The following is a 57157-nucleotide window of genomic DNA, read 5'->3' on the forward strand; positions in this document are numbered from 1 at the left end:
CAACGGCAAAGTCGAACGCTTCAACCGCACCCTCGCCGACGAATGGGCCTACCAGCGGCCCTACACCTCCAACACCGAGCGCACGGCAGCCCTGGCAGACTTCCTCCACACCTACAACCACCACCGCTGCCACACCGCACTCGGAGGCCAGCCCCCGATCAGCCGAGTCAACAACCCTGCGGGTCAATACAGCTAGGGCATGTCCGGCGGATCTTGACCGGGTCCGCGACGCCTGGCACGGCCCCAGCCGTCAGGTCGTGACCTCAGCGGTGCGCCGTCACGGCGGCGGCCGAGTATGTGGTGACCTCCGTTGTACGTCGTCACGGCGGCGGCCGGTGGGCCGCATCCCTTCCCGGGGTGCGGCCCACCGGCTTTTCCGCGCCCGGCCCTCCCGCGCCGTGGCTCCGACCGCCTCCCGGCCCTCCGAGCGGGACCCGCGCGGAGTAGCGTCGAGGACGGCAGCCGCACCGGGCGCCACCGGCCGGGGACTCCCACGGCCGGACGGTAGAAGACAATGGGGCCATGGGACGCGGCACACTCCGGATCTACCTGGGCGCGGCGCCGGGCGTCGGCAAGACGTACGCGATGCTCTCCGAGGCCCACCGCAGGGTCGAGCGCGGCACCGACTGCGTGGTGGCCTTCGTGGAGCACCACGACCGGCCGCGCACCGAGGCGCTGCTCCACGGCCTGGAGCAGGTCCGGCGCGGCGAGATCACCTACCGCTCGGCCGTCCGCACCGAGATGGACGTGGAAGCCGTCCTGGAGCGCGCCCCCGCCGTCGCCCTGGTGGACGAGCTGGCCCACACCAACGTGCCGGGCTCCCGCAACGCCAAGCGCTGGCAGGACGTCGAAGAGCTGCTGCGGGCCGGCATCGACGTCATATCGACGGTGAACATCCAGCACCTGGAGTCGCTGGGCGACGTCGTCGAGTCGATCACCGGCGTCCCGCAGCACGAGACCGTGCCCGACGAGGTGGTGCGGCGGGCCGACCAGATCGAGCTGGTCGACATGTCGCCCCAGGCGCTGCGCCGCCGGATGGCGCACGGCAACATCTACCAGCCCGACGAGCTCGACGCCGCCCTGTCCAACTACTTCCGCCCCGGCAACCTCACCGCCCTGCGCGAGCTGGCCCTCCTCTGGGTCGCCGACCGGGTCGACGAGTACCTCCAGCAGTACCGGGGCGAGCACGACATCCGCACCACCTGGCAGGCCCGCGAACGCATCGTCATCGGCCTGACCGGCGGGCCCGAGGGCCGCACCCTCATCCGCCGCGCCTCCCGCATGGCGGCCAAGGGCTCCGGCAGCGAGATCCTCGCCGTCTACATCGCGCGCAGCGACGGGCTGACCTCCGCGTCGCCCAAGGAGCTCGCCGTCCAGCGCACCCTGGTCGAGGACGTCGGCGGCACGTTCCACCACGTCATCGGGGACGACATCCCCGCGGCCCTCCTGGAGTTCGCCCGCGGCGTCAACGCCACCCAGATCGTGCTGGGCTCCAGCCGCCGCAAGAGCTGGCAGTACATCTACGGCCCCGGGGTCGGCGCCACCGTCGCCCGGGAGTCGGGGCCCGACCTGGACGTCCACATCGTCACGCACGGAGAGGTGGCCAAGGGCCGCGGACTGCCCATCGCGCGCGGAGCCCGGCTCGGGCGGGCCCGGATCATCTGGGGCTGGCTCGTCGGCGTCGCCGGCTCGGTCCTGCTCTCCCTGCTGCTGCGGAGCCTGGAGAACGGGCCCGGCCTCGCCAACGACGTCCTGCTCTTCCTGTTCCTGACGGTCGCCGCCGCCCTGCTCGGCGGACTGCGGCCCGCCCTCGCCTCGGCCGCGGTCGGCGTCATGCTCCTGAACTACTGGTTCACCCCGCCGACCCACACCCTGACCGTGCAGGACCCCGAGAACTTCGTCGCCATCGTGATCTTCTTCGCGGTCGCGGTGGCGGTCTCCTCGGTGGTGGACCTGGCGGCCCGGCGCACCCACCAGGCCGCCCGGCTGCGGGCCGAGTCGGAGATCCTCTCCTTCCTGGCGGGCAGCGTGCTGCGCGGCGAGACCGCGCTCGACGCCCTGCTGGAGCGGGTCCGCGAGACCTTCGCCATGGAGTCCGTCGCCCTTCTCGAACGCGCCAGCGACGTCGAGCCGTGGACCTGCGCCGGGTCTGTCGGGCCCGCCCCGGTCGCCCGCCCCGATGACGCGGACGTGGACATGCCGGTCGGCGACAACATGGCGCTCGCGCTGTCGGGCCGGGTGCTGCCCGCCGAGGACCGCCGGGTGCTCGGCGCGTTCGCCGCCCAGGCTGCCGTCGTCCTGGACCGCCAGCGCCTGGTCGGGGAGGCCGAGCAGGCCCGCAGGCTCGCCGAGGGCAACCGGATCAGGACCGCGCTGCTCGCCGCCGTCAGCCACGACCTGCGCACCCCGCTCGCCGCGATCAAGGCCGCCGTCAGCTCGCTGCGCTCCGACGACGTCGCCTGGTCCGAGGAGGACGAGGCCGAGCTCCTGGAGAACATCGAGGACGGCGCCGACCGGCTCGACAACCTGGTGGGCAACCTGCTGGACATGTCCCGCCTCCAGACCGGCACCGTGACCCCGCTGATCCGCGAGATCGACCTCGACGAGGTCGTGCCGATGGCGCTCGGCGGCGTCCCCGAGGGCAGCGTCGAGCTGGACATCCCCGAGACGCTGCCCATGGTCGCCGTCGATCCTGGGCTGCTGGAGCGGGTCGTCGCCAACATCGTGGAGAACGCCGTCAAGTACGGGCCCGGCGGGGAGCGCATCGCGGTGGCCGCCAGCGCGCTCGGCGAACGCGTCGAGCTCCGGGTCGTCGACCGGGGGCGCGGCGTCCCCGACGAGGCCAAGGAGCGGATCTTCGAACCGTTCCAGCGGTACGGAGACGCCCCGCGCGGCGCGGGGGTGGGCCTCGGCCTCGCCGTCTCCCGGGGCTTCGCCGAGGCCATGGGCGGCACGCTGGACGCCGAGGACACTCCCGGCGGCGGACTGACCATGGTCCTCACGCTCACCGCCGCACCGGGACGGGCCCCGACCCAGGCCGCCCGGACCCGGCCCGACCAGGCTCAGGCGGCGCGCCCCGCGGAGGCCGCCCCATGACGGGCCGGCCCCGCGTGGGGCCCGCCCCCGCCCCGTACAGCCATCACAGCCATCACGGCCTCCCCGGCCTCCCCAGCAGAAAGGCAGGTCCCCGATGACTCGGGTGCTTGTGGTCGACGACGAGCCGCAGATCGTACGCGCCCTCGTGATCAACCTGAAGGCGCGCGGTTACGAGGTCGACGCGGCGGCCGATGGAGCGACCGCCCTCCAGCTCGCCGCCGCCCTCCACCCGGACGTCGTCCTCCTCGACCTCGGGCTGCCCGACATGGACGGGGTCGAGGTGATCAAGGGCCTGCGCGGCTGGACCCGGGTCCCGATCCTCGTCCTCTCCGCGCGCCACACCTCCGACGAGAAGGTGGAGGCTCTGGACGCGGGGGCCGACGACTACGTCACCAAGCCGTTCGGGATGGACGAGCTGCTGGCCCGGCTGCGCGCCTCCGTACGCCGGTCGGAACCGGTCGGGCAGGACGTCCCCGGGGACGTGGCGGTCGTGGAGACGGCCGGCTTCACCGTCGACCTCGCGGCTAAGAAGGTGCACCGCGCGGGCCGCGACGTACGGCTCACCCCCACCGAGTGGCACCTCCTGGAGGTCCTCGTCCGCAACGGCGGCCGCCTGGTCAGCCAGAAACAGCTCCTCCAGGAGGTCTGGGGCCCCTCCTACGGCACCGAGACCAACTACCTGCGGGTCTACATGGCCCAACTGCGCCGCAAGCTGGAGACGGACCCCTCCCACCCCCGGCACTTCGTCACCGAGCCCGGCATGGGATACCGCTTCGAGCGCGGCTGAGGCGCACCGGTTCACCCTTTCGAGTGGTCCACCCGGGCCTCCGTACACGGCGCGCGGGACCGGTACCCTTCGGGTATGAGTGCTGTTCCCCGACACGAGAAGGCCGGCAGGGCGGAGAGGCCGTCCGGGCGCTTCCGCCGCATGCTCGACCGGCTCTCCAGCTCCCAGGAGGACCTGGAGTCCCAGGAGCTGCGGGAGGACGCCCAGGCCACCGGATGCACCCGGATCTCCGAGTGCTCGGACCGGCAGATCGTGAAAGTGGCTGGTACGTTGCGGACCGTCACCCTCCGTCCCCGGGCCGGAGTGCCCGCCCTGGAGGCGGAGCTCTTCGACGGCACCGAGCCGCTGGACGTGGTCTGGCTGGGCCGGCGCTCCATCGTCGGCATAGAGCCCGGCCGCCGGATCATCGCCTCGGGCCGGGTCGCCATGAGCCACGGGCGCCGGGTGCTGTTCAACCCCACATACGAACTCCGACCGCTCGGCAAGGAGTAGCCGGTGACGTCTCTCGACAAGCCGACGTCCGACACGGACCAGCCCCACCGCACCGAACAGCGTGACGCCGGCGGGAGGCACGCCGCTCAGCAGGACGCCGAGTCGAAGGCGGTCACCGAAGCCGCCCTCTTCGAAGCCTTCGGCGGCGTGCGCGGCATGGTGGAGACAGTCCTGCCCGGACTGCTCTTCGTCACGATCTTCACCATCAACAAGAACCTGCACGTCTCGGCCATCGCCGCCCTGGCCGTGTCCCTGGCCCTGGTGGCCGTCCGGCTGATCCGCCGGGACACCGTGAAGCACGCCTTCAGCGGCGTCTTCGGGGTGGCCTTCGGTGTCGTCTTCGCGATGATGACGGGCAACGCCAAGGACTTCTACCTGCCCGGCATGCTCTACACGCTGGGGCTGGCCGTCGCCTACCTCGTCACCGCCGCCGCCGGGGTGCCGCTGATCGGGCTGGTCCTGGGCCCGGTCTTCAAGGAGAACCTCTCCTGGCGGACGCGTAACCCGGGCCGTAAGAAGGCGTACACGAAGGCCAGTTACGCCTGGGGCCTCATCCTGCTCGCCAAGTGCGCGATCCTCTTCCCGCTCTACTGGTGGGGCGACACCACTCAGTTCGGCTGGGTGCTGGTCGCGCTGAAGATCCCGCCGTTCCTGCTCGCGGTGTACCTGACCTGGGTCTTCCTCGCCAAGGCGCCGCCGCCCATCGACGTCTTCGCCGAGATGGAGGCCGAGGAGCAGGCCGAGAAGGACCGCAAGGCGGCGCAGGCCGCGGCCGGGCTCCGCAACCCGGAGGCGTAGAACGCACGTACAGGAGGGGCCCGTGACCGTACGACGGTCACGGGCCCCTCCTGTGTCCTCGCGTCAGCTCTCGGACAACGGTCCCCGCGTCAGCTCTCGGACGACGGGTCGCGGCGGACCGACAACAGGTCCTCCAGCTGCTCCTCGCGCGCCTGGGCGGCCACGAACAGCAGCTCGTCACCGGCCTCCAGGGACTCCTCCGGGCTCGGCGTCAGCACCCGCGTACCGCGGATGATGGTCACCAGCGAGGTGTCCTCGGGCCACGCCACCTGGCCGACCCGGGTGCCGGCCAGGGCCGACTCCGGCGGCAGCGTCAGCTCCACCAGGTTGGCGTCGCCGTGGCTGAAGCGCAGCAGCCGGACCAGATCGCCGACGCTCACCGCTTCCTCCACCAGGGCCGACATCAGGCGCGGCGTCGAGACCGCGACGTCGACGCCCCAGGACTCGTTGAACAGCCACTCGTTCTTCGGGTGGTTGACCCGCGCCACCACCCGCGGCACGCCGTACTCGGTCTTCGCGAGCAGCGAGACGACCAGGTTCACCTTGTCGTCGCCCGTCGCCGCGATCACCACGTTGCAGCGCTGCAACGCCGCCTCGTCCAGCGACGTGATCTCGCAGGCGTCCGCGAGCAGCCACTCGGCCGAGGGGACCCGCTCCACCGAGATGGCGCTCGGCGCCTTGTCGATGAGCAGCACCTCGTGCCCGTTCTCCAGGAGCTCGGCGGCGATGGAACGGCCCACCGCGCCCGCCCCGGCAATCGACACACGCATCAGTGACCGCCCTCCTCGGGACCCTCGGCGAAGGACTCTTCGACCTTGGCGATCTCGTCCGTACGCATCATCACGTGGACCAGGTCGCCCTCCTGCAGGACGGTCTGCGACGTCGGCAGAATGGCCTCCCCCAACCGGGTGAGGAAGGCGACGCGCACGCCCGTCTCCTCCTGGAGCGTGCTGATCCGGTGGCCGATCCAGGACGGCGTCGTGTGCACCTCGGCGAGCTGCACACCCCCGCTCGGATCGCGCCACAGCGGCTCCGCGCCGGACGGCAGCAGCCGCCGCAGCATCTGGTCCGCCGTCCAGCGCACCGTCGCCACGGTGGGGATGCCCAGACGCTGGTAGACCTCGGCCCGCTTCGGGTCGTAGATGCGGGCCGCGACGTTCTCGATGGAGAACATCTCGCGGGCCACCCGGGCCGCGATGATGTTGGAGTTGTCGCCGCTGCTGACCGCGGCGAACGCCCCGGCCTCCTCGATCCCCGCCTCGCGGAGGGTGTCCTGATCGAACCCGACCCCGGTGACCCGGCGGCCGCCGAACCCGGACCCGAGGCGGCGGAACGCCGTGGGGTCCTGGTCGATCACCGCGACCGTGTGCCCCTGCTGCTCCAGGGTCTGCGCGAGAGCTGCTCCGACACGCCCGCAGCCCATGATGACGATGTGCACCGTGCGTCTACCTCGCCGTCCTGGTCATCCGGCTGACCTGCGAAAACACCCTGCTCACACTTCTCTCTCAGCTTGCCGGGCAAACAACGGGGCAACCACCACCGCGTTGCCCACGCCTGAGCTTATGCCGCCTCGCACCCCCTGCCTCATCCGCGTGCGCGTTCCACCGGGCCACGGGGCGAAGCCGGCCCGGCACCGCGGCAAAGAGGGGGTAGAGGGCGCGGTGCCGGTCGCAAGGATTCCGTTAAGGATTGTGGCCCGATTCCGCTCCTGTCGCAGGAGACAAGGGGGCCACGGCGAACAGGCGTCCTCCACCGCCACAGGCTCCGCTTACGATCCTCAGCGTGTCCAAACTGACCGACGTGCCCAAACGGATCCTGATCGGCCGGGCGCTGCGCAGCGACAAGCTGGCGGAGACCCTCCTCCCCAAACGCGTCGCGCTCCCCGTCTTCGCGTCCGACCCGCTGTCCTCGGTGGCGTACGCCCCGGGAGAAGTCCTCCTGGTCCTGTCCATCGCGGGCGTGTCGGCCTACCACTTCAGCCCGTGGATCGCGCTGGCCGTCGTGGTCCTCATGTTCACGGTCGTCGCCTCCTACCGGCAGAACGTTCGCGCGTACCCGAGCGGCGGCGGCGACTACGAGGTCGCCACCACCAATCTGGGACCCCGGGCCGGACTGACCGTCGCCAGCGCCCTGCTGGTCGACTACGTCCTCACCGTCGCGGTGTCGGTCTCCGCCGGCGTGGAGAACCTGGGCTCGGCGATCCCCTTCGTCATCGAGCACAAGGCTCTCTGCGCCACCGGCGCGATCGTCCTGCTCGCCCTGATGAACCTGCGCGGGGTCAGCGAGTCCGGGAAGCTGTTCGCCGTCCCCACCTACCTCTTCGTGGCGGGCGTGTTCCTGATGCTCCTGTGGGGCGCGTTCCGGGGGCTGGTCCTCGGCGACGCCATGCACGCCCCGACCGCCGACCTGGAGATCAGGGCCGAGCACCAGGGGCTCGCCGGCTTCGCGCTCGTCTTCCTGCTCCTGCGCGCCTTCTCCTCCGGCTGCGCCGCCCTCACCGGCGTGGAGGCGATCAGCAACGGGGTGCCCGCCTTCCGCAAGCCGAAGAGCAGGAACGCCGCGACGACGCTCGCCATGATGGGCCTGCTCGCCGTCACCATGTTCTGCGGGATCATCGCCCTGGCCATGGCCACCGACGTCAAGATGGCCGAGAACCCGGCGAAGGACCTGATCCGCGACGGCGTCCCGGTCGGCGGGGGATACACCCAGGACCCGGTGATCGCCCAGGTCGCGGAGGCGGTCTTCGGCCATGGATCGTTCCTCTTCATGGGCCTCGCCGCGGCCACCGCGCTGGTCCTCTTCCTGGCCGCGAACACCGCGTACAACGGTTTCCCGCTGCTCGGCTCGATCCTCGCCCAGGACCGCTATCTGCCGCGCCAGCTCCACACCCGGGGCGACCGGCTCGCCTTCTCCAACGGCATCGTGCTGCTGGCCGGCGCCGCCGTGCTGCTGGTCTGGATCTACGGGGCCGACACCACGCGCCTGATCCAGCTCTACATCGTCGGCGTCTTCGTCTCCTTCACCCTCAGCCAGACCGGCATGGTGCGGCACTGGAACCGCCACCTGGCCGCCGAGCGGGACCCCGCCCGCCGCCGGCACATGGTCCGGTCCCGCGCGATCAACGCCTTCGGGGCCTTCTTCACCGGCCTGGTGCTCGTGGTCGTCCTGGCCACCAAGTTCAGCCACGGGGCCTGGGTCGCGCTGCTCGGCATGGTGATCTTCTACGGCACGATGACCGCGATCCGGAAGCACTACGACCGGGTCGCCGCCGAGATCGCCGCGGACGACGCGTCCCCCGACGAGAGCGTCCGCCCCTCCCGCGTCCACGCGATCGTCCTGGTCTCCAAGCTCCACCGCCCCACGCTGCGCGCCCTCGCCTACGCCAAGCTGATCCGCGCGGACCACCTGGAGGCGCTCTCCATCAGCGTCGACCCGGCCGAGACGAAGGCGCTGCGCGAGGACTGGGAGCGGCGCGGCGTCGACGTACCGCTCAAGATCCTCGACTCGCCCTATCGCGAGGTGACCCGCCCGGTCATCGAGTACGTCAAGGGCCTGCGCCGCCAGAGCCCGCGCGACGTGATCAGCGTGTACATCCCGGAGTACGTGGTCGGCCACTGGTACGAGCATCTGCTCCACAACCAGAGCGCCCTGCGCCTCAAGGGCCGCCTGCTGTTCACGCCGGGCGTCATGGTCACCTCCGTGCCCTACCAGCTCCAGTCCTCCGAGGCGGCTAGGAAGCGGGCGCGCAGGCGAGCGAACTGGAGCGCTCCGGGTTCGGTACGGCGCGGCCCGGTGGAACGCAGGCACAAAGACCTGAACCGCAGGGGGTGACGGGGCGGCCCCCGCCTGTGGTGAGCACTCCGGCCACCGCCACGTAGACTGGTGGGCTGTCGTCCGGCGCTGTCGTCCGGGCGCGCACGCTCGCCCGCTCGCCCTCTCCCACCCTCCCCCTGGAGCCTCCCCTCATGCAGAACGCACCCACGTCGTCGCTGGTCGGGGAGGAGTACGAGGTCGAGGTCGGTCCTGTCGCACACGGCGGCCACTGCATCGCCCGTACGGCCGAGAACCAGGTCCTCTTCGTACGCCACACGCTCCCCGGCGAGAAGATCATCGCGAAGGTGACCGAGGGCGAGACGGACTCCCGCTTCCTGCGGGCCGACGCGGTACGGATCATCGAGCCGTCCAAGGACCGCGTCGAGGCCCCGTGTCCCTACGCCGGCCCCGGCAAGTGCGGCGGCTGCGACTGGCAGCACGCCAAGCCGGGCGCGCAGCGCCGCCTCAAGGGCGAGGTGATCGCCGAGCAGCTCCAGCGCCTGGCGGGCCTGAGCCCCGAGGAAGCCGGCTGGGACGGCACGGTCATGCCCGCCGAGGGCGACAAGCTCCCGCCGGGCGAGGTCCCGGCCTGGCGCACGCGCGTCCAGTACGCGATCGACGCGGACGGCCGGGCGGGCCTGCGCAAGCACCGCTCGCACGACGTGCAGCCGATCGACCACTGCCTGATCGCCGCCCCCGGGGTCTCCGAACTCGGCGTCGAGAAGCGGGAGTGGCCGCAGCTGGCCGCCGTGGAGGCGATCACGGCCACCGGCTCGAACGACCGCCAGGTCATCCTCACCCCGAAGCCCGGCGGCCGGCTCCCCCTGGTCGAGCTGGACAAGCCGGTCTCCGTACTCCGCGTCGAGGAGCACGACGGCGGCGTCCACCGCGTCCACGGCCGCGCCTTCGTCCGGGAACGCGCCGACGACCGCACGTACCGCGTCGGCTCCGGCGGCTTCTGGCAGGTCCACCCGCAGGCGGCCAACACCCTGGTCCGCGCGGTCATGCAGGGCCTGCTGCCCCGCAAGAACGACACGGCCCTGGACCTCTACTGCGGCGTCGGCCTGTTCGCCGGAGCCATCGGCCAGCGCATCGGCGAGAAGGGCGCGGTGCTCGGCATCGAGTCCGGCAAGCGCGCGGTCGAGGACGCCCGCCACAACCTCAAGGACCTGGACCGGGTCCGCATCGAACACGGCAAGGTCGACCAGGTCCTGCCCCGCACGGGCATCACCGAATGCGACCTGATCGTCCTGGACCCGCCCCGCGCGGGCGCGGGCAAGCAGGTGGTCAAGCACCTGTCGGGGCTGGGCGCCCGCAAGATCGCGTACGTGGCCTGCGACCCGGCGGCGCTGGCGCGGGACCTGGCGTACTTCGCGGAGAGCGGCTACAGGGTGCGGACGCTGCGGGCGTTCGACCTGTTTCCTATGACGCACCATGTGGAGTGCGTGGCGATTCTGGAGCCGGTCGCGAAGGGCTCCTGACCCGCTGTTTTGCGCGTGCGCGTTAACGGAATCCATACCCGGTGGACGCCGCGTCCGCTCAGGGCTTTCTGGCGACTGCCCCGTACATGGCGATGTCGCGGCCGTCGATGCCGTTCTGTTCCGGTCCGGGCCGCCAGGAGTGGACCTGGGTGACGCCCGGGTCCTGCAGCTCCAGCCCGTCGAAGTGCGAGGTGGCTGTGGCGAGTTCGCGCAGGACGAAGGGCATGCCTTGCTGGCGGTACTCCTGGGCGACCCGGTTGACCTCCTCTGGCGCGAAGTCTGCGGTGCCGATGGTCATCGCCAGGTAGCTGCCGGACGGCAGCGGGTCCAGCAGGCGTTGGACCAGGCGCCGGTCGTCCGGGGGCAGGATGAAGTGCATGATGCCGATCACCATGAGGCCGACGGGCTGGCTCGGGTCGATCAGCTCCCGGAACTCCTGGCTGCCGAGGATGGCGTCGGGGTCGTGCATGTTCGCGTCCACGTAGGCGGTTGCGCCCTCGGGTGAACTCTGCAGGAGGGCGCGGGCGTGAGCGAGGACGATGGGGTCGTTGTCGACGTAGATCACGTGCGATTCCGGGGCCACTTCCTGCACGATCTCGTGCAGGTTTGGGGACGTCGGAAGACCGGTTCCGATGTCGAGGAACTGGCGGATGCCCCGTTCCTCTGCCAGGAAGCGGGCGGCGCGGTGCATGAACCGGCGGTTCTCCAGCATGTGTACGGGCAGGGCGGGCCAGTGCCGGGCCATGGCGTCGCCTGCTTCCACATCCACCGGGTAATGGTCCTTGCCACCCAGGATGTAGTCGTACACCCGGGCGGAGTGGGCCCGTGTGGTTGCCAGCCCGCTGTGACGGTCGTTCGGCGTGTTCATGCAGAGCCTCTTTCGTCCGGGGACGGGCCTTCTCGACGGTATAGAGGCACTGTTACGGGCGCAAACGATGAGGTGGTCGATGCGGGAAGGGTCATGAGTCCGCCGACCGGGCTTGCAGGGCGATGATGGCGATGTCGTCCCGGCGGTGGTGAAGAGGCGGGAGAAGGCCGCGGACCAGGGAGCGCAGCGGGGAGCTCCGGCGGGCCAGCGTATTGGAGCGTTCACGCAGCCGCCGGAGGTTGTCACCGATGTCCGTGTCCGGCGTCTCCACCAGCCCGTCGGTGTAGAACACCAGGGTGTCCCCCTCACGCAGGTCTGCGTGGAGGGTGGTGCGGACGAGATCGTCGGTGACGCACAGGGGCGGGTCCGGGGGCGTGAGGCGGTGCAGGAACCGCGACGGCCCGGCCGCCGGGATCAGGAGGGGCGGCGGGTGCCCGGCGTTGGACAGGGCGATGTGCCAGCCGCCGGGTGTCTGGCGGCGCAGGACCGCGTGAACCGCCGTGACCATCGATGGACTGTCGAGGGCCTGCACGATGCGGTCGAGGCGGCTCAGGGTGACCGCCGGACTGGCGTCCGGGCCGCTGTCGTACACGAGCCCTCTCAGCATGCTGTTGACCCGTGCCATCGCCATGGCCGCGTCGAGGTCGTGCCCCGCGATATCGCCGATCGACAGGGCGAGGGCGTCGTCGGAGAGCCGGACGGCGTCGTACCAGTCCCCGCCAACCTCCGCCGCCGAGTCCGCCGGATGGTAGAGCGCGGTGATCGTGAGACCGTCGATAGACGGCGGGGCCGCCAGGAACGACTGCTGCAGCGCAAGCGCCTTGTCACGGATGCTCTGCAACTCCATCGTCCGGCGCAGCGGCCCACTCATCTGCTGGAAGACGTCCCGTAGCAGCGAGAGGTCTGCCTCGTCCGGGGGCGGGTTGCCCCGGCAGGTCGCGATCGCTGCCAGCGCGACGGTCCGGCCGTCCACCACCACGGGCACCAACGCCACTCCAGTCGCCCCGGCCTCCCGCAGCCACCGAACGGAAACGTCCGAGAGCCCGTCCCCGACAGGCCCGTCAGAGGGGAAGACCAGCAGCCGGGCCTTCTGGCTCTCGATGGCACGTTGGGCGACCGGACCCAGCGCGAAATCGGCGTCCAGCGGGGGCAGGGGAGGCAGCCCGGGGGCAAGCCCCACACGCTCCTTCGACGACGCGGCCGGTAGGTCGGAAGGGCGCGCACCGGCCTCGACGCCGTCCACCACGCGAAAGATGGCCACTGCATCAGCGAGCTCGGGCACGACGGCCGCCGCCGTCGTCAGAAAAGCCTCCGAAAGATCGCGGGCCGCGGGCACCGCCGCCATACGCGCCAGCAACTTCTCCCGCATACGGGCACGCCAATGCTCCTCCGCGTCGGTAGCCGTCCCGACGAACTCGACTTCACCGTCCTCGTCGACAACGGGCGCAGCGATGATCTTGACGTGGCGAAAGCGGTCGACGACACCGTCGACCCGCACCCTGACGATCGTGTCGAGAGGGGACCGCTGCTGCGTGGCCCTGCGCCACGCCCGCTGGAACCAGTCCCGGTCCTTGGGATGCACGGCATCCATCCACGAGGTATCAGTGCCGGGAGTCCACAGCTTCTCGGCGATCCCGCCTCCGGACAACACGGTGACGACACCGCCGGGCGACATCACCCATACCGACTGCGGCACGGCCCCCATGAGCGCCTCGTACCGCCTGAGGAGTCGGTCTTTGCTCACGGTCGTCCCATCCGACGCCGGGCCGGCGAGGCCGGGGAGGACCAGGCCGACGGCTTGGCACCGCCTACGGCCGTCTCCGATCGCCTCCGCCCGCCCCACTCTCCAGACGGCGCCAGTGGATCATCACCACTCATGCTCCGATAATCCCTCGCAACCCGCACATCAGCACACCCAGGCGCTCCGCGCGACCACCGAGCCCCCAGCGGCCGGCGGCGCCGCGGCACCTACCGTCGGCCGCGGAGTGCGGCTCGCGGGGGCAGTCCCAGGCAGCCGGAAGCGAGGACACGACCCTGATTGCGACCGGGACTCCCTCAGAACGGCACTGCGTGCGGGCTCTGGGGACACAGCCTGACTACGGGAGGCCCCTTTGGCCGCGCCAGACCTACTGCCACCGTGGGGAGGCGCGGTGCAGCACGGGTGAGCGGTCCAGGGGGACGACGAGCCGGCCGACCGGGCGCAGGATCGGTTCCGGGCGAGCTAGGGGTGTGACCGAGATACGCGCCAAAGGGGCAACGGAATGATCTTGAAGCCCTGAGCGCCCGTCGGCCGTCACCCATTCGGCTCAGTGTCGTTGGTGGTGATGTTGAGCGTCGTCTGGGGCCTGGGGTGGGTTGTGACATCGATTGAACGGACCGCGTATCCGCGGTTCAAGCGGCTGATCACCGCGCATGAGCTGCATCTGTTCTTCTCCCCGACCCGCGATGAGCTGGAGTGGGCGGCCGATGCCACGGACTGCGATGAGCATCTGCTGGCACTGCTGCTGATGCTGAAGTCGTACCGGCGCATGGGATGTTTCCCGGCGCTGGAGGACGTCCCGGAGATGGTGGTGGACTTCGTCCGGCGGGCGGTGGAACTGCCGGAGGGCACGCTGCCGGTGTACCGGGCTGAGCGGACCGCCAAGCACCACCGGGGCCTGGTCCGCAAGCAGGCCGGCGTGACATACGACCAGGCCAGGGCCCGCGGAATCGTCGAGCAGTCGATCCGCAAGGAGGCCGCGGCGAAGAACCGACCGGCGGACCTGATCAACATCGCGCTGGAGAAGGTGGTGGAGGCCGGGCTGGAGCTGCCCGGGTTCTCGACCTTCGACAAGATGGCCTCGAAGATCCGCACCGAGGTGAACGCGTCGATCTGCGCGGGCATCCACGACCGCATGAGCGCTGCTCAGCGGGCGGGGCTCATGCGGCTACTGGAGGAGCGCGACAGTGACGGGACGACGCTGTTCAACCGGCTGAAGAAGCCCGCCAAGGGCCCGACCTGGTCGCACTTCAAGAACCTGACCAAGCGTCTGGAATGGCTGGACGAGCTCGGCGACACCGACGTGTGGATGGACGGAGTCGCCGCGGGGAAGGTCACCGACTTCGCCGGGGAAGCGGACGCGGCGGACGCCTCGGAGCTGCGGGACTTCGTCCCCGTCAAGCGCATCGCGCTGGTCGCGGCCCTGACGCACAAGGCGAGGATGCGGGTGCGGGACGACCTGGCGACGATGTTCTGCAAGCGCGTGGCGACGAAGATCAAGAAGGCCAGGGTGGAGCTGGAGGAGATCCGGCTCGCCGAGCGGGAGATCGTCGAGTCCCTGATCGGGAACTACCGCACGGTGCTCAAGCACATCGACGAGGGCGGCCCGGCCCAGGAGGCGCTCGCGAAGGCCGCGGCCATGACTGCCGAAGCCCGCCAGGCCCTTCAGGGGCTGGACGAGGAGGCGCCGGTGGACGAGGTCGCGACGCGGCTGGAGGGCAGGCTCTCCCCGGCGGTCCTCTCCCTGGTGAAGGCCCAGGTGGTGCAGGCCGGCGGGTTCGGCGCGGTCACCCGCGCGGTGGAGGGCTTCGGTGGCTTCGCGAAGCAGTACGAGCAGATCGAGAAGGTTTCCGCCCATCACGGCAACTTCTGGGAAGTGCTGCTGTACGGGCAGATCGGCCGGGACCGGGCGGTGATGTTCGACCTTGCCGACAACGACAAGCTGAAGTTCACCGCGACCAGCGAGGACAGCCGGGTGCTGGACGCCCTCGCGCACGCCCAGCGCCACCAGGCGGCCCGCGGCGAGTACATCACCGCCTTCAACGAGGAGGGCAAGGAGGTCGACATCTCCTTCGCCACCCAGAACTGGCGCAAGGCCGTCCTCGACAAGACCCGCTCCGGGCAGTTCGTGCGCAAGCACTTCGAGGCGATGGTCTTCACCGCGCTCGCCGAGGAACTGCGCACCGGCGACGTCGCGGTGGTCGGCTCGGAGGAGTACGCCGACTGGTCCGAGCAGCTGCTGGCCTGGGAGGTCGTCCAAGAGACGCTGGGGTCCTACCTGGTGGAGGTCGGCCTCGCCGAGGTGGGCGAGAGCGCCGAGTTCGACGCGAAGTTCTTCCGCCGGCAGCTGGAGGACAAGCTGCGAAACGCCGCCGCAGCGGCGGACGCCGGGTACCCGGAGAACGACGGCCTGGTCATCGACCCGGAGACAGGCATCCCGTCGCTGAAGGCATTCCGGGCTGACGGCCAGCGGCCCTCGGCGAAGCGGCTGGAGCAGGAGATCAAGGCCAGGATGCCGGAGCGTTCCCTGATGGGCATCGTGGCCCGGACCGCGTACTGGGTGGAGTGGTGGCGCCGTTTCGGCCCGCCGTCGGGCAACGAGCCTAAGCTCACCGACCCCTTGGGCCGCTACGTGATCGTCACGTTCGTCAAGGGCACCAACATGGGCCCGTACGAGGCCGCCCGGCACATCCCCGGCGTGAGCGGACACGAGCTGTCGTACGTCGCCAACAAGCACTTCTCGATCGTGCTGCTGAACGAGGCGGTCGCCGACCTGGTGAACGCGCACGCCCGCCTGGACATCTCACAGGCGTGGGGCGACGGAACCGCCGTCGCGGCGGACGGCACCCACATGGATACCTATCTCGACAACCTGCTCTCCGAGACGAGCGTGAGGTACGGCAAGCCCGGCGGCATCGCCTACCACCACGTCTCGGACACCTACATCGCGCTGTTCACGCACTTCATCCCGTGCGGCGTGTGGGAGGCCGTCTACATCATCGAGGGCCTGCTGAAGAACACCAGCGAGGTACAGCCGACCACCGTGCACGCGGATACGCAGGGCCAAAGCTTCCCTGTCTTTGCGCTCGCCCACCTGCTGGGCTTCGACCTGATGCCCAGGATCAGGAACTGGAAGGAACTGACCTTCTACCGGCCCTCCAAGAGAGACGAGTACGTGCACATCGACGCCCTGTTCGGCGAGCCGGGCAAGCACGTCATCGACTTCGACCTGATCGAGTCCCAGTTCCGCCACCTGATGCGCGTGGCCGTCTCCGTACGCCAGGGCACCATCTCCTCCTCCACGCTACTCAAGCGCCTGCGCTCCGGGTCGAGGAAGAACGCCACCTACGCCGCCTTCCGCGAGGTCGGCCGCGTGATCCGCACCGTCCAGCTCCTGCGCTACCTCTCCGACGCACCGCTACGCCGGCGGGTGACCGCGGCGACCAACAAGGTGGAGTCGTTCAACCGATTCTCCCAGTGGATCGGCTTCGGCAACCGCGGCGTCATCGCCGACAACGACCCCATCGAGCAGGAGAAGGCGATGAAGTTCAACGCGCTGCTCACGAACGCGGTGATCTTCCACAACGCTCTGGACATCGCGGAGATCGTGCGGCAGCTACTGGAGGAGGGGTGGGAGATCGACCCGGAAGACCTGGCGCACATCTCGCCGTACCTCACCGAACACATCAACCGGTTCGGTGAGTACAGCACCCATGAACTCGGCATCCAGCCCGACGCGTACGACCCGAAACTCGACGTCGACTTCACCCCGCTACGCGAGCAGGACCTGACCGCCGCCGGTCTCGGTCAGGCCGCTTGACTGACCGCGAACCTTCTTGTGTGGGCGCCGCTTCGCAACGGCAAGCGGCTCGATCAGGGGCTTCCTGTCAGCTTGCCTCGGCAGCGGCAGGTTGAGTCGGCCTAAGTGTCCCGGCGCCCCCTGAGGGCGCGGCGGTGATGATGGTGTCGAGGATCGCGCGCGACGCCTGTAGGTCTTCGATGGCGCGGGTGATTCGCTCGCCCTCCCGCCGCAGTTGGGCGAGCAGGTCCGGGCAGGTGGGCACGAGGTGCTCGTCGTCCGCCCGGATGCACGGCAGGACCTGGGCGATCAGAGCGGTCGGAAGCCCGGCCGCCAACAGACAGCGAATGCGGCGCACTGTCTCGACGTCCGACTCGCCGTAGATGCGGTAGCCGCTGGGCAGCCTGTCGGGCGTCAGGAGTCCTTGCTGTTCGTAGTAGCGCAGCAGCCGCTCATGGACCCCGGTATGCCGCACCATCTCCTTCATGCGCATGCCGCTCGCCTCATTCCTGTTCCCCTTGCCCACGACGTGACTTGACTCTGACACCGATGTCGGAGTCTAGCGTCGGCGACATGACCACTGATCACGTGCTTCCCACCTCTCATCACCTCGACGTCCTCGTGCAGGGGCGCGGCCCCGCACTTCTGCTCGCGCACGGCGCTGGCGGCGGCATCGTGGGGAACTTCGGCCTCGTCCTCGACGACCTCGCCCAGGACCACACCCTCGTCGGCCCTCACTACCCCGGGGCCGGTGGCTCGGCCGTAGCCGTCGAACCCCTGGACCTGGACGACCTCGCCGACCGCCTGGTCGCGGCAACCGTCGCGGCCGGCCAGGACTCGTTCGCCGTCCTTGGGGAGTCTCTCGGCAGCGCCGTGGCCGTCCGGATCGCCACACGGCACCCCGACCGTGTCCGGGCCCTCGTCCTCACCGCCGGCTTCGCTGCCGCCGACCCCGTCCTGGCACTCGCCGCCCAGCTGATCAAGTCCTTGGCGGCTGCTGGTCAGTGGGAGGACGTGGCACGGCTCGCCCTTACGTCCTGCATGTCCCCGGCGGACCTCGCGGACCTCGAACCGGCCGCCCTGGACGAGCCAGCCGCCCAGACCCTGACCGCGATGCCGCCGGGCATGCTGGACCACTTCGACCTGGTGTCCCGCGTGGACGTCCGGGCCGACCTGGCTAAGGTGTCCGCCCCCACCCTGGTGGTGGTGCCGACCGGCGACCGACTGGTGCTGCCCGAGAGCTCCTACCGACTGGCCGCCGGCATCCCGGGCGCCCGGCTGGTCGAACTGCCTGGCGCCGCCCACGTCCTGAACCCGGCAGACCGGGCGACCTGGCTCCGCCACGTACGCGAATTCCTCGCCGCGCTCCCCGCCACGTCCGTGTGAGCGCTCCACTCCTCACGGATCAGGCCGGTCCGCCCGTGACGTCACCGGCCCGGCGCCGGGCCGGCCTGCTCGTTCTCGCCACCACGACCTTCGTCGTCGTCACCACAGAGCTGCTGCCGGTCGGGCTGCTGACGCCGATCAGCGACGATCTGGGAGTCACGCGATCACGGGTGGGGCTGTTGGTCACCGTGTACGCCTTCACCGTCGGCCTGACGGCAGCTCCGCTCACCCACTGGACCGCCGACTGGCCGCGCAAGCGCCTCTATATGGCCGTGAGTGCGGTCTTCTCCCTCGGCACCGTGCTCTCCGCAGTCGCGGAGAGCTACCCGATACTGGCGATCGGCCGGTTCCTGTGCGGAATGGCGCACGGGGTCTTCTGGTCGATCGTCGCCGGATACGCAGCCGCGCTCGCCCCGCCCGGCCGCTCGGGCCGCACAACAGCTGCCGTCTTCGCCGGAAACTCAACGGCTCTTGTTCTGGGCGTCCCCCTGGGCACCTTCCTCGGCGGCGTCGTCGGATGGCGCGGTGCCTTCTGCGCCGCGGCAGCCCTCGGTCTCGGGGCACTCGCCGCCGCCCAGCGACTCTTGCCCCACATACCCAATTGCTGCGCCCCACCGCAGTCGACAGGACTCGGCAGCGCGCTACGCCTGCCCGGCCTACGGCGCATGGTGACAGCAACCGCGCTGCTCATCCTCGGACACTTCACCGTATACACCTACGTGACCCCCCTCCTGCACGACGCCGCTGCCTTCAGCGAGGCCGCCACCAGCATGCTCCTGGCCTTGTACGGACTGGCCGGCTTCCTGGGGACATGGCTCGGCGGTGTCCTGGTGGACCGTCGCCCGCACACCGTCTTACTCGGCACCGTCGCCCTGATGGCCGGCTCACTGGTGCTGCTCGGTGCGAGCATCCGACTGCAGCCACTCGCCGTGGTAGCCGTGGCCCTATGGGGCGTTGCCTTCGCCGCACTGCCGGTAGTGCTGCAATCGAGCGTTCTCCGCCTGGGAGCCACTGCACCCGACGCCGCGTCCTCCTGGTACGTCTCCGCGTTCAACCTGGGCATCGGGGGAGGAGCCCTGACCGGCGGACTGCTGAGTAGCTCCCCGGTGACGCTGCTCCCGTGGATGGCACTGATCCCCGTGGTACCGGCCTTCGTCATTGCCTGGACCACACGGGCAGCCCTCTCGCATCCACAGTCGCGGTAAATGCCGGATTTACTGCGGCAGAGCCCCTACGGTGATCGCTGCGACCTGCGGTGGACCAATCCGGCTGCCGGGGCGAGGTGTACGCATTTACTGCGGCAACACCGGGAGAGCGGAGAGGGCATGACGATCGAACCGGTGATCGAACTCGGGAGCGGGGGCGCGTTGCGTGTACCGCGCGCCCGCGTTGTGCCCATGTCCGCCCCTCCCGCGTCGTACACCGCGGCGGTCGAGCGCTACCTCACCGGCGCGGGCATCGCGAAGTCCTCCGCACGGATCTACCGGATCTCGCTGACGACATGGGGATGGATGCTCACCGGCGAACTGGCACCGACCGGACCCGCCCGCCGGGGCGCGAAGCCGCCTGTCTTCCCCGTCGACGCGATCGATGACCCGGGGCTGCCCGAGGTGCTGGCCGAGCTGGCGGCGGCGCGGGCGGACGAGATGGACGCCGACACCGTCAACCGGGAGTTGTCCATCGCGCGCAAGGCGATCGGCTGGTGGCAGCGCCAGGGCTGGATCGAGTGCGATCCGACGATCGGCATCGAGCGGCGGCCGGCGCCGCCGGACCGCACCAAAGCTCTCGCGGAGAACCAGATCGCCGCCCTGTGGCGCCTCGACGTCGCCCTCCGGGAGAAGACGCAGTGGAAGATGCTCTACGAGTCCGCCGCACGGGCCGACGAAGTGCTGTGCCTGAACGTGGAAGACCTGTACCCGCAGGACAAGCGGGGGAAGATCACCGCCAAGGGCGGGGCGATCGAGTGGATTCACTGGCAGTCCGGCACCGCCCAGCTCCTGCCCCGCCTCATCGCCCGCCGCACCCGCGGCCCGCTGTTCCTCACCGACCGCAAGGCGCCGGCCGGAACGGCGACACTCGACGTGTGCCCGGAGGCCGGCCGGGCCCGGCTCTCCTACCGTCGCGCTGAGGAGATCTTCGAGGAGAACACCCGGCTGCTGGCCAACCCCCTCGCCTCGCCCGACGACATCGAGGATTTGGACGGCTGGACGCTTCACCGGCTACGGCACAGTGCCCTCACACACGACGCGGAAGACGGCACCTCCACCCCGATGCTGCTGGCTCGCTCCCGCCACGCCTCTGTCCGTTCCCTGGAGCGATACGCACGGCCTGGCGTCGACTCGGTCGCTCGGCACGTCGCCGAACGCGACCCCGCTGCACGTCGCCGCACATAGATCCGAGCGGATCAGGGCTTCAAGATCATCCCGTTGCCCCTTTGGCGCGTATCTCGGTCACATCCCAGCTACGCGGCGGGGTGAATGGCTGCCACTGCACGGCACCCGGCAGGACCGGGCTTCCACACGGGGGAGGAGCGTCGCCCCTGAACGACTCCAGCGGCCGGATCGCCGAAAGTGGCGCACGCTGGCCCGACGCCCCCTGAGAGGCGGGGACACCGCCGGCCACGACCCGCTCGAAGCCGCGGTGGACCGCTAGGACCGGATCGCGGACTTCTCCGGTACCAGCCCCACGGCCGACGGCTCACTCACCGGCGAGTTCCGCCAGCACGGCTCCCGTCATCGCGGCGACACCGTGGTCGAGGACCGCCGGGTCGGGCGCGAAGTCCGGACTGTGGGCACTGGGCACGTTGCCGAACCTCGTCATGGGCGACTGCCCGGGGGCCGCGTTCCAGACGGCGAGGGGCGTGGAGGGCAGAAACCAGTAGTGGTAGGGAAGGGTCCGCCCGTCGGGGAGGAGTGCCAGTTCGGAGAAGTCCTCACTGCCCATCGCCGGGCCCGGGTCGACGATCCGGTCGCTGCCGAACATGCGGGAGTGGACGCCCGCCACGTTTCGGGCCACCCGGGCATCGTTGATGGTGGCGGGCATGGACTTCACGACGCGTATGCCGGGTCCGGCGGTCGCTCCGGCCGCTTCGCACTCGGCGCGCACGATGCGTCGTACCGCGGCGAGGATCCGCGTCTGTGTCTCGTGGGAGGCCGACCGCACGGTCAGCCCGAGTTCGGCGGTCGCGGGGATGATGTTGTTGGCGGTGCCGGCGTGGAAGCGGCCGACCGTGACGACGGCCGTCTCACGGGGCGCGATCTCGCGGGCGACGATGGACTGCAGCCGGCCCACGATCGCCGCACCGATGACGATGGGATCCGTTGTCGTATCGGGGCGCGAGCCGTGCCCTCCGCGCCCGTGAACCACGACGTCGATGGAGGCCGACGCCGCGAGGACAGGGCCCTCCACATGGGCGACGAGTCCGATCGGGCCGGCGCTGACGTGCTGGGCCAGGAGGACGTCGGGGAGGGGAAATCGCCGGTGGAGTCCATCGTCGCGCATAGCCGACGCTCCCACGCCGGTCTCCTCGGCGGGCTGGGCGACGAGGACGACGGTTCCGCTCCAGTGCTGTCTGCCGCGCGCCAGGGCTTGGGCGGTGCCCACCAGCATGGCGGTGTGCGCGTCGTGCCCGCAGGCGTGCATGACCCCGTCGACGGTGGACGCGTACGGGAGGCCGGATTTCTCGGTCACGGGCAGTGCGTCCATGTCGGCACGGACGAGTACGGTGCGTCCCGGCCCGTTCGCCAGCACTCCGACGACCCCCGTACCGCCGACGCCCTCCGTGCAGTCGATGCCTTCGGCACGGAGCGCGGCGCGGACCCGGGCGGCGGTCCGGTGTTCGGCTCCGGACAACTCGGGGTGCGCGTGCAGCTCCCGGTAGAGGTGGTGGGTGGCGGCGGAGTCGTGGGCCGCGGCCAGTTCGAGGGCGGTACGGGCAAGGGCTGCGGGCGGGTTCTCCGATGTGCTGCCCATGGTCAGCGGTCCAGAGTGTTCTTGCAGACGGCGCCGTCCTTGACGACCACGGGGATGTTAGTGGCATCGCCCAACTGGTGAATGTCGGCCAGCGGGTCGCAGGCGGCGATGACGAGGTCGGCGCGCTTGCCTGTTTCGAGGGTGCCGACCTCGCTCGACAGGCCCAGGAGTTCGGCGGCGGCCGACGTACCGGCGAGGATCGCGTCCATGGGCGCCATTCCGTGGTCGACGAGGAGGCCGAGTTCCCGGAGATTGTTCCCGTGTGCGGCGATACCGCAGTCCGTGCCCATGGCGATCTTCACACCGCGCTCGATGGCCCTCGGGATCGAGGCGAGGGCGTGTCCCTGCCACTGCTTCTTCTTCGCCAGCGTCCACGGCGGTGTGGTGGCCGGGTCGAAGGTGTGGGTGGCGGTGGAGAGGGTGGGCACGAGGTAGGCCCCCCGGGCGAGCATGAGGTCGATGATCTCGTCGTCGAGCTGATAGCCGTGCTCGATGCTGTCGACGCCCGCGCGCAGGGCGTTGAGGATTCCGGCGCGCCCCTGTGCGTGGGCGGCGACCCGCTTGCCGCGGTGGGCACGGGCGACCTCGACGACGGCCCGGATCTCCTCTTCGGTGAAACCTTCGTCGTCCGGCTGGTCAGTGGGGCTGCCGACGCCCCCGGTGGCCGCGATCTTGATGAGGTCCGCGCCCTGCCGGAGGAGGTTCCGTGCCTCACGCCGACACTCGGCCACCCCGTCCGCGAGGCGGCTGACCGAAGGCTCCACGGGACCGCTGTCGGTGGGCGGCCGGAAGTCGCCGTGCCCGCCCGTGGGCGACATCATCGCCACGGCCACCTGAAGACGCGGGCCCGCGACGAGGCCGCGGTCGACCGCCTGCCGGAAGCCCGCGTCGAGTCCCGCCAGGTCACGCGCCGTGGTCACGCCCGACATCAGGGTGGCGAGAAGCCTCGGGGTGGTGAGGTGGGTGCGCAGGGAGGCCGGCATCGCGGCGAGGGCCACGCGGCTCATCTCGCCGCCGGGGGCGGCGAGATGCACGTGGCAGTCGATGAAGCCGGGCAGGATCGTGCCGCCCCGGGCATCGATCACGGTCGCCGCGGCAGGGGGCCGGGGCGCGCCGTTCTCCGGTCCCACCCAGGTGATACGGCCGCCGGCGACGTGAACCGTGGCGCTCGGTACGGGCGCGATGCCGGTGCCGTCGATGAGCCGGCCGTTGCGGATGACGAGGTCGGGGTGGTGCGAGGTCGTGTCGTTCATCGGGACCAGGGCTTCCTTCGGTGCGTTGTACGGGTGGTCGGACGGGCTGTCGGGAGCTCGGTGCTCACCGGGAGGGCGGTCGCGGGCCGAGTCCGCCGGTGCGTGGGTCGGCGATGGCGATCCGGTCCCGGGCGTAGGGCCGGTAGAGGGCTGCTGAGGCCAGCGCGTTGGCGGTGGTCAGCAGGACGGTGACGGCCAGCAGGGCCTTCTGCAGCCCGATGGTGTCGCCGAGGTGGCCGACGAGCAGTGCGTATCCGGCGTAGGCGAGGGCCTCCACGGTGGTGACGGAGACCGCGAAGGCGAGGGCGCGCAGTTCGGGGCGGACGACCGCCATGATGAGCGGGCGGTTGACGACCGGTACCTGGCCCTGGAGAAGGCCGAGCAGCGCGAAGAGTACGGCGTAGACGGCGATGCCGCCGCCCCAGGCCACCTGGGTGGTGACGCACGCGACCGCGGCGAAGGCGAGCTGGCTGCCCTGGAGCATGACGATCCGTCCGCTGCGGGGCCGGAGGCGGTGCATGCGGTCGTTGACCCGGCCACCGAGGACGGTGCCGATGAGGTAGCCGAGGGCGAACGGGAGCGCGACGATCGAGGCGGTCGCTGTGGAGAAGCCGCGTTCCTCGACCAGGAAGACCACGCCGAAGCTCATGATGACGTTCTGGCCGGAGCAGAGCCGCTGCACGAGGATGAGGCGGAACGTCCCGGTGGCGAGCAGTTCCCGCAGACCGCTGCGCAGGGACCGGGCCCGGCGCTCGACGGCGTCCAGGGCGGGGCGGGTTCCGCCCCCGGCCGGGCCGGGGTCGTCCAGCAGTATCAGGACGAGCAGGCCGACCACGAGACATATCGTGCCCGACGCCATGTATCCGTAACGCCATCCGTCGGCGCTGCCGGAGAGCAGGCCGAAGAGCGGTGCGCTGACGCCCGCGATGAGGGCGACGCCGCCGTACAGGAGTCCGGTCGCGCCGCCGCGGCGGCTGTCACCGTAGATGTCTCCGAGGATCTCCAGCGCGATCGGGCCGGCACCGGCGAAGCCGGCCGCGGCGATGGCGTAGAGGAGGACGAACTGCGTGAAGGAGGTGGAGAGGCCGGCGGCGATGACCCAGATGCCCCAGAAGCCGGAGCAGGTGGCCAGGACCACCTTGCGTGGATACCGCCGGGCGAGGAGGACCCAGGGGATGCCGGAGACCATGCCGACGACCTTGCCCACCGCGACGATGGTGCCCAGCGCGGACGAGGTGAGCCCCATCGCCTCACGCATGAGGGGGAACAGGACGGTCACCACGCTGCTCTCGGCGTTGTCCATGGCGGTGGACGCGGTCAGCAGCGTGAGGTTCTTCCTGCGTTTTCCCCGGCCGAGCGGAAAGGACGGGACAGCTGTGTCCGTGGTCATGGGGTCCCTCTCGATGGATGCGGCCGTTATCGGGCCACCGGGCTGGTGAGGGTGGGCGGAAGGCGCGTGACGAACCGTGGTCTCAAGAGGTGGCCGCCCGTGCCAGAACCGCGCGGGCGTAGAGGTCGCCGACGTCGTGGCTCCCGGGCGGAAGGGCGGGCAGCAGCGGAGAGAGATCCGTGCAGCCGATGACGAGGGCGTCCCCGGCCGCCGCCCAGGAAGCGGACGAGAGGGAGCGGAACCGCACCCGGGCCGTACGGGACCGGCCCGCCTTGACCAGCGTGACGCACTCCTGGACGCGCGCCTGGTCGTCCCGGCCGGGGTAGACGGGGGTCAGGCCGCCGGTGGTCAGCGCCTGGTGGAGAAGCCCGGCCCGGCGGGTGCCGTCGGTGACGGCGAGGGCCGGCCGCCGTACGCCGGCGGCGTGCAGTTGCTCGACCACCGCCGTCAGGAGATCGACCACCGGGACGGCGACCGCTGCCGCGATCTCGTCGATGAATGCCTGGGTGGTGACGGACGGAACGGCGATCAGCTCGGATCCGGCGTCTTCGAGCCGCCGGGCGACGCGCTGGAGTGCCGGTACGGGGTTGGGTCCGCCCTCCAGCAGGTGAGCCAGCCGACTGGGGATGTCCGGGCTCGACAGCAGCATCACTTCGGGGTGCCCGCTGTCGTCACCTGCCGGGGTCAGTTCGACGAGGCGGGCGTAGAAATGAGCGCAGGCCAGGGGGCCGAGCCCGCCGATGATGCCTACCTGCTTCCACCGGGTGGGCATGACGGCACATCCTCTCCGACGGTTTCAGGCAGGGAAGGCGAGGCTGTGCGCGATGCCGTTGCGCTGGATCTCGGACGTTCCGGTGAGGATGCGGAACATGCGGATCTTGCGGAAGAGGTACTCGATCTCGTTGCCCTGGGTGAGTCCTTCCTTGCCGTGGATCTGTACGGCCTCGTCGAGGATGCGGAAGGCGGACTCCGCGACGAAGAGCTTGCACATGAAGGCTTCGGTGCGGACGTCGGCGCCGCGGTCGAGGGCGGCGAGCGCGGCGTAGGTCATGGAGCGGGCGGCGTAGAGCTCGGTGGCCATGTCGGCGACCTTGTGCTGGATGGCCTGGAGCATCAGCAGCGGCCGGCCGGCGACCTTGCGGTTGCGGGTGCGGTCCAGGGTGAGGGCGAGGGCCCGGCGGGCCGCGCCCAGGGCCGTGGGGCAGTGCAGGAGACGGTTGACGGTGACCCGGCCGAGGGCGATCCGCATGCCCTTGCCCTCCTCCCCCAGCAGGTTCTCGGCGGGGACGCGGCAGTTCTCCAGGATGATGTCGCTCTCGATGTGCTCGCCCGACATGGGCGTGGCCCCGTCATCGACCCGGCAGCCGGGGCTGTCCAGGTCGACCAGGAAGGCCGAGAAGAGCGGCTTCTCGCCCTCGGCCTCGCCGGTGCCCGCCATCCGGGCTACGACGATGGCGAAGTCCGCGAAGGGGCCGGCGGAGGAGAAGACCTTGTGGCCGTCGAGAACGTAGCTGTCACCGTCGCGGCGGGCGGTGGTGCTCATCGACCGGACGTCGGAGCCGGCGTCGGTCTCGGTGAGCGAGAAGCAGCAGGCGCGTTCGCCTCTGACCACGGGCAGGAAGTACGTCTTCAGCTGCTGCTCGGTGGCGTGCCGCAGGATGTCCCCGGCGCGCAGGGGGCCTCCCATGTCGCCGAGCACGCTGTGGCCCAGGACCCGTCCGCTCGCCCCGATCTCTTCCTTCAGGGTGGCGAGTTGGGTGTACGTGAGGTCTTGGCCGCCGTGCTCCTCGGGAAGGTGGATGCCGTAGAAGCCGAGCTCGCGGCTGCGCCGCCAGACGGGTTCGAGGTCGGCGCGGGTCAGCCGGGTGGCGGGGGTGATGCCCCGGTCCCGCTCGTAGTCGGCGAGTTCGCCTTCCAGGTAGTCGCGGAGCTTGGCGACGAGAGCGGCGAGGTGCGGGTCGTCGTAGGCAGGGTGCAGGGAAAACGTCACGGGGGTCTCTTCTCGTTCCGGGGCGGCGGGGTCGGTCGACGCGGCCGGGTCGGTCGACGCGGCGGGGTCAGTTCACGCGGCGGGCGGCGCCGGACCAGAACGGCTCTCGTACGGCCTTGCGGTCGAGCTTGCCGTTGCGGTTGTGGGGCAGTTCGGCGACGAAGTCCACGGTCCGGGGCTTCTTCAGCCGGTCCAGCCGGCCGGCGCAGAACTCGATGAGCTCCTCCTCGGTCGCGACGCGGCCGTCGTGCCGGACGACGACGGCTTTCACCGCTTCGCCCCACTTCTCGTCGGGGACGCCGATGACGCATGCCTCCCGGACGGCGGGGTGTTCGTACAGGGCTCCTTCCACCTCGGTGCAGTAGATGTTGAAGCCGCCCGAAATGATCATGTCTTTCTTGCGGTCGACGATGAAGAGGAAGCCGTCCTCGCGCATCCAGGCCAGGTCGCCGGTGTGGACCCAGCCGTCCCGGAACGCCTCGGCCGACAGCTCCGGCTCCTGCCAGTACTCGCGTACGCAGTCGGGGCCGCGGACGATCACCTCTCCGACGGCACGCGGCGGGAGTTCCCGGCCCGCCTCGTCGACCACCCGTATCTCGGTGTCGTACGAGGCCCGGCCACAGGACTGGAGCAGCTCGGGGTCCTCGGTGACGGCGTGGGCGATCTCGGCGCCGGTCAGTCCCGCGACCACGCTGGTGGTCTCGCCCAGTCCGTACCCCTGCGCGACGATCGGTCCGAACAGGGCGACGGCGTCCCGCAGCCGCTGGGGCGAAACGGGGGCGCCGCCGATCCGGACGCTGGTCAGGCTCGACAGGTCGCGATCGCCCACCCCGGGGTGGGCCAGCACCATGGTGAGCATGGCCGGGACGAGGAAGGTGGCGGTGATGCGGTCCTTCTCGACCGCGTCCAGGAACGCCTCGGGGCTCCAGGCCGGCAGGACGTAGGTGGTCGAACCTCCGAAGACACCGGCGAGCAGGCCCATCCCGGTGGCGTGGGTGATGGGGCCGCAGGCGAGGTACCGGGTGCCGGGGCGGGGCCGCGACTCGTCGCTCATCAGTTGCTTGCGCATGTTCGCCAGCCGGTTCCCGGTGGTCTGGACGGCCGCCTTGAGGGCGCCGGTGGAACCGGAGGTGAAGTTGAGGACCGCAGGGGTGTCCTCGGAGACCTCGACAGCGATCGCATCCGGGGCGCCCTCGGACAGCAGGTCGTCGTAGGTGAGGACATCGTGGCCGGTGTCCTCGGCTCCATCGATCTGGACCGGTACGCAGTCCGTCCCGGCCTCCGCGATCGCGGCCAGAGCGTCGTCGCGGTGCGCGGCGTCGAAGATCAGCATCCGCACCGGGGCGTAGCGAAGGATGTGGGCGATCTCGCCTCGGCCGAGTCGTGCGTTGACCGGAGCGCGTACCAGCCCCGCCTTGTAGAGGGCGAACTCGACCTCCACCAGCTCGCCCCGGTTCCAGGCGAGGGAGGCGACCGCGTCGCCGGGACGCAGGCCGCGGGAGATCAGTGCTGAGGCCAGCCGATTGGCGGCCTGGTCGAACAGTTCGAAGGTCCAGGTGCGCTCTCCGCAGACGAGGGCGGTCTCGTCGGGCCAGTAGCGGGCGCTGCGGGCGAGATAGGTGCCGAGGTTCATGGACGTACTCCAGAGCCAGGAACAGCACGCCTCCACCAGTTGGAGACATGATGAACGTTTCCGAACAGCTTGTTCGGTAACGTGTGAGGTGTCAAGAGTCACCTAGACTCGTCCGCGATCAACGGCGCGCAGCGATGAGGGGAGCCCATGGCCGAGGACAGGCGCACACGACGCACCCGCAGGGCCTTGAGCTCGGCGCTGGTGGAACTGGTGCTGGAGCGCGGCTTCAGTGCGCTCACGGTGGAGGACATCACCGAACGCGCCGACGTCGGCCGGGCCACGTTCTACAGCCACTTCCGGGACAAGGAGGGCCTGTTCGCACAGGTCACGAGCAACCTCCTGGACGAGCTCGCCGACCGGCTCCGCCCCGCCATGACGGACAGTCCGGTCGGCTTCACCGGCAAGCCCGTGATGGAGATGCTGCGGCACGCCCGCGACGAGCGGGACGTCTACCGGATCGTTCTGCGCGGTGAAGGCGACGGAAAGCCGCTCCAGATGTTCATGGACACCCTCGCGGACGCGACCGCCGAGGAGTTCCGGGACCGCGCGGCACGCAACGCGGTCGAACCACGCATCGACCCCGGCCTCCTCGCCCGCGTCTGGGTGGGTGAGCAGATCGCGGTCCTGCGCTGGTGGGTGGAGCAGGAGGCACCGCCGATGCCGGCCGAGGACGTCGTCCGGATGCTGCTCGACCTCGGCCTGCACGGCCGGTACTGGGCCAGCGGCTTCGACGCGTCGGCCTGAGCAGAATCAGGTTCAGCCGTCGCGAGCCGCCGGCCCGCGACGGCTGAACCGCCCACCCGGGCGGCGCTGAGCCGGTCGGCACGATTCACCGCTACGCCATCCGACGAATGTGCAGGCACGCGGTGTTCAGGACGCCTGCATGGAGCTCGACGGCATCGGCCGACAGCCCCGGTACGGCTGTGGGACTCATCGACCTCAGATGCCGCGCCAGCCCCATGTGCCCGAGGTGCACCGCCTGCACGTCATCCATATCAAGGGTGCCCATGACGCGCAGAGACGAGGCGACCGCATTGGTGACGGCTCGAACCTCGTGGCGGGGTAGCTGCTCCTGCCCTGTCGCCTGTACGGCGCGCGCGACCAGCTCCTCCGCTATTCTGTGCATCTCCTTGTCGGACAGGGTCCGTTGCTCGCCGCGGAAAGAGACGAGCCGGGACACGCGGACCGGCCTGTCGACAAGTTCCGCCCCGGGCACCCCGTTCAGAAAGAGCTTCCTGATCAGCGGGCTCACAATGCTGGACGCGAGGCGCGCCCCGACGACCGCGGGTTCCATCTGCTCTCCGAACGATGACGCGCGGCGCCATCGGCCGCCCTGTCACCCCCTGGGAATGTGGTCGGTACCGACACCCTCCCGCGTGCCCACCAGCGAGCCGACCGCAGCAGCTGCAGGCTTGTACCTTCCCGAGCCTCGACGAGAGCTGCCTCTTGTCACATATTGCCAGGGGCGGCACGCACACGGGTAACCTGGAACGTGGCGGAGGTTGTGACGCTCGTTTGACGCTCCAGCCCTGGCAGCCCGACATTTAGGGGCCAGGAATCCCTCCTGACCTGAGCATTCTTCGACAGCCCCAAATCGCACGTCTTTCCGATGACGCATCATACGGAGTGCGTGGCGATTCTGGAGCCGGTCAAGTAGGGCTTGTGGCCTGCGGTTTTGGGCGTGCGCATCATGTGGGGTGTGCGCGCTGGGGGTGATGTCCTGACGCTCGTCCTGGGGCGGACCTTCAGGTGTTGTCGCCGTCGCGTCGGCGACGGGCGTTGGCGAGATTGTCCCGGAACAGCACCGTATCGGGATTGAGCGCACCAAGGACCCGCTCCGCGTGGGAGACGGTCACTTCCCAGACCTGGATGGCCTCGCTCAGCCGTCCCGCCAGCAGGTAGCCGCCCGCGAGATTGCTTCGACTGGTCAGCGTGAGCGGATGAGTGGGGCCGAGCACCTGTTCGTACTGCGCGACGACCGTCTCCAGCAGGGGAACGGCTCCTGCCACATCGCCGGCCGCCTGGTAGGTGATGGCGAGGTTGTTGCGGCTCTGCAGGGTGTCGGGATGCAGGTCCCCGAGCAGGTGCTCCCGCTGCGCGAGCACGGTCTCCAGGACCGGGACGGCACTTTCCAGGTCGCCCATCTCCGCATGGCCGAATCCCATATTGTTCCGGCAGGTCAGAGTGATGGGATGCGTCTCTCCGAGGACCCGCTCGCTCTGGGCCACGACGGCCTTCAGCAGAGGGAGGGCCCGGTCCAGACGCCCGGATGCCTGATACGCCGTCGCGAGGTTGTTGCGTGTATTCAGCGTGCTGGGATGGTCCTCGCCGAACAGTTTTACCTTTTCGGCGAGGATTTCCTCATACATGGGGACGGCTCGCGCCGCTTGTCCGGATACTCTGTAGGCGTACGCCAGATTATTCCGGATCGTCAGCGTTTCGGAATCGTTTTCGCCCAGCACTCGCCTGCACTGGTCATATACCTGCTCGTACAACGTGGTGGCGAGCTCCAGATTTCCCGCGGTCTCGTAGGAGCCGGCCAGATTTCCGCGAGTTATCAAGGTATGGGGATGTTCGTGCCCGAGCGTCTCTTCGCACGCGTCGAGGGCCTCTTCGTACAGCGAGATGGCCCGAGACGTGTTTCCCGCTGATTCGTATGCTTGAGCCAGCGCGCAACGGGCGGAAACCATCTGCCCGTGTGAGATTCCTTCGGACTGTTCAAGGTGCGAGAGGACCGCCGCACGAAAGGCGATGGTGCGCGCGATGAGCCCCTGACCGCTGAGGTGGCTATCGGCGATGGCGTAGGCGCTGACGGCCTGTCGTCTCTGTCGGCTCGCCGAGGCGCTTTCCGCCAAGGCTGCCAAATGGGGCATCAATGTGTGCCATGGGGCGGGCAGTTCGGGCGTCGAGGGGATCGGCAGAGCGTAGAGCAGCGCCTCCTCCGCTTCGGTGCGGCCTTTCGGGTAGCCGTCCGCGCCCAGGGTGGCCGAGCGGCGGAGCACTGTCTGGACGAGACGGTGCATGCTGACGCTTTCGCCGTTCAGCGACAGGCTGACCATGCTGTAGACGCGCAGCAGGCCCAAGGCTTCGGCAACGTCGTCCGGATCATTTCCCGGTGTGTCCAGCAGGGTGACGGGAACGTCGTCGGGGGCCAGCCAGGCCAGCGTATTCAAGACCCTCATCGCGAAGGGGTTTCGCTCCCTTATCGCGCTCAGGGTGTGGGTCCAGACGCGCGCGATGGTGCGTGCGGGGTCGATGCCCTCGGCGGCCTTGTCGATCTTCTTGGCCAGGCGCCGGCGAAAGTCGCTGATGCCGATGGTGGGATTCTGGTGGAGGTATGCCCCGGCCTGTTCCAGCGCCAGCGGCAGGCAGCCCAGTTCATCGGCCAGTACGCGAGCCTCCTGGCGCCGGCCGGCCGTGGGCGCGTCGCCGTCCAACGCGTGAACGCACAGGACGTCTGCGGCCTCGTCGACGGACAGGACGCCCAGCGACCGGGTGGAGACCGTGCGCGGCCAGCCGACCGCGCGCCGGCTGGTCGCCAGGTGGTGCCCCTTGTTGAGCGCGCCGGTGCACGGCGCCAGGTCCTGCGGGTTCTCGACGTTGTCGTACACCAGGAGCCAGCCCGGGTGCCATTGCAGCCAGTTGAGTGCCCAGTGCATCCGCTCCTGGTCCGATGCCCGCGCGGCCCACGTGGGGAAGAGGCGAAGGGCTATGGCGGCGAAGGACTGCTCGATGCGGGCCGGTGAATCGGCGGTGATCCACCAGACAAGCGTATGGGCGGAGCGGTACTGATGCGCGTAGGCGAGGGCCACGGTGCTCTTGCCGACCCCGCCCAGGCCGCACAGCACCGCCGTGTGCGCGTCGGCGTTCTCGTCAGCGCCCGTCAGCGCCTCCCGGACCCAGGCGAGTTCGTCCTCCCGCCCCAGGCACAGCCGGCCCGGAGGGAGGTTGCCGGACTCGGGGGCGGCCTGAAGGTCACGTGCCGCGTTCAAGGCGTCCGCGGTCAGCACGACATCGCCGGTGATGGCCGTGCCGATCGTGCCGGCAGCGATGGACCTGTGGCCCGATGCCTCGATGTGGGACCGTGCGGCACTTCCTTCGGCTGCGGTCACTCCGCGATCCGCGTGTTGTCACCGGTCACAGCGGTCCCGATGTGCTGGGCGGCGACCGACCGAGGGCCCGACGCGGTGATGACCATCGTCCCGGACGGAGCGGGCAGCAGTTCGGCCAGTTCCCGGCGAAGCGTCTCGTCCTCCCGGAGCGCCCGCTTGATCGACTGGCGCAGGGCGGCCATGGCATCCGGGTCCTCGCCGTCCTGGAGCGCTTCGCCGACCGCGACCTCCAGCGTCGCCCGCTCGCCCTCGTCACCCCGGGACCAGACGGCCCGCAGGATCCTGCGACCCAGGTTGGCGGTGGCGTCGGCGGCCGAGTCCTGCGCCCGGCTGAGCACCGTGCCGCCGTACGCACCCAGCGCGGCGGTCAGATACGGACTGGCCTGCTGCACCAGCTGGATGATCTCTGCGCCCACTTCGTCGCTCCCCGCACGCCCGGCTCTCCTGCCCGTTCGTGAGGCAGCATAAGTCGCTTCACGGGGCGGCGCACCGACCGGGCCGCGCCAGGTGGCCAGGGCCCGGGCCCTGGGGGAAGGGCCCTCGTCCGCCGACCGGGCAGGGATACCTGGCGCTGTCATGACGCTCGTTCGACGCTGACGGTCGTACGGGCTGAAGCCGGCCCGACCCGCCCGAGAGACCGGGAGCGGGGCCCTCTCACCCCTTCAGCCGCACCGGCAACGTCCGCACGCTGTTCCCCACGAACGAGGCGTGGCGCGGCAGTTCCGGCTCCGGAACCGCGAGGTCCAGGGCCGGGAAGCGGGTGAAGAGCTGTTCCAGGGCCGTGGTGCTCTCCAGGCGGGCCAGGGGTGCGCCCATGCAGTAGTGCGCGCCGTGTCCCAGGGAGAGGTGGCGGGACGTGCCGGTGCGGGTGACGTCGAAGCGGGCCGCGTCCGGGCCGTGGGCCCGCGTGTCGCGGCCGGCCGCCGAGTATCCGGCGAGGACCGGGGTGCCTCGGGGGATCACGGTGCCGTCCAGGGTCAGGTCGCGGGTCGGGTAGCGGAAGGGGAAGTAGCTGACCGGGCTGTCCCAGCGCAGGGTCTCCTCCACCACGTCCGCCCAGCTCGCCCCGCCGGCCAGGACCAGGTCGAGCTGGTCCCGATGGGTGCACAGGGCGCGTACGGCGTTCGTGATCAGATTCAGCGTCGTCTCGTGCCCCGCGATGATGGTCAGCATCAGCGTGCCGATCAGCTCCTGCGGACTGAACCGGTCGCCGCTCTCCTCGCGGGCCGCGATCATCGCGCTGGTGAGGTCGTCCCCCGGGTCGGCCGCCCGGGCGGCCGCGACCGCGCTCAGAACCTCCACCATCTCCCGGTTGGCCGCCATCGCCTCGGCCGGGCCGATGTCCGTGGCCACGATCTGGTTGGAGAGCTCGTGCAGCCGGTCGTGGTGGGCCTCGTCCACGCCCAGCAGTTCGCAGATGACGCCCATCGGCAGCGGCAGTGCGAAGTGGGTGCGCAGATCGACGACGCCGTCCTCGGCGGCGGCCGTCTCCAGGCCGTTCAGCAGGCGGGACGTCAGCTCCACCACGTAGGGGCGGAGTTCGTCGACCCGGCGGGCCGTGAACGCCTTGCTCATCAGCGACCGCAGCCGCCGGTGGTCGGCACCGTCCGCGGTCGTCATCCCCTGCACCGTGGCGAAGGTCTTCAGCGGCCAGCCGTCAGGGATCTCCCCGGCCTGGAGCGCGGTGAAGTGCTGCGCGTTCTTGGCGACGTCGGGGTGCGCGAGGAATTCCTTGAGCTCGTCGTGGCCCAGCACTGCCATCCCCCGCACCTCGCCGGGGAGGACCACCGGGGTGACCGCCCCCTGGGCCAGCAGCCGGGCGTTGGCCGCGTGCGGGCAGCCTCCCGCCGGGTCCAGGCGGTGCGGACGGTCGGCCGCGGGGTTCAGCGGTGACGTGTTCAACAGGGCTCCTGGTCTTGGGGAGGAGGGAAGGAGGGAGGGGGACAGAGCGAGGAAGGGCGAGGAAGGACGGGTGCCGAACGGGTCAGTGCGGCCGGGCCGGTGGCCGCGCCGCGTTCCGGTGCGGCCACCCCGGGGTGGGGGCCTCGGTCGGCTGCGAGGGCACCGGGCCCTGCGGCAGTTGCGGCGAGGTGAAGCGCACGGGCAGTGTGCCCAGTCCCTTGCTCCAGGGCGAGTTGATCCACTTCAACTCGCTTTCCGGGACGGACAGTTCCAGGTCGGGCAGGCGGTGCCGGATCGTGTCGACCGCGGTCCGGGTGATCAGTCGGGCCGGGTCCTGGGCGGGGCAGGTGTGCGGGCCCGCGCCGAACGCCAGATGGGAGCGGTTGCCGACCACGGGGGCCCCGTCGGCCGGCAGGACCTCCGGGTCCGCGTTGGCCGCCGCCAGGCCCAGGATCAGCATGTCGCCCGCCCGGATGTCCTGGCCGCCGAACCTCATGTCGCGGGTGGCGTAGCGGGCCGGGAAGTTCTGGGTGGGCGGGAAGCGCCACAGGACCAGGTCGAGTGCGTCGTCCACGCTCAGGTGGCCGCCGCTCAGCGAGGAGCGCAGCGAGGGGTCGCAGAGCAGGATGCGCAGCGAGGTGGCGATCCAGTTCACCGTGGTCTGGTTGCCCGCGACGAACATGACCACCAGGTTGTGCAGCACCTCCTCGTCGGTGAGCCGCGCCGGGTGGTGCAGAAGCGCCGAGACGATGTCGTCGCCCCTCACCCGCCGCTTCTCCACGACCAGTTCCTGAAGGATGGCGCCCATCCTGCGGCTGGCGTCCGCCGCCCCGCCGGCGGCGGACACGAGACCACCCACCGCCTCCACCAGGTCCCGTCCGGTCCGTTCGTCCAGCCCGAGCAGCCCGGCGATCACCCGCATCGGCAGCATGCGCGCGTACGCGGCGACGAGATCGGCCTCGCCCTGTGCGGCGAATCCGGCGATCAGGGCCTCGGCGGCAGCCCGGACGCTGCGGCGCAGCTCGTGCCCGTTGATCCCGGCCAGCGCGTCGGAGACGGCGGCGCGCATCCTGCGGTGCTGCTGCCCGTCCGCGAAGAGCAGCGCGGGACGCCAGCCGACCATCGGCAGGATCGGCGAGTCGGCCGGCACCCGCCCCTCGCGCAGCCGGCTCCACCGGCGCGGGTCGTGTGAGAAGTCCTGCTCCTCGCGGGTGAGCCGGAGCAGTTCGCGGTGGCCCAGCACCAGCCAGGCGTCGATGCCGGGGGCGACGGAGACCGGCGCCACCGGGCCGTGTGCGGCGCGCAGTTCCTCGTACAGCGCGGGCATCGTGTTGCCGTCGAGGCCGGGCCCGTGCAGCGCGGTCGCCGTGCCGGGTGCGCCGGTCACCGGGCAGCTGACGGCCGGCCCGGCCATGGGGTGCGGCGTGCTCATGAGGACTCCGTGGCGACGTGGATGAGGTGGCGGACCAGGGCGATCAGGGCCCGGATCGATGAGGCCCGGTCCCGTGCGTCGCAGGTCACCAGCTCGGTGTCGGGCAGCAGATCGAGGGCCGTACGGATGTCGTCGGCGTCGTAGCGGGGGCCGGACGGGAAGACGTTGACGGCGACCGCGAAGGGGAGGTCCAGATCCTCCAGGTTGTCCAGCGCGTCGAAAGAGGCCGCCAGGTCCCGGCTGTCCACCAGTGCGAGCGCGCCGAGCGCCCCCTTGGCCAGGTCCCGCCAGGCCGGCAGGAACCGCTGCTGGCCCGGCGTCCCGAACAGATACAGGACCAGGTCGCCGTCGATGGTCAGCCGGCCGAAGTCGAGGGCGACCGTCGTGGTCTTCTTGCCGCTGCCCACGTCAGGGTCCACCCGGACGCCCGCCCGGGTCATCGACGCCTCGGTGGAGAGCGGTTCGATCTCCGACACCGTACCGATCAGCGTCGTCTTGCCCACTCCCAGCGGGCCGACGACCAGGATCTTCGCCGCGCCCGACACGTTCGAGTCGAGGTACTTCCCGTCGGCCCCGGCGGGCGGCGGGCCGGCCTCGGTCAGGGTTTCAGAGGCAGCTTTCGAGACCATGGAGGACCTTTCTGAGCATGGTCACATCGGCGCGTTCGGCCGGCGGGATGGGCGGCCGGGTCACGATCAGCCCCCATCGGAGGAGATCGGAGAGCAGCACCTGGGCGACCGAGGGCGGCTGGCCGAGGTGAGCGGCCACCTCCGCGACCGAGATGAGCCCCTCGCAGTGCTTCAGGATGGCGAGGTGCTCCGGCTGGAGGGTGGCGGGGAACGCCGCCTCCGCCGTCATCACCAGGGATTCCCAGGACAGCGGCTCGCCCTCGGACTCCGTGCGGCCACGGGTGATGACGTAGGGGCGGATCGCCGAGGCCCTCGGCGCCTCAGGCCGCTCTGCCATCACGTCGCGGCGGCCTCGTCCCGGGGCAGGCTGGTCAGGTGTGCGCCGATCTTCGCCACCAGCAACTGCATCTGCTGGGCCACCAGGCCCACGTCGGCGTCCAGTTCGGTGGCGACCCCCAGATGCGCGCCCACCCCGGCATGGGTGAACAGCACGAACCCCTGGTCGGTCTCCAGCATCAGCTGGCGTGTCGCGACGTCGCGCCCGAACAGCAGCGCGCTGGTGGACCGGCCCGTCATGGTCATCGCCGCGCAGGCCGCCGAGAGCGACTCCGCGTCGGCGACGCTCAGGGCGGCCACCGCACCCGAGAGGTTCTCGGCGGAGGCGTGCCCGAGACGCAACCCGTCCTCGGACACCACCACGACGTGCCGGACGCCGGGAATCTCGGTGAGCGGGCGGAGCATCCACCCCAGGTCGGGGAGTCGGGTGATGGTTCCGGTCACGGTCTGCCTCCGGCGTGATCTTGCGGGGTACTGGGCAGGGACTGTCCGCCGTGCGGGGGCGACGCCGGTCCGGTGTCGCCGTCCGCGTCGACGGCCGCCCGGCCACGGAGCGTCCCGGACACCACACTGGCGATCGAGGCGCGTGCCGCCTCCGGCGTCCAGGGTTCGGCGGGCGCGGCGCCGGGTTGCGGGTCGGGCGCGGAGTGCCGTGCGGCGGTCGTGGCCCGGGGCGCGCCGCGCCGACTGCGCCGCCGGGGCAGGCCGGCCGGCTCGGGTGCGTCCTCGCGCACGCCTGCCGGGGCGGCGGCGGGCTCGACGTGCTCGGCCGGTTCGACCGCCGGGCGGCGGTGTGCGGCGGGTCTCGGCAGGGGGTCGGTCAGGAGCCGGAACGGTACGAACATCACGGCCCGGGTGCCGCCGTACGCCGACGACCCGCTCAGCTCCACGTTGAAGCCCAGCTCCCGGCTCCAGCGCCCGACACATGCCAGGCCGAGCCGGGGCACCGCACCCAGGCGGGTCAGGTCCAGGTCGTCGCGAAGATGGCCGAGGGCCTGGTCCAGGACGTCCGGCGGCATCCCGAGCCCGGCGTCGTCGATCTCGATGACCGCACCGGAGCCCACCTCCCGCACGCTGACGACCACGGGGGAACTGGACGGTGAGAACACCGTGGCATTCTCCAGCAGTTCGGCGATGGAGTGCATCAACCCCTCGACAGCCGGGGGCACCGCGTACAGGGTCTGCCCGCCGTGCAGCTCGATCCGCCCGAACTCCACGATCCGGGACTGGGCGCCCCGTACGCAGTCGTAGAGCGAGACCGGTCGGGTCTCCCGACGCGCGGGCCAGATCTGGCACATCACCAGAAGCGTCTGCGCCTTGCGGGTCATCTGCGAGGCCGCGTGGTCGGCCTTCATCACGTTGGCCATCAGAAGAGGGTCTTCGATGGAGCGCTCGACCTCGTCCAGGACCTGCTGCTGCACGGTCGCCATCACGTGCATGGTGCGCGCCACGGATTCGAAGGCGGCCTGCACCGAGTCGCGCAGAGTGCGCTCGCGGTGCACGGCCGTGTCCGAGCCGAGCGCGACGACGACCGAGTCCAACGCCCGGGCGAACTCCTCACCGGTCTCCTCCGGCGGCGCCATCGGCCCCGGCACGCCGTCCAACCGCTGTCCGGTGTGCAGTCGCTCGGCGATGGCCGGGACGCGCACCGTGGCCAGATGCGCCACCTCGGCGCCCCGGGCGGCGGCCACTTCGGCCTCCCGGTCACGGTGCGCGCGTTCGGCGGACAGCCGCCGGGCGAGGATCAGTACGCGGGCGATCAGCAGGACGACCGCCGCGGCGCAGGCCCCCGCGAGGGCCCGGTGCCACCCGGCGTCCGCGATGACGGCGACCCACGCCACAGCGGCGGCGACCGGCAGGGCGATGGCCCATCCAGCGGCGGCGACGCCCGCACCGGGGTCGCGGCCCGGCTTCCTGGACGGTCGGCTCACCGCAGCGGCCCCGACCTGACGACCTTGCAGAGACCGGTGCGAGCCACGAGAAGCGAAACCTTTCACGACGCATCGAACCCCCGTTCGGGGGGTGGGGGGCATGCAAAGCGTAGGTCAACCGGCTTGAATTGTTCAGGAGTTGATCCGATTCAGTCACACCGGGTTTCTGGGAATGGCGCGTTGACACCCTTGCGTGGAGACCGAACGGGTCTGTTGGTACTCCGGGGGTCCCGGATTCGGTGGTGCGTGGAGATCGGACGCATGGAGATTGGACGCATGGAGATTGGAGGCATGGAGATTGGAGGCATGGAGATCGAACGCATGGGGGCCCAAGTGCGCCCCGGTCACCCACCTGGCGTGGTGGTGCGCGGATGGGGATTCGTCGTGCTGGCCGGAAGTCGCCTCGGTGGCGGGAACCGGCACGCCCCGAGCCGCTCCCGGCAGCCCGTTCCCACAGCCCCCGCACGCCCGTCCAGTCCCACCCGCCGCTTTCGGCGCACCTCTTGACCGCCCTCCCGGCAGCCACTGTCGACTTGAGTCGGCAACACGTCAAAACGACGGATTCCGCTTCGACCTGTTCGGCATCCACCGCCACAGGGCCGCACGCGAAGCCACCGCTGCACGGCGGTGGCCGAGAAGCGAAAGCGGGTCAACGAAGAGGGCGGCCGTAGCGCAGCTTGTCGAGAGGGGCCCCGCCGGTGGCGTCCACCACGGCCGTGCCATCGGGGTGCCAGCCGGCGGCCTCGTAGAAGCGCCGGGCTCGTTCGTTGCCTTCGAGAACCCACAGGACGACATGTGCGTAGTCGGCCTGCCCGAGAGCCGTCACCGCGGCCGCCATCAACCGCTTTCCGATCCCAGCGCCCCAGACCTCGGGCATTGCGTAGAGCGTGCCGATTTCCGCGACGGCGGGATCCCCCTCGTACGGGCCGAAACTGACGAACCCGACAATCCCCGCCTCGCTTTCGGCCACCAGCACTCCCGTCGACGGCCACCGTGCCCCCGCGATACGTGACTTCCAGCCGGACTCTTCGTGGCTCGGGTCCATGGCGTCGAGGTAGCGCTGCTGGACGAGACCGGCGAAGCCCGCCTGCCAGGAGCGCACGTAGACACCGGCGACCGCCGGGGCGTCCTCGGGCTCTGCCTGTCTAATCTGCATGGCCGTCATTCTTCAAGGCTCCGTGCTCCGCACCAAATCCTTTTGGCGAGTGCGCTGTCGAGCGGCTCGACGCCCTGTTCCCGCAGGGCCCGCGCCGAGTACGCGGGCCGCCTGCGGACCGACGCCCGGCGACAGCCGAGGCGGGGCAACCGCCGAACGGCCCGGTTCCCGCTCCCGGCGCGGGGGGCGGGAACCGGACCGTCGCGGCATACGGTTCACCCGCCTCCGTGGGCCTTCGCGTACCGCTGCTCCGGCGGCAGGCTCGCGTAGGGGGCCGCCGCCGGGTCAGGAGCGGTCGTCCTCAGCAGATCCACCAGGTCCTGCGACGGCTTGCCGTTCAACCGGCTCTCCACACTCTCCTCGGAGTTCCCTTCGGACCCGCCCGCCGGGGCCGGGCGGACCGTGCCCTGTGATTCGCCGTCGCCGATGACGGCGTTGTCGTAGGGCAGGATCCCGTCCGAGCCCAGTGCCGACCAGGACCCGTCGTCCAGACGGGCGAGGGCGACGATATAGGTGTGGCCGTTCTCGAGCCGGGGCGTGTCATGGACGGCGAATTTTCTGCGCTGTCCGTCCTTGAACACCCACCCCGCGACACCGACGTCGACGGCGTCGGGCGCCGCGGGCGCCCCGGCACGGGTCCAGAGGACCTCGTCGACGGTCAGGGTCGCCGCCCGGCCGATGTATCCCTCGCCCGCTTCGGTCCCCTCCTCGCCCGCTTCGGTCCCCTCCTCGCTCGCCGCCGGGACCTCGCGCTCGGCGGTGGGGCGTACGACCACGACCTGGTCGGCGTACGTCACCCAGTCCGTGCCCGTCATGGAGGGCAGCACATCGTCCGCCTGCGGAGCGCCCGTGACCACACCGCCCGGTCCCTTGCCCCCACTGCCTCCCGGCAACCCGAGCACCACCACAGCGCCCACCGCACCGGCCGCGGCCAGGGCCACGCCCAGCCGGGGGCCGTAGCGCCGCCTCAGCCCCGGCCGGGGGCCGGGGGCCGTGGCCCGCCCCGCCGCCACCTCACGTACCACTCGGTCCGGCACCGCGGACACCCCCGCGGCCGGATCGTGCGCCGAGAGCAGTTCCCTCACCCGTTCCGCGTCCGTCTTCATCGTCAGATCCCCTCTCCGTCCCGTTCTCCCCGTTCTCCCCGTCCTCCCCGTCCTCGGCGAGCAGGCCCTCCAGCCGTCTGCGCGCACGGTGCAGACGTACGGAGAACGCGGCCACTCCGCACCCGGCGACCCGCGCCGCCTGCCGCGTCCCGAGCCCGTCCCAGGAGACCAGAATCAGCGCCTCCCGGTCCTTGTCCGGCATACGGTCCAGGGCCTCGACCGCCGCGATCCGGTCCATGGCGTCGTCCTCCGCCGCCGCTCCCGGCCGGTCCTCGGCAGTCGCCAGCATCAGTTCCCGCAGCCGGTAGGAGCGCCCGGCGGACCGCAGCGCGTTCGCCGCCACCAGCCGGGCGATTCCGTAGAGCCAGGGCAAGCACTCACCCCTGACCTCACGCCGTCTGCGCCAGGCCGTCAGATACACCTCCGACAGCGCGTCCTCGGCCAGCTGCGCCGGGAGTCTGCGGCGCAGAAAGCGCAGCACGGGAACGGACGTCTCCCGGTAGACCTCCTCGAACCCCTGCCAGTCGTCCAACCGCCCGCCCACGCCCGGCCCTCCCCGTCCACGAATGCCCTACACCCTGTAAGTGTCCGGCGGACGTGCCGTCTTACAGCGCCGGCCCGACCCGACAAGCCTGATCCGATTCGGGGGGGCGTCACGTCCCGTCAGGCGTCACGCCCGGTCAGGCGTCCCGTCCCGTCAGACGTCGCTTCCGGTCAGGCTGGCGTACACGACGACGTTGTCGGCGTAGCGGCTGTCGTCCGGGGAGTAGTCGCCGCCGCAGGTGATGAGGCGCAGTCCGGCGTGGTCGAGGTTGCGGTAGACCTCGACCGTGGGGAAGTCGTCCTTGGGGTGGACGGCGGTCCGGTCGACGGTGAACACCGCGGTCCTGCCGTCGACGCGCCTGACGTCGATGCGGTCACCGGGTTCGAGTTCGGCGAGCTTGAAGAACACGGCCGGTGAACCGTCCCAGGTGACGTGCCCCGCGATCACGGAGGGGCCGATCGCGCCGGGGGTGACTCCGGGGCGGTACCACCCGGCCTTCGCGGGATCCTTCGGCGTCTCCATCGCGCGGTTCTTCCCCAGGCCGAGCTGTTCCAGGTCGGAGGTGACCTTGAGGGAGGGGATCGTGATGCTGACGGGCCGGGAGGCGGGCAGAGCGGCCGCGGGCGGCTCGGGGGCGGGCGGCTGTGTCCGTGAGGCGGCCGGCGGGCGGGCCTTGTCGGTGGCGGTGGGCGGGGCGGGCTGCTGCCGGCCGATTCCCAGTGCCAGCAGCAGCCCGCCGGTCAGGAGCAGGGCGGTGACGGCGGCGAGGGGAACGTGCCGCCGCCGGGACGACCTGCCGTGCGCCTTCTCGTCGGGTGTCCCGTACATCGCTTCACCTGTCCCTGTCGTCCGTCCGGCTGTGTCGGGGCGTCGATCGGTGCGGAGCCGGTCGTCAGCCGTCGTGCCGGACGTCCGGGGTCCGCGTCCGGCGGCGTACGGCGAACAGTCCGCCGGCCGCGAGGACGGCCGCGCCCCCGGCCGCGAGCAGGCCCGGCGACTCCATGCCCTCGGTGGAGCCGCCGCCGGTCTCGACGCCGCCCACCGGCATGGAGCCGACCGCGGCGCCCTTGACCATGCCGCAGGTGGCCGGGGCGGTCGCCTCCTGGGGGAGCTTCGGGTCGAGTTCGCTCTTGCCCTTGCCGAAGTCGTACTCGCCGTTCCCGTTCGGGTCGATGCCGTGCTGGACGAGGTGCAGGTCCTTGAAGTGGTCCGCCACGTCCTGGGAGACGGTGATGGTCCGCGAGTACGTCAGCTTGCCGTCCTTGTCCGCGACGGGCATCCGGTCGACGGCCAGGCCGCTGTCCTTGGACGTGTCGCCCTTGGTGGTCAGCGAGATGTTGATGTCCCCGTACGTCGGCAGTCCCTCGGCGGTGGAGACGATGCCGTCGCCGTCCTTGTCGGCGCTCCGGTCCGGGCAGCGGAAGTCGTGGCCATCGGTGGAGCCGTGGATGTGCTGGGCGTGCGGCTGCCCGGGCACCAGACCCCGGGCGTCGATCTTCACGGTGAGCTTGACGCCGTCCAGACTGACCAGGGCGGCGCCGGTGGCCCCGGAGTCGTTCAACTGCTCCAGGTCGATCTGGTACGTATCGCCGTCGGCCGCCTTCGTCGTGCTGCCGGTGTGGCCGTCGTGCGCGAAGGCGGGTACGGCGACGCCGAGAGTGAGCGCGGCAGGCACGATGAGCAGGGCGGTGAGGCGAGTTGTACGGCGGGCTATCACAAGAACACATCCCCTTCCGGCTGTTGCGGCCGAGACCGCAACAGCGTGCGGTCGCTGATGTTCCTTATTCGGTGCCGCTCGCCGGATTGATTGGTCGGGGCACGACGAACATCGACGGAGAGGGCGATCGGCCGCCCGGCCTATCCGAAGGTGAAGGCGTAGGCCCGCAGGCCGTCGTCCAGGCGCAGTTCGAGGCGGGCGGTGCGCGGCTGTTCGTCGTCCGTCAGGCGGTACAGGGTCGGCGACCCGGACACGTCGATCGTCCTGGCGGTCCTGCCGTCCACGACGACGGTGACCTTTCCGGTGCCGGCGAGGACGAGGTTGGCGTTCTTGGCGCGGTAGGTGAAGGCGAGACGGGCGTCGGGGCCTGCGGTGAAGTGCTCGTACCCGGCCGTCCAAGTGCCTTCCAGGGAGAGCTTGTTGAGGGGGAGGCGGTCCTGGGGGAAGCGGTAGACGGCGGCCTTGTCGTCCACCAGGGGGGTGCCGACGTAACCACGGATGCGCAGGTTGCTCAGATACGTCTCAGGAGTGCGGCCCGCGGTCAGGTCGTCCATGGCCCGGCCGGTCGGCTCGGGGAGGACGACGGCCGGGTCAGCCTGTCGCAGCAGCTCCCGGATCATCTTCTCGGTCCGGTCGTACTGGCCCTCGCCGAACTTGAGGTAGCGGACGGTGCCGTTGGCGTCGATGAGGTACTTCGCGGGCCAGAAGCGGTTGCGGTAGTTGTCCCAGGTGGTGAGGTCGTTGTCGAGGGCCACCGGCCAGGTCACGCCGAGCCTCTTGGCGCCGGAGACGACGTTGCCGCGCTTCTTCTCGAAGGCGAACTCGGGTGAGTGCACGCCGATGATCCGCAGCCCGGCGTCCTTGTAGGCGCGCTCCCAGTCCCGCAGATGGGGCACCGCACGCTGGCAGTTGATGCAGGAGTAGGTCCAGAAGTCGATCAGGGTGACCTTGCTGCGCAGGCGGAATGCGGGCGAAGGGCTTCTCCAGCACGCGTTCGACCGGCGGAAGGATCAGGCCGAGCCCGATGAGCACGAGCAGACCCAGACCGATGTAGCGCAGGATGTCCTGCGGCAGCCCGAGCGCGGAGATGATCGTCACGCCGAGCAGGGTGAAGAAGGCGAAGCTGACGACGAGTCCGGCCACGACGGCGTACGGGCGACGGTTGCGCGGTGCGCGTTCTGCCGTATCCAGTACGGGGGTGGTCAGCGCCGACGTGCGCCCGGCCGCACCGCCCTGCGGCCGGGCCGCGTCCGTACCCGGCCCCTCGGTCGCCGCGGCCCCCGGCTTCGTACGGTCACCGTCCTCGCCGCCGCTCCCGCCCGCCAGGAACACCACGGGGAGGACGGGAAGGATGCAGGGCGATACCGCGGTGATCAGCCCTCCCAGCAACCCGATCAGGGCCAACGTGAGCATGCCGGTCACCCTCCGTCAGGAGTGCGGCTGACCCGCGCCTCCTTCATCAGGTATTCGTCGCCGCAGGCCGTACGGCTTGGCGAGCGCGGCTGGAGCGGCTTGGGGAGCGCGGCTGGAGCGCGGGGGAGAGGCGGCCGGAGAGGTTCGGGTCCCGGGGCGCGCCGCACACCCGGCTGCGCCGGTCGGACGGGGCTGCGGCGGAATCCGCGATGCGCCGGCTGACGATTTCCCGGGCACCGCGATGCGAGCTGATACAGCTGGGCACCGGTTGACGATTCTCGCGGAATCCGCCATGTGCTCGGCGCTGTTTGGCGATTCCCGCAGGAACTGCCTTGCGCTCGGCGCTGTTTGACGATTCCCGCCGGTCAGTGCGCCGGAATCCGCTGGCCGGCCAGTCGGCGCACCAGGCTCACCATGGCGGCGCGTTCGTTCTCCGGGCTCGCGGCGCCGCCGAAGATCATGCGGACGGCCTGCGGGACGCTGAACCACCAGGCGCCGAGGGCGAGGACCGCGTAGAAGAGGTCGTCGGGCTCCAGCGCGGGGTCGAGGTCGCCCCTGGCCTGGGCCTCCGCCAGGGCCTCGACCCGCGAGCGGTAGACGGCGGTCCGCTCGGCCTCGCGCAGGGCCGGGGCGCCGTCGTCGCGCAGCCCCTCCCAGTGCAGCAGGCGGATGAACTGCGGGTGCGACCGGTGGTAGTCGTACAGCTTCCCGGCGTATTCGCCCAGGTCGGAGGCTTGGTCGGCGGTCAGCGGGATGGCGTCGGCGATCCGTTCCAGCTCTGCCTCCAGGACGTGGCCGAAGAGCTTCTCCTTGTTGCCGAAGTACTGGTAGATCCGCTCCGGGTTGACTCCCGCCCGGCTGCCGACGCGTGCGACCCGTGCGCCTTCGAAGCCGTGTTCGGCGAACTCGTCGATGGCGGCGTCGAGCAGGGCTTGTTTGGTGCGCGCGGTGTCCCAGGGCATGGGTCCATGCTACCCGTCCCCAAATGATTGTTTGGAATCCTGGCCGTCCCGTGGTTACAGTCCAATCATCCGTTTGGAATTTTCACGGCCCCCAAGGAGTCGATCTGCCATGTCCCACCCCGCGCCTTCCGGCCCGCCCCCCAAGCACCACATGGCCCTCATGATCTGGATGTCGGTCTTCCCCACCCTCACGGCGCTGGAGCTTCTGCTCCACACCTGGCTCGCCCGTCTGCCGATGGTTCTGCAGACCCTGGTGCTGAGCGCGCTCGTCGTGCCGACCGTCGTCTACGTCCTGATGCCCCGGCTCCACCGCGTCCGGGGCCGGCTGCTCGCCCGGCGCGCCCTGAGGGGGACGGCCTAGGGGCGTGGTTCGGACAGGCTGCCCGCCCGGCCGGCCGGGCAGCGCGTTCCGGCACCGTGCGCGGGCTATTCCTGCGGGCCGTCGAGGTCGGGGAACGAGTCGAGGTCAGGGAACGAGTGGTGCTCGTGAGCAACCACCCATCGTCCGGCCTCCTTGCGCAGCCCCAGGGTCAGCCGCAGCCGGAAGCCGGGACGGGCGGCAAGCTCCTCGGGCGTCCCGCAGCGCAGCAGGGCGTACGCGAACGCGACGTCCTCTCCGGCGGTGACCTCCAGCTCATCGAGGCCGAAGTGCGCCCCCTGCGCCTGCCATGCGAGGAACGGCGGCCAGACCTCCCGGTAGGCGGCCAGGCCCCGCACACCCTCGTACGGCGGTGGTACGTCGAACATGACGATGTCCTCGGCATGGTCGGCCACCACGCCGCTCAGGTCACCGCGGTGCACCGCCCGCGTCCACTCGTCGATCAGGGTGCGGATCTGCTCGGAGTCGTCACGCATCGCGATTCCCTGTCCTCTCGCTGCCGGGCCACTGCCGGGTCGCTGTCGGGTTGCGCCCGTGCTGTCGGGTTCGTGCTGTCGGGTCGCGCTCTCGTGCGGGGCCTTCACAGGAGACGTCGGAGCCGCCGGTGGCCCTTCGACATCGTCCGTGCCGCGTCGTCTGTGCCGCATCGTCCGCGCCGCCCCTGTGTCCCGGCGCGTGATCGAAGCCGGTCGCGGTGGTCTATCGAAGCCGCCCGCGGTGGGTTTTCGGCGGCCGGTCCGGCTTGGAGCCGGGGAGGTCTGGGGCCGGGAATGTCAGTGCCTCGGGCCATACTCGTGCCGTGGCGCCACCCGGGCGCGGCGGCACGAGGAGAGCGACATGGCTGAGGTGCTGGTCTTCCACCACGGGCACGGGCTGACCGCCGGCGTTCGCGAGTTCGCCGAGCGGCTACGACGGGCCGGACACACCGTCCACGTCCCGGACCTGTACGAGGGGCAGGTGTTCGGCACCCTCGAAGAGGGCATCGGTTACGCCGAGAGGGCCGGGTTCGACACGATCACCGCGCGCGGAGTCGCCGCCGCCGAGGGGCTGCCCGCCAAGCTCGTCCACATCGGCTTCTCGCTCGGCGTCCTGCCGGCGCAGAAGCTGGCCCAGACCCGCCCCGGCGCGCAGGGCGCGCTGCTGATCGAGGCGTGCGTCCCTGCCTCGGAGTTCGGCGGCTGGCCCCGGGAGCTCCCGGTCCAGATCCACGGCATGGACGCGGATCCGTTCTTCTCCGGGGAGGGCGATGTCGACGCCGCCCGCGCGATCGTCGGGACGGCCACGGACGCGGAGCTGTTCCTCTATCCCGGCGACCGGCACCTGTTCACCGACAGCAGCCTGGCGTCCTACGACGAACAGGCCGCAGCACAGGTCAGTCATCGGGTGCTCGGCTTCCTCGACCGCATCACGTGAGGATCCACAGCCTGATCCATGTCCGGATGGCGACCTCGCGGCCCGTCCACCGTCCCGTTCGACCGGCCGCCCCACGGGACCACGACGGCTCAGCTCCCAGCACCCCACGCGGGCAACCGGGCACGGACTTGACCTTGACACGGTGACAAGGTTTTCGCTGGGGCGCAGGAGGTGGTCCCCATCAACACGACCGACGTGACCACGCAGCACACCCGATGGATCAACGCCCTGGGCGCCGAGGACTCTTCGGTCCGGCTTCAGGCCGCCCTGGCGGCCGGCTCGAACCCCGACCCCGTCCTCCTGGAAACGCTCGTCGAGCAGTGCGCGGTCGAGCCCGACTTCTTCGTACGGGACATGCTGTCCTGGGCGCTGCTCCGCCTCTCGCCGGAGATCACCCTGCCTCGGATCCGCAGGGAGCTGGACTCCGAGCGCGACCAGGCCCGCAGCCAGGCGCTGCACACGCTGTCCAAGATCAACGACAGCAGCACGTGGACCTGGATCACCCGCGACATGCTGCGCGACGCCGCCGACGAGGTCGCGCGGACCGCGTGGCGCGCGGCGGTCGTGCTCGTGCCCGAGGGCGAGGAGAAGGGCCTGGTCGACGAGCTGGTCCTCCAGCTCGGGCGCGGTGACCGCAGCATGCGGCTGAGCCTGAGCCGGGCCCTTGTCGACCTCGGCGAGGTGATCAGGCCCGCCCTGGAGAAGGCCGCCAACCACCCGGACCCGGACGTGGCGGCGCACGCCCGCGCCACCGAGCTGCTCCGGCAGGACCCGGAGACCGGTTTCGACGCGGCGATCGAAGAGGCGAAGCGTACGGTTAATCTCGGCCCGGACCGCGCGGCCGAGGTCGAGAAGGCGGCCGAGGCGGCGGCTGCGGCAGCGGACCTCCGGGCGGGGGAGACCGACGAGTCCGCGGCGGCGGCCGCGCGGGGCGAGTCGGCCGAGCGGGCCGAGGCCGCCCACCGGGCCGAGGCCGCCGACCGGGCCGATTCGGCCCACCGGGTCGAGGCTGCCGAGGCCGCAGAGGGCGAGGAGAGCGCAGGTTGCTGATCGGTGAGGTGGCTCGTCGTTCCGGGGTGAGCACCCGGATGCTCCGGCACTACGACGCCATCGGGCTGGTGCGGCCGACGGGCCGCACAGTCGGCGGCTACCGCGAGTACTCGGCCGAGGACGTCCGCAGGATCTTCCATGTGGAGAGCCTGCGGTCCCTCGGGTTGTCGCTCAAGCAGATCGGGCGCGCGCTGGAGGATCCGGCATTCACGCCGTCCGCCCTGGTCAGCGACCTCATCCACTGGGCGGAGGACCGTCTGGTGCGCGAACAGGAGCTGCTGGAGCGGCTCCGTGTGATCGATGCGTCGGAGCCCACCGGCTGGCAGGACGTCCTGCGCGTCGTCGAACTCATGCGGGAACTCGACTCGACCAGCCCCGCGCGCAGGCAGCAGGCCGTCCTGACGCGGCCGGAAGACGTGTCGGTCCCGGCCGAGCTCCTGGTCGGGGCGGTCCTGGCCGAATCCGACCCCCATGTCGCGGGCGCGCTGCGCTGGGCACTCGCCCGAGCGGGCGGCGAGGGCGTGGCGGCGCTGGCGGCCGTCGCGCGCTCGGAGGACGTGGACGTCAGGCGGCGCGCGGTGCTGGCGATCGCCGAGCTGCCGGAGGGCCCGCCGGTGACCGCGGCGCTCACCGACGCCCTCGGGGACCCGGACGCGACGGTGCGCGGGCACGCCGCTCTGGTCCTCGGCCGGCAGGGAGTGGCGGCGGCCGGGCCCACGCTCGTCGGCATGGTGGTCGAGGGTTCCAACGACGTGGAGGCGGCGGAGGTCCTCGGAACGCTGTCCAAGGACCCCGAACGCGCGGAGCGGATCGCGACTGCCCTGGCCGACGAACTCGCCGCTCCCACCGCGGACTCGGGGACACGGATCCGGCTGACCCAGGCGCTGGTCGAACTGGAGGGAACCGCCGCGCGGGAGATCCTGCGCCACTTGGCCCACGACGAGGACCGGGCAGTCGCCCTCGTGGCGTCGGCCCTGGTGGGAGTCCGGGACGAGCGAACCGATCAGGACTCCTGAAGCCCTGAAGCGTGAGACGCGGACGACTCCCGGAGACGCATCGGACAGGCGGCTCGTGGCCTACGTCGGCGCGTCGGCGCGTCGCCGCAGAGCCGAGCGCGCGGCCGCGCGGCCGCACGGGCATGTGGCCGCGCGGGCCCGTGGTCGGACGGCGAACGGCTCCGCCCTCGGGTGAGGGGGAGCCGTCTCGAATGCCTTCCGCTGCCGTCCGCCGAGTTGATCAGGCACGTCGTCGATTGCCGGTGATCACGCGGTAGAGGGCCAGCAGGATCAAGGAGCCGACAATGGCCGCGATCCACGTGGAGATCTCGAAGAACCCGTCGATCGAGTCGATGCCGAAAATGACCTTGCCGAGCCATCCTCCGAGCAGACCGCCCGCGATGCCGATGAGGATCGTGATGATGATGCCGCCCGGGTCCTTGCCCGGCATCAGCAGCTTGGCGATGATGCCCGCGAACAGCCCGATGAAGATCCACGCGATGATGCCCATAATGCTTCTCCTGCCTGCGGATATAAAGTCTGCGTTAACGTCTCGTCTGTTCCGGCCGGGAGTTTTCAAACCCTTGGGCGCCAGGCACTTCAACCCTGCTGACCGCGCCGGTGAGTTGGTCCCGCTCGCGTGAACGGTTCTGGTCCTGAACGGGATGCCCGCGTCACACTGATGCGAGGCCCTGAGGCGAAACGAGACTCCGCGCCGGTCCGCGGCCTTGACATGCCGTGAACGGTGCGCGGAGAGCCGGAGAGGAAGTGCTCGTCGTGACGGAGATGCCCGAGCGGGAGAAGGCGGAGCTGCGGATCCCGAAGCCCGCCCTGGACGCGTTGGCCGCCGCCCTGGAAGTCCGTACGGTCGCCACGGTGAAGGACGCCGGTGGCCTCGACTGGTACTACCCGATGGGAACGCGGGAGGTGGACCACGTCGAGTTCGCCCTCCTGCCCGGCGGCGAGGAGGTCCTCCTGCGCATGTCCTCGGACCGCGGGCGGACGCTCGTCGTCACGATCGAACAGTGGCATCACCTGGTCGGCCACATCACCCGGCCGGAGATGATGGACGGCTGAACCTCCGGATGAACGGCTGAACCTCCGGGCGGGCCGATGCGCACGGCCCGCCTGCCCCCTGTGTACGCGGCCCGCCTGCCCTCTTGTGCGCGGCCCGCCTGCCGGCGTGCCCGCCTGTGCGCGGCCCGCCCGTCCGCCCGTCCGTCTCGCGATGTTGACCAAAACCCGATGTGTCCCAACAGGCAGTGCCCCAACAGCCAATAGATAGGACGCTGTTGAAGTTCATATGGTGCTCGCCGTACGGACGGCGGCCCGAGCGGGGCACCGTCCCTCCACCAACGAGGGGACACACAGACTCATGCGCATCAGCGCGCCAGGAAAGGCCGTCATAGGCGCCACTCTCGGCGCTCTCCTCCTCACCGGCATCAGTGCCGCGACCGCGCAGGACGTGCCGGCGCAGCGCAGCATCAGCGTCGCGAAGGTCCCGGCCGTCAAGAACGTGTACGTCGACACGGCGGCCGCGGCGAGCTGCAAGCTCAACACCATCACCGTCACCCGGACCAGCGTGTGCCTGCACATCAGCGCACGGCTCGACCTGCTCAAGAACGGCAAGCCGGTCGGCTCCGCCACCTTCGACGTCAAGCACTCGATGACGCTGAAGACCAACAAGCTGAAGTGGACGGAGAGCTTCACCGTCGGCAAGGCCAAACTCGTCAACGCCGGCGGCATCCGCACCAGCCTGTCCGTGGGCGGCGGCAAGGGCGTCAAGACGGCCGTCAAGTTCCCGCAGGGGTCCACCCTGGGCCCCGCCCGCAAGGGGACGGTCGGCTACGCCGCCGGCGTGGCCAAGAAGAAGCAGCTGAGCAGCCCCGCCTCCTACCGGTTCACCTTCACCAAGCCCGGCTACACGACAGGCGGCTTCTCCTACAACTCCGCCAAGTACCGCTGCGACGACACGTTCTGGGGACCCAAGCAGCGCACCAAGAACCCCGGCTGTGTCTTCCCGTCCGCCTCCCCGGTCTTCACCCTCTCCCGCAGCGACGCGAAGGTGAAGCAGTCCGCCAAGCACATCCTCGACGCCCAGCGCAAGATCGCCGGTCAGCCGGGCGCCGCCACCCCGCTGCACCGCATCACCAACGAGAAGACCATCAACGCCCACCGCAAGGCCATGTGCGCGAAGGTCCGCAACCCCGACCCCAAGAAGTACGACTGCGACGAGTACCCGTTCGCGGCCAGCAAGGAGGGCGGCAACCCGGCCCGCGGCAGCACCCGCATCATCTCCGCCAGTGACAACCGCAGCGCCGGCGCCCGGCTCGGCGGCTTCTACAAGGCCCAGCGCGTCCTCAACGGCGACGGGTACTACGTCCGCATCAAGTAGGCCACATCAACTAGGCGACGCAGCGGGCCTGTCGCAGGTCCCGTCTATCCTTTCGGGGTGTAGTCGGCAGGCCCGTTAAGCAGACTCAGCGAGCACGATGGGGTTCTCCATGAAGCGTTCCAACTGGCCGCTCCTCACCGGCCGCACCCGGCCGATCAAGTTGAAGGAGTGGGGCGACCTGGCGGTCATGGACCCCGACGCCGGCGAGCGGCAGCCGCACGGACGCGGGCTCCTGGCGGCCGAGAGGGACTGGCTGCAGATCGACGGCGGAATCGCCTTCGAGAACCCCATCGTCACCCTGTACGCCGGAGACGACCCGGGAGCCGAGAGCGGCTGGGACGAGGTCGAGGAGATCACCGTGATCTCCACGACCGGCTTCCTCGCCCTGTGCGACAGCGGATACGAGCCGTTGCGGAGGGAGAACCTCGCCACCGCGGGCGTCGGCCCCTACCTGGTCCGCGTCCACGCCGACGACCGGTCGTCGGACGGGAAGAAGCCCCGTTTCCTCATCCAGGTCATCCCCGGCGACCGTACGGGGGACGAGCCCCGTCCGCCCTCCTCCACGATCGAGGAGTCCGGCGGTCCGCTCCTGGTGCGCACGTCCTTCGAACATTCGGACGAGTGGTCACGCCTGCTTCGGGCCCTCGAAGACAGCTCGGCGCACTACGAGTCGATCACCGTCGTCGACAACCGTGCCTACGCGGGTTTCACGGCGGATCAGATCACGGCGCGGATCGGGCGCGATGACGAGGACTGGCCCGACAGCACGCTTGTCCTCATCGCTGATGAACCGGCCCTGGCCTCGGCGGAGTTCCCCCTGCTGGCCGTGAACAACGTGCCCGACGATGACGACGGTCCGTTCAGGATCACCCTCGCGGCGGCCGGTTCCTTCGTCGTCAACCTGGAGCTGGCGAACACGAGCTTCGGCGACTGGGCCAGTGGTGTCGACGCGGACGGCGTCTACCGGGAAGAGCACTACTGACCCTGTGGTCCCGAGGGTCCCGGGTCTTGGGGGCCGGGATCCCGAGTCCCGGGGTCCCGAGTCCCGAGGTCTGGTTCGCCACGTCGTCCCGGCGGCCGCGCTCTCAGCCCCCGGGACGTGCCCGTGCCCTCGGCCCTCAGGACGTGCCCGTGCCCTCGGCCCTCAGGACGTGCCCGTGCCCTCGGCCCTCAGGACGTGCCCGTGCCCTCGGCCCTCAGGACGTGCCCGTGCCCTCGGCTCCTCGGACGCGATGGTGGTCCGTACCCGTTCCGCATGGGTACGGACCACCATCGGGCGTGCTCAGGCCCCCGGCGGGACGCCCGTCTCATGGCACTCGCACCGCAGATCGCCGCACAACGTCTCGTGGGCGAGCACGGCCAGCACCGCGACCTGAAGCCGCGTCTGCTGCTCCAACTTCTCCACTATCCGTGCGATGTGCGCCTTCACCGTGCGCTCCGCGATACCCAACTCCCGTGCAAGAGCCCGGTTTCCCACTCCCGTGCCCACGAGAAGAAGCACTTCCCGTTCGCGGTCGGTCAGCCTTTTGAGCTTCCATGAATCCCGTACTGGATGGGTGCCCATCCGCCGGTAGGCGCAGGCGTGGCCCACCGCATCGGACCGTTCGGTCATCCGGCCCTCCCTGACCGCTGCCTTCTCCCCCGGAAGACCCCCGTGGTCCTGGGCGCGGCGGCGATCTTTTTCAATCTAGCGGTTCGCACTGACACGCACGGCCTTGTTTCCATACGGTCGCGGAGCTGTTGCCCGGCGTCCGAGAGCGCCTCCGCGTTCGGGACCGGCGAGGGTGAGCACGAATCCGTGCGCCGGGCGGAATGCCTCGCCGATCTCGTAAGCCTTGTTCACAGGGACTGCGGGGCCGGGCCGTCGACGCAACCGCTGCCGCTCAGTCGTTCCCCCAGTCCCAGGCGCCGAAGTACGCGGCTTCGCCGGTGCGGCGGGCCTCCTCCACCGCGCCGAGGCGGGTGAAGTCACGCGGTGGCATCAGCGCCTTCCACTCGGCCAGGGACAGGACGCGGACCTCGTCGTGCTCCTGCGGGTTCAGGGCGATGCCCCGGATCTGCGCTGCGGTGAGACGGCCGCCGTCGAAGACCATCCCGATCGTGCTGTAGGGCCACTCGGCACCGGGCAGCCCGTACACGGTGGCCAGCAGCCGGGGCGGTCCCGACACGGTCAGGCCGGTCTCCTCCCGGCACTCGCGCACGGCCGTCTCCCAGGGCCGTTCGCCCTTGTCCATCGTCCCGCCGACCAACTGCCAGGGGTGGGCGGGGGAGTAGACGGAGTGCAGCTGGAGCGGCCGGTCGTCCTCGTCGGTGAAGTAGAGGCACGCGAACGCGGTCGCCTTGAGAACCGTCTCGGCGTACTGCTCGGGCGGCAGCCAGGCCGGGCTGTCCGCCGTGCCGCTCGCCGCAGCGGGCGCTGCCGGACGCGTCATCCGCATCAGCGCCGGGCTGCCCGTGAAGCCCAGCTCGCGGTAGAGCGGTTCCGCCTCCACGCCGGCATGGAGCTCGAACAGCGTGACGTGCTCGACGTCGGCGAGGTGGTCGAGCAGCGTGGAGACCACGGCCCGGGCGTAGCCGCGCCGCCGGAAGTCCGGGTGCGTGGCGACGACGTGCACCCGGGCGGCCAGGCCCCGGGGGTAGGCCGGGGCCGGGAGCACGGCATGGATCAGCCCGAGGGCGCAGGCGGCGACCGTGCCGTCCGGGGCGTCGACGACAAAGGCCCGCGCGTCTCCCGCCGGCGTCAGCCGGGGCGCCAGCTCGTCCGCGCACCGCCGGATCCACTCCTCGCTCAGGGGCGCGGACAGGACGTGCTCGGAGCGCATCCGGATGATGCCCTCGGCGTCGGCGGGCGCCGCCGCGCGGACCGGGAACCGCCCCGTGGCCGCCTGCGGCTCGGCCGTGGCAACGGCGGGGAGGATAGCGGTGTCGGTACCGGTGCCGGTGGGGGCCGTGTCGGCGTTCACGGGGGTGTCTCCTGTCGATGAGTCGATGAGAGGGGTGCGTCCTGGCGTACCCGTACGGTGCCCTCACGCCCGTCCGGGACGGACAACAGCCCGGCCAGCGCCTCCCGCTCCTGCGCGGGTGCCGGGTCAGATACCGTTCGGCGGCCCTGCGGAGGGGAGCGGCTGGGCGGTACGTCATCACCTCGGGAGAACGTGGGGTGGCGGAGGGCGTACGGGTTCGGCAGCGCGCCCGCAGCTGATCGGGCGTCCGAAGTGATGCTGGGGCGGCTCGTGCGCGCGTCCCGTGCTGCTCGCCGTCCGGCTCGGGGGTGGCCTGCCGGGACGGCAACTTCTCGCATCGTAAGGGCTGTTGGGCGCGCCTACGGTAGAAGCCCCTCGAACGGGTGACAGTCGCGCTCATGCGTCTTCCGCCCTCTTCCGCCTCAGGTCAGAGACACGGAGGCGGTGCAGGCCGGAGGGCAGGAGTTGGCCGGGCCCGGGGGAGGGCGGGGAGGGGCCGGTGGCCGGTGGGGAGGGGGAGGCGGGGAGGAAGGAGGGCAGCGGGCTTCAGCTCTCCCGCCCGTCCCCGGCGCGGCGGATGACGGCCTGGGCCGAGGCGAGGCGTTCGGCTTCGTTGCGGCCCGTGATCTCGTGGCCTGTGGTCCCGTCTCCCGTGGCCCGGTCTCCCGTAACCCTGTCTTCTGGGGTCTCGTCGCCCACCGCCCCGTCGCCCGGGGTCCCGCCGCCCGTGACGGCGTCGGCCCAGTCGAGCAACCGGTGCAGCTGGGGGTCGGTCGAGGACGTGGCGATGCGAGGCTCCCCGACGACGACCTCCCCGCCCGTCCCGTCGACGGCGATGAGGGCGCCTTCGCGCAGGGTCCGCCCGCCCGCCCGTACGCAGCCCTCGGCGGCGTCGACGGTGAGGCCCGCCGCGCCCACCACGGCGGGTTTCCCCATCGATCGGGCCACGACGGCCGCGTGACTGGTGGGGCCGCCGCGGGCGGTGACGACGCCGGTGGCGGCGGCCAGGCCGTGCATGTCGAGCGGCGAGGTCTCGGGGCGCATCAGGATGACCGGCCCTTTCGCGGCCAGCCGTACGGCACTGTCGGCGCTGGTCGCCACGCGGCCGACCGCGACCCCCGGGCAGGCGCCCAGCCCCCGGGTGAAGAGGTCGCGGGGGTCGATCGCCGTGATCCGAGGCGTGGTCACATGCGCGAGATGCCGCGGTGAGACGCGGAGCAGCGCCTCGTCGCGCCCGATCGTTCCCGCGTCGGCGAGGTCGACCGCCACCCGGACCGCCGCCCGCCCGACGAGCCGCCCGGGTCGCACCTGAAGAAGCCACAGTTCGCCCGCCTCGAAGGTGAACTCCACGTAGCACGCGTCGCGGTAGTGCTCCTCGAGCCGGGACAGGGCGGACATCAGCCGGGTCCACACCTCGGGTTCCCGGCCGGCCAGCTCGCTCAGGGGCTCGGTCAGCGATGTCCCCGAGACGACGTCTTCGCCCTGGCGGCCGAACAGGACCTCCCCGAAAGGGACATGCTCACCGGTGTTGGGATCACGGCTGAACCCGACGCCCGTTCCGCTGCGTCGGTCGCGATTACCGAACACCATCGCCTGTACGGTCACGGCGGTGCCCAAGTCGTGCGATATGCCGTGCAATTCGCGGTACGTCTTCGCGCGCGGGGTGTTCCACGAGGAGAAGACGGCCGCGACGGCCAGCTCCAACTGCCGGGCGGCGTCTTCGGGTACGGGCTCGCCGCCGTGTTCAGCGATGAGCCGCTCGACATGCCGGATCGCCTCGGAGAGACGGCTCGTTCCGGTGCCCCGTCCGGCGGGAGCGCGATCGATGGCCGTCAGGCTCGTGCGGCCCACGCCGGTGACCTCGGTGGCGAAGCTGGTCAGGAACCGCAGCCGCGAGTCGAGGGCGAACCGCAGGTCGCCCGTCTCGTCGGCCAGGGCGGTGGTCGCCTCGGTGGTGAGCCCGAGGTTGAGGACGGTGCTCATCATGCCGGGCATCGACACGCTGCCGCCGGAGCGGACGGACACCGCCAGCGGCCGCCGCGAACCGCCGAACCCGCGGTCCGTGGCGGCTTCGAGACCGGCTACGGCGGCGGCCAGTTGGGCGTCGAAGCCGCCGGGGGGCCGTCCGGTACGGAGGAAGACGCGGCACGCCTCGGTGCTGATGACGAAGCCCGGCGGCACGGGCAGTCCCAGACGGCGGAGCAC

Annotated in this window: 51 protein-coding genes (1 of these 51 cut by a window edge); 19 read left to right on the forward strand and 32 right to left on the reverse strand. The window is 70.8% G+C overall.

Going from position 1 to position 57157, the window contains the following annotated elements:
* From ACLJPL_RS13220 to ACLJPL_RS13240, 5 genes are all read left to right on the forward strand, one after another.
* On the forward strand, window positions 1-196 hold a 196-nt coding region (locus ACLJPL_RS13220; RefSeq protein ID WP_411080990.1), incomplete at its 5' end, for an integrase core domain-containing protein.
* Window positions 197-522: 326 nt separating this feature from the next.
* On the forward strand, window positions 523-3096 hold the full coding sequence (locus ACLJPL_RS13225) for a DUF4118 domain-containing protein (RefSeq protein ID WP_411080991.1): 2574 nt from the start codon (window positions 523-525) through the stop codon (window positions 3094-3096).
* Window positions 3097-3190: 94 nt separating this feature from the next.
* Entirely contained in the window at window positions 3191-3883 is a 693-nt protein-coding gene (locus tag ACLJPL_RS13230; protein ID WP_411080992.1) for a response regulator, read from the forward strand.
* Between the two features lie 75 nt (window positions 3884-3958).
* Complete coding sequence (locus ACLJPL_RS13235) at window positions 3959-4375, forward strand: OB-fold nucleic acid binding domain-containing protein (RefSeq protein ID WP_176725505.1); 417 nt, start codon at window positions 3959-3961, stop codon at window positions 4373-4375.
* 3 nt (window positions 4376-4378) lie between these two features.
* Window positions 4379-5173 carry a DUF3159 domain-containing protein gene (locus ACLJPL_RS13240; RefSeq protein ID WP_411080993.1) on the forward strand — a complete coding sequence of 265 codons (795 nt, stop codon included), beginning with the start codon at window positions 4379-4381 and terminating at the stop codon, window positions 5171-5173.
* An 89-nt stretch (window positions 5174-5262) separates the two neighbouring features.
* Here the strand turns inward: ACLJPL_RS13240 and ACLJPL_RS13245 are convergent, their stop codons facing one another.
* Entirely contained in the window at window positions 5263-5943 is a 681-nt protein-coding gene (locus ACLJPL_RS13245; protein WP_411080994.1) for a potassium channel family protein, read from the reverse strand.
* Window positions 5943-6611 (reverse strand): potassium channel family protein, encoded by a 669-nt coding sequence (locus tag ACLJPL_RS13250; RefSeq protein ID WP_411080995.1) that lies wholly within the window; start codon window positions 6609-6611, stop codon window positions 5943-5945. Before ACLJPL_RS13250 ends, ACLJPL_RS13245 begins: the two co-directional genes overlap by 1 nt.
* A gap of 344 nt (window positions 6612-6955) precedes the next feature.
* Between ACLJPL_RS13250 and ACLJPL_RS13255 the strand changes: the two genes are divergently transcribed.
* Window positions 6956-9004: an APC family permease gene (locus tag ACLJPL_RS13255; RefSeq protein WP_411080996.1), complete on the forward strand. Its 2049-nt coding sequence runs from the start codon at window positions 6956-6958 to the stop codon at window positions 9002-9004.
* A gap of 134 nt (window positions 9005-9138) precedes the next feature.
* Window positions 9139-10467, forward strand: coding sequence for a class I SAM-dependent RNA methyltransferase (locus ACLJPL_RS13260; protein WP_411080997.1), 1329 nt, complete (start codon window positions 9139-9141; stop codon window positions 10465-10467).
* Between the two features lie 58 nt (window positions 10468-10525).
* On the opposite strand, the gene ACLJPL_RS13265 is transcribed toward ACLJPL_RS13260, so the two are convergent.
* Complete coding sequence (locus ACLJPL_RS13265; protein ID WP_411080998.1) at window positions 10526-11335, reverse strand: SAM-dependent methyltransferase; 810 nt, start codon at window positions 11333-11335, stop codon at window positions 10526-10528.
* 91 nt (window positions 11336-11426) lie between these two features.
* Window positions 11427-13079, reverse strand: a complete 1653-nt coding sequence (locus tag ACLJPL_RS13270; RefSeq protein WP_411080999.1) for a SpoIIE family protein phosphatase — start codon at window positions 13077-13079, stop codon at window positions 11427-11429.
* A 613-nt stretch (window positions 13080-13692) separates the two neighbouring features.
* Between ACLJPL_RS13270 and ACLJPL_RS13275 the strand changes: the two genes are divergently transcribed.
* Window positions 13693-16914, forward strand: coding sequence for a Tn3 family transposase (locus ACLJPL_RS13275; RefSeq protein WP_411081000.1), 3222 nt, complete (start codon window positions 13693-13695; stop codon window positions 16912-16914).
* A 67-nt stretch (window positions 16915-16981) separates the two neighbouring features.
* Here ACLJPL_RS13275 and ACLJPL_RS13280 read toward each other — a convergent pair whose 3' ends face one another.
* Window positions 16982-17386, reverse strand: coding sequence for a MerR family transcriptional regulator (locus tag ACLJPL_RS13280; RefSeq protein ID WP_411081001.1), 405 nt, complete (start codon window positions 17384-17386; stop codon window positions 16982-16984).
* Window positions 17387-17466: 80 nt separating this feature from the next.
* Between ACLJPL_RS13280 and ACLJPL_RS13285 the strand changes: the two genes are divergently transcribed.
* The 3 genes from ACLJPL_RS13285 (at window position 17467) to ACLJPL_RS13295 (ending at window position 20672) form a co-directional block, all read left to right on the forward strand.
* A complete protein-coding gene (locus ACLJPL_RS13285; RefSeq protein ID WP_411081002.1) occupies window positions 17467-18279 on the forward strand; it encodes an alpha/beta fold hydrolase in 813 nt (270 codons plus the stop codon).
* Between the two features lie 35 nt (window positions 18280-18314).
* Window positions 18315-19484 (forward strand): MFS transporter, encoded by a 1170-nt coding sequence (locus ACLJPL_RS13290; protein WP_411081003.1) that lies wholly within the window; start codon window positions 18315-18317, stop codon window positions 19482-19484.
* A 120-nt stretch (window positions 19485-19604) separates the two neighbouring features.
* Entirely contained in the window at window positions 19605-20672 is a 1068-nt protein-coding gene (locus ACLJPL_RS13295) for a tyrosine-type recombinase/integrase (RefSeq protein ID WP_411081004.1), read from the forward strand.
* A 304-nt stretch (window positions 20673-20976) separates the two neighbouring features.
* On the opposite strand, the gene ACLJPL_RS13300 is transcribed toward ACLJPL_RS13295, so the two are convergent.
* From ACLJPL_RS13300 to ACLJPL_RS13325, 6 genes are all read right to left on the reverse strand, one after another.
* Window positions 20977-22251: an amidohydrolase gene (locus ACLJPL_RS13300; RefSeq protein ID WP_411081005.1), complete on the reverse strand. Its 1275-nt coding sequence runs from the start codon at window positions 22249-22251 to the stop codon at window positions 20977-20979.
* Window positions 22252-22253: 2 nt separating this feature from the next.
* The gene (locus ACLJPL_RS13305) at window positions 22254-23504 is read right to left on the reverse strand and encodes an amidohydrolase family protein (protein WP_411081006.1); all 1251 of its coding nucleotides are present in this window, start codon (window positions 23502-23504) and stop codon (window positions 22254-22256) included.
* A gap of 64 nt (window positions 23505-23568) precedes the next feature.
* Window positions 23569-24894, reverse strand: a complete 1326-nt coding sequence (locus ACLJPL_RS13310; RefSeq protein WP_411081007.1) for an MFS transporter — start codon at window positions 24892-24894, stop codon at window positions 23569-23571.
* An 82-nt stretch (window positions 24895-24976) separates the two neighbouring features.
* A complete protein-coding gene (locus tag ACLJPL_RS13315; protein ID WP_411081008.1) occupies window positions 24977-25666 on the reverse strand; it encodes an aspartate/glutamate racemase family protein in 690 nt (229 codons plus the stop codon).
* Window positions 25667-25690: 24 nt separating this feature from the next.
* Complete coding sequence (locus ACLJPL_RS13320; RefSeq protein ID WP_411081009.1) at window positions 25691-26884, reverse strand: acyl-CoA dehydrogenase family protein; 1194 nt, start codon at window positions 26882-26884, stop codon at window positions 25691-25693.
* 67 nt (window positions 26885-26951) lie between these two features.
* Window positions 26952-28517, reverse strand: coding sequence for a class I adenylate-forming enzyme family protein (locus ACLJPL_RS13325; protein ID WP_411081010.1), 1566 nt, complete (start codon window positions 28515-28517; stop codon window positions 26952-26954).
* A 147-nt stretch (window positions 28518-28664) separates the two neighbouring features.
* Between ACLJPL_RS13325 and ACLJPL_RS13330 the strand changes: the two genes are divergently transcribed.
* Window positions 28665-29261 carry a TetR/AcrR family transcriptional regulator gene (locus ACLJPL_RS13330; RefSeq protein ID WP_411081011.1) on the forward strand — a complete coding sequence of 199 codons (597 nt, stop codon included), beginning with the start codon at window positions 28665-28667 and terminating at the stop codon, window positions 29259-29261.
* Between the two features lie 91 nt (window positions 29262-29352).
* Here the strand turns inward: ACLJPL_RS13330 and ACLJPL_RS13335 are convergent, their stop codons facing one another.
* From ACLJPL_RS13335 to ACLJPL_RS13410, 16 genes are all read right to left on the reverse strand, one after another.
* Entirely contained in the window at window positions 29353-29811 is a 459-nt protein-coding gene (locus ACLJPL_RS13335; RefSeq protein WP_411081012.1) for a hypothetical protein, read from the reverse strand.
* A 451-nt stretch (window positions 29812-30262) separates the two neighbouring features.
* Window positions 30263-32629, reverse strand: a complete 2367-nt coding sequence (gene fxsT, locus ACLJPL_RS13340; protein ID WP_411081013.1) for an FxSxx-COOH system tetratricopeptide repeat protein — start codon at window positions 32627-32629, stop codon at window positions 30263-30265.
* Window positions 32626-33045 (reverse strand): hypothetical protein, encoded by a 420-nt coding sequence (locus ACLJPL_RS13345; protein WP_411081014.1) that lies wholly within the window; start codon window positions 33043-33045, stop codon window positions 32626-32628. Before ACLJPL_RS13345 ends, fxsT begins: the two co-directional genes overlap by 4 nt.
* 238 nt (window positions 33046-33283) lie before the next feature.
* Window positions 33284-34486, reverse strand: coding sequence for a cytochrome P450 family protein (locus tag ACLJPL_RS13350; protein WP_411081408.1), 1203 nt, complete (start codon window positions 34484-34486; stop codon window positions 33284-33286).
* 127 nt (window positions 34487-34613) lie between these two features.
* A complete protein-coding gene (locus ACLJPL_RS13355; RefSeq protein ID WP_411081015.1) occupies window positions 34614-35963 on the reverse strand; it encodes a cytochrome P450 in 1350 nt (449 codons plus the stop codon).
* The gene (locus tag ACLJPL_RS13360) at window positions 35960-36508 is read right to left on the reverse strand and encodes a GTP-binding protein (protein ID WP_411081409.1); all 549 of its coding nucleotides are present in this window, start codon (window positions 36506-36508) and stop codon (window positions 35960-35962) included. The genes ACLJPL_RS13355 and ACLJPL_RS13360 overlap by 4 nt, the downstream gene beginning before the upstream one ends.
* A 61-nt stretch (window positions 36509-36569) precedes the next feature.
* A complete protein-coding gene (locus tag ACLJPL_RS13365) occupies window positions 36570-36929 on the reverse strand; it encodes a DUF742 domain-containing protein (protein ID WP_411081016.1) in 360 nt (119 codons plus the stop codon).
* Window positions 36929-37372 carry a roadblock/LC7 domain-containing protein gene (locus ACLJPL_RS13370; RefSeq protein WP_411081017.1) on the reverse strand — a complete coding sequence of 148 codons (444 nt, stop codon included), beginning with the start codon at window positions 37370-37372 and terminating at the stop codon, window positions 36929-36931. Before ACLJPL_RS13370 ends, ACLJPL_RS13365 begins: the two co-directional genes overlap by 1 nt.
* Window positions 37369-38859: an ATP-binding protein gene (locus ACLJPL_RS13375; protein WP_411081018.1), complete on the reverse strand. Its 1491-nt coding sequence runs from the start codon at window positions 38857-38859 to the stop codon at window positions 37369-37371. The genes ACLJPL_RS13370 and ACLJPL_RS13375 overlap by 4 nt, the downstream gene beginning before the upstream one ends.
* Window positions 38860-39508: 649 nt before the next feature.
* The gene (locus ACLJPL_RS13380; protein WP_411081019.1) at window positions 39509-40024 is read right to left on the reverse strand and encodes a GNAT family N-acetyltransferase; all 516 of its coding nucleotides are present in this window, start codon (window positions 40022-40024) and stop codon (window positions 39509-39511) included.
* A gap of 206 nt (window positions 40025-40230) precedes the next feature.
* Window positions 40231-41052 carry a hypothetical protein gene (locus tag ACLJPL_RS13385; protein WP_411081020.1) on the reverse strand — a complete coding sequence of 274 codons (822 nt, stop codon included), beginning with the start codon at window positions 41050-41052 and terminating at the stop codon, window positions 40231-40233.
* Window positions 41030-41665 carry an RNA polymerase sigma factor gene (locus ACLJPL_RS13390; RefSeq protein ID WP_411081021.1) on the reverse strand — a complete coding sequence of 212 codons (636 nt, stop codon included), beginning with the start codon at window positions 41663-41665 and terminating at the stop codon, window positions 41030-41032. The genes ACLJPL_RS13385 and ACLJPL_RS13390 overlap by 23 nt, the downstream gene beginning before the upstream one ends.
* 153 nt (window positions 41666-41818) lie before the next feature.
* A complete protein-coding gene (locus tag ACLJPL_RS13395; protein ID WP_411081022.1) occupies window positions 41819-42493 on the reverse strand; it encodes a class F sortase in 675 nt (224 codons plus the stop codon).
* A gap of 64 nt (window positions 42494-42557) precedes the next feature.
* On the reverse strand, window positions 42558-43382 hold the full coding sequence (locus tag ACLJPL_RS13400; RefSeq protein WP_411081023.1) for a hypothetical protein: 825 nt from the start codon (window positions 43380-43382) through the stop codon (window positions 42558-42560).
* Between the two features lie 140 nt (window positions 43383-43522).
* Window positions 43523-44341: a redoxin domain-containing protein gene (locus ACLJPL_RS13405; protein WP_411081410.1), complete on the reverse strand. Its 819-nt coding sequence runs from the start codon at window positions 44339-44341 to the stop codon at window positions 43523-43525.
* Between the two features lie 819 nt (window positions 44342-45160).
* A complete protein-coding gene (locus ACLJPL_RS13410) occupies window positions 45161-45757 on the reverse strand; it encodes a TetR family transcriptional regulator (RefSeq protein ID WP_411081024.1) in 597 nt (198 codons plus the stop codon).
* A 109-nt stretch (window positions 45758-45866) separates the two neighbouring features.
* Between ACLJPL_RS13410 and ACLJPL_RS13415 the strand changes: the two genes are divergently transcribed.
* Window positions 45867-46118: a hypothetical protein gene (locus ACLJPL_RS13415; RefSeq protein ID WP_411081025.1), complete on the forward strand. Its 252-nt coding sequence runs from the start codon at window positions 45867-45869 to the stop codon at window positions 46116-46118.
* 65 nt (window positions 46119-46183) lie between these two features.
* On the opposite strand, the gene ACLJPL_RS13420 is transcribed toward ACLJPL_RS13415, so the two are convergent.
* A complete protein-coding gene (locus tag ACLJPL_RS13420) occupies window positions 46184-46612 on the reverse strand; it encodes a nuclear transport factor 2 family protein (protein ID WP_411081026.1) in 429 nt (142 codons plus the stop codon).
* A gap of 361 nt (window positions 46613-46973) precedes the next feature.
* On the opposite strand from ACLJPL_RS13420, the gene ACLJPL_RS13425 reads away from it, so the two are divergent.
* The 3 genes from ACLJPL_RS13425 to ACLJPL_RS13435 all read left to right on the forward strand — a co-directional run bounded on the left by ACLJPL_RS13425 (window position 46974) and on the right by ACLJPL_RS13435 (window position 49615).
* Window positions 46974-47549 (forward strand): dienelactone hydrolase family protein, encoded by a 576-nt coding sequence (locus ACLJPL_RS13425; protein WP_411081027.1) that lies wholly within the window; start codon window positions 46974-46976, stop codon window positions 47547-47549.
* A gap of 195 nt (window positions 47550-47744) precedes the next feature.
* Window positions 47745-48599 carry a HEAT repeat domain-containing protein gene (locus tag ACLJPL_RS13430; protein ID WP_411081028.1) on the forward strand — a complete coding sequence of 285 codons (855 nt, stop codon included), beginning with the start codon at window positions 47745-47747 and terminating at the stop codon, window positions 48597-48599.
* Window positions 48593-49615, forward strand: a complete 1023-nt coding sequence (locus ACLJPL_RS13435; protein ID WP_411081029.1) for a MerR family transcriptional regulator — start codon at window positions 48593-48595, stop codon at window positions 49613-49615. The genes ACLJPL_RS13430 and ACLJPL_RS13435 overlap by 7 nt, the downstream gene beginning before the upstream one ends.
* A 220-nt stretch (window positions 49616-49835) precedes the next feature.
* Here ACLJPL_RS13435 and ACLJPL_RS13440 read toward each other — a convergent pair whose 3' ends face one another.
* Entirely contained in the window at window positions 49836-50105 is a 270-nt protein-coding gene (locus tag ACLJPL_RS13440; RefSeq protein ID WP_411081030.1) for a GlsB/YeaQ/YmgE family stress response membrane protein, read from the reverse strand.
* 275 nt (window positions 50106-50380) lie between these two features.
* On the opposite strand from ACLJPL_RS13440, the gene ACLJPL_RS13445 reads away from it, so the two are divergent.
* From ACLJPL_RS13445 to ACLJPL_RS13455, 3 genes are all read left to right on the forward strand, one after another.
* Window positions 50381-50671, forward strand: coding sequence for a hypothetical protein (locus ACLJPL_RS13445; protein ID WP_411081411.1), 291 nt, complete (start codon window positions 50381-50383; stop codon window positions 50669-50671).
* Between the two features lie 298 nt (window positions 50672-50969).
* Window positions 50970-51989 carry a NucA/NucB deoxyribonuclease domain-containing protein gene (locus ACLJPL_RS13450; protein WP_411081031.1) on the forward strand — a complete coding sequence of 340 codons (1020 nt, stop codon included), beginning with the start codon at window positions 50970-50972 and terminating at the stop codon, window positions 51987-51989.
* A gap of 109 nt (window positions 51990-52098) precedes the next feature.
* The gene (locus ACLJPL_RS13455) at window positions 52099-52971 is read left to right on the forward strand and encodes a DUF6924 domain-containing protein (RefSeq protein WP_411081032.1); all 873 of its coding nucleotides are present in this window, start codon (window positions 52099-52101) and stop codon (window positions 52969-52971) included.
* A gap of 300 nt (window positions 52972-53271) precedes the next feature.
* Here ACLJPL_RS13455 and ACLJPL_RS13460 read toward each other — a convergent pair whose 3' ends face one another.
* The 3 genes from ACLJPL_RS13460 to ACLJPL_RS13470 all read right to left on the reverse strand — a co-directional run.
* Window positions 53272-53601 carry a response regulator transcription factor gene (locus tag ACLJPL_RS13460; RefSeq protein WP_411081033.1) on the reverse strand — a complete coding sequence of 110 codons (330 nt, stop codon included), beginning with the start codon at window positions 53599-53601 and terminating at the stop codon, window positions 53272-53274.
* A 271-nt stretch (window positions 53602-53872) separates the two neighbouring features.
* Complete coding sequence (locus ACLJPL_RS13465) at window positions 53873-54952, reverse strand: GNAT family N-acetyltransferase (protein WP_411081034.1); 1080 nt, start codon at window positions 54950-54952, stop codon at window positions 53873-53875.
* 546 nt (window positions 54953-55498) lie between these two features.
* Window positions 55499-57157 carry the 3' portion of a pyruvate, phosphate dikinase gene (locus ACLJPL_RS13470; protein WP_411081035.1) on the reverse strand. 78 nt of this gene lie beyond the right edge of the window, so the window shows 1659 of its 1737 coding nt (coding positions 79-1737); the start codon falls outside the window, past its right edge; it ends in the stop codon at window positions 55499-55501.

The sequence above is a fragment of the Streptomyces sp. cmx-18-6 genome, from assembly GCF_046548915.1.
GTDB lineage: Bacteria > Actinomycetota > Actinomycetes > Streptomycetales > Streptomycetaceae > Streptomyces.

What these genes read in the sequence shown, in the direction of transcription:
- ACLJPL_RS13455 (WP_411081032.1), top strand. Translation starts at nt 52,099, where the DNA reads ATGAAGCGTTCCAACTGGCCGCTCCTCACCGGCCGCACCCGGCCGATC.
- ACLJPL_RS13310 (WP_411081007.1), bottom strand. Translation starts at nt 24,894, where the DNA reads ATGACCACGGACACAGCTGTCCCGTCCTTTCCGCTCGGCCGGGGAAAA.
- ACLJPL_RS13245 (WP_411080994.1), bottom strand. Translation starts at nt 5,943, where the DNA reads ATGCGTGTGTCGATTGCCGGGGCGGGCGCGGTGGGCCGTTCCATCGCC.
- ACLJPL_RS13355 (WP_411081015.1), bottom strand. Translation starts at nt 35,963, where the DNA reads ATGAGCACGCCGCACCCCATGGCCGGGCCGGCCGTCAGCTGCCCGGTG.
- ACLJPL_RS13335 (WP_411081012.1), bottom strand. Translation starts at nt 29,811, where the DNA reads ATGGAACCCGCGGTCGTCGGGGCGCGCCTCGCGTCCAGCATTGTGAGC.
- ACLJPL_RS13425 (WP_411081027.1), top strand. Translation starts at nt 46,974, where the DNA reads ATGGCTGAGGTGCTGGTCTTCCACCACGGGCACGGGCTGACCGCCGGC.
- ACLJPL_RS13235 (WP_176725505.1), top strand. Translation starts at nt 3,959, where the DNA reads ATGAGTGCTGTTCCCCGACACGAGAAGGCCGGCAGGGCGGAGAGGCCG.
- ACLJPL_RS13415 (WP_411081025.1), top strand. Translation starts at nt 45,867, where the DNA reads ATGTCCCACCCCGCGCCTTCCGGCCCGCCCCCCAAGCACCACATGGCC.
- ACLJPL_RS13445 (WP_411081411.1), top strand. Translation starts at nt 50,381, where the DNA reads ATGCCCGAGCGGGAGAAGGCGGAGCTGCGGATCCCGAAGCCCGCCCTG.
- ACLJPL_RS13420 (WP_411081026.1), bottom strand. Translation starts at nt 46,612, where the DNA reads ATGCGTGACGACTCCGAGCAGATCCGCACCCTGATCGACGAGTGGACG.
- ACLJPL_RS13325 (WP_411081010.1), bottom strand. Translation starts at nt 28,517, where the DNA reads ATGAACCTCGGCACCTATCTCGCCCGCAGCGCCCGCTACTGGCCCGAC.
- ACLJPL_RS13410 (WP_411081024.1), bottom strand. Translation starts at nt 45,757, where the DNA reads ATGCCCTGGGACACCGCGCGCACCAAACAAGCCCTGCTCGACGCCGCC.
- ACLJPL_RS13265 (WP_411080998.1), bottom strand. Translation starts at nt 11,335, where the DNA reads ATGAACACGCCGAACGACCGTCACAGCGGGCTGGCAACCACACGGGCC.
- ACLJPL_RS13460 (WP_411081033.1), bottom strand. Translation starts at nt 53,601, where the DNA reads ATGACCGAACGGTCCGATGCGGTGGGCCACGCCTGCGCCTACCGGCGG.
- ACLJPL_RS13395 (WP_411081022.1), bottom strand. Translation starts at nt 42,493, where the DNA reads ATGTACGGGACACCCGACGAGAAGGCGCACGGCAGGTCGTCCCGGCGG.
- ACLJPL_RS13260 (WP_411080997.1), top strand. Translation starts at nt 9,139, where the DNA reads ATGCAGAACGCACCCACGTCGTCGCTGGTCGGGGAGGAGTACGAGGTC.
- ACLJPL_RS13380 (WP_411081019.1), bottom strand. Translation starts at nt 40,024, where the DNA reads ATGACGGCCATGCAGATTAGACAGGCAGAGCCCGAGGACGCCCCGGCG.
- ACLJPL_RS13450 (WP_411081031.1), top strand. Translation starts at nt 50,970, where the DNA reads ATGCGCATCAGCGCGCCAGGAAAGGCCGTCATAGGCGCCACTCTCGGC.
- ACLJPL_RS13230 (WP_411080992.1), top strand. Translation starts at nt 3,191, where the DNA reads ATGACTCGGGTGCTTGTGGTCGACGACGAGCCGCAGATCGTACGCGCC.
- ACLJPL_RS13330 (WP_411081011.1), top strand. Translation starts at nt 28,665, where the DNA reads ATGGCCGAGGACAGGCGCACACGACGCACCCGCAGGGCCTTGAGCTCG.
- ACLJPL_RS13440 (WP_411081030.1), bottom strand. Translation starts at nt 50,105, where the DNA reads ATGGGCATCATCGCGTGGATCTTCATCGGGCTGTTCGCGGGCATCATC.
- ACLJPL_RS13305 (WP_411081006.1), bottom strand. Translation starts at nt 23,504, where the DNA reads ATGAACGACACGACCTCGCACCACCCCGACCTCGTCATCCGCAACGGC.
- ACLJPL_RS13280 (WP_411081001.1), bottom strand. Translation starts at nt 17,386, where the DNA reads ATGCGCATGAAGGAGATGGTGCGGCATACCGGGGTCCATGAGCGGCTG.
- ACLJPL_RS13365 (WP_411081016.1), bottom strand. Translation starts at nt 36,929, where the DNA reads ATGGCAGAGCGGCCTGAGGCGCCGAGGGCCTCGGCGATCCGCCCCTAC.
- ACLJPL_RS13285 (WP_411081002.1), top strand. Translation starts at nt 17,467, where the DNA reads ATGACCACTGATCACGTGCTTCCCACCTCTCATCACCTCGACGTCCTC.
- ACLJPL_RS13295 (WP_411081004.1), top strand. Translation starts at nt 19,605, where the DNA reads ATGACGATCGAACCGGTGATCGAACTCGGGAGCGGGGGCGCGTTGCGT.
- ACLJPL_RS13300 (WP_411081005.1), bottom strand. Translation starts at nt 22,251, where the DNA reads ATGGGCAGCACATCGGAGAACCCGCCCGCAGCCCTTGCCCGTACCGCC.
- ACLJPL_RS13225 (WP_411080991.1), top strand. Translation starts at nt 523, where the DNA reads ATGGGACGCGGCACACTCCGGATCTACCTGGGCGCGGCGCCGGGCGTC.
- ACLJPL_RS13315 (WP_411081008.1), bottom strand. Translation starts at nt 25,666, where the DNA reads ATGCCCACCCGGTGGAAGCAGGTAGGCATCATCGGCGGGCTCGGCCCC.